This is a genomic window from Streptomyces anulatus (assembly GCF_014650675.1).
Classification (GTDB): Bacteria; Actinomycetota; Actinomycetes; order Streptomycetales; family Streptomycetaceae; genus Streptomyces; species Streptomyces anulatus.
In genome coordinates this window covers 113,900-171,570 of record NZ_BMVK01000017.1, presented here as the reverse complement: position 1 = coordinate 171,570, position 57,671 = coordinate 113,900, and the positions used below count along the sequence as shown (strand labels likewise).

Here is a 57,671-nt window from a genome sequence, read left to right as displayed (position 1 = left end):
CTCGAAGACGCCGGGCCGGGTGTTGGCCTTGTCGGAGTAGAGCGAGTCCGAGCCGAAGATCATGACCCGGCCGTCCGGCAGCAGCAGGGAGCCCGAGTGGTAGTTCCGGCCGACCGCCGGGTCCGCGACCTGCTTGTACGTATCGCTCTTCGCGTCGTACAGCCGGGCCTGGAGCACGTCCGAACCGCCGCGTCCCCGGTAGTCGCTGGACCCGCCGGTGACCAGCAGGGAGTCGTCGGGCAGCAGCGAGGCGCTGGGGTAGCGGGTGCCCTCGGAGAGGGACGCGCCGTCGGTGAACTCCGGGTTCTTCTTCCCGAGGTCGACCAGCCGGGACTTCTCGCTGGACTTCTCCGACTCGCCGACCCCGCCGCCGCCGATCACCATGAACTTCTCGTCCTGGGCCGGGGGCAGCCGCACGGTCGCCGAGGTCTCCATCTGGTCCGGGTCGCTCAGCCCGGGGATCTTCTTGAACTTGTTCGTCGACAGGTCCCAGACGCCCGGGTCACGGCCCACGTCCGCCGGACCGTATCCGGCGTTGGAGCCGGAGTAGAAGAGCTTGCCGTCATTGAGCAGGAAGACCGCCGGATAGGTGGGGAACTTCCGTTCGATGCCGGTGTACTCCCACTTCTTGGTCGCCGGGTCGTAGATCTCGTCCTTGCCGGGGACGATCTGCCCGATCTCGTCCAGACCCGACAGCGCGAGGACCTTGCCGTCCTCCAGCGTCGTCAGCGTCGGATACCAGCGGGCCTCGTTCATCGGGTCGACGGGTATGTACTTCTCCGCGACCGGGTCGAACTCGAAGGCGTCCTTGATCCCCTGGAAGTCCTTCTTGTCCAGGGCCAGCTTCTGCGCGATGCCGTAGACGTTGCGGGTGTCCGAGCCGGACAGGCCCGCCACCCGGTAGTTGTCCTCGGTGCCGGTCTCGTACTGCTTGCCGGTCTTCTGCGCCTCGACGTAGATCCGGCCGAGCCCGGGGTCGTTGCGCAGGAAGGCGCCGGTCTGCTTGTCGAAGACCTTCTTCGCCTTCTCCACCAGCACCGGGTCCTTGGAGACGTACGTCTTGCCGTTCTCCTTACCGGTGAACCGGGTGCCCGCGGGCAGGGTGATCGGCTTGTCCGGGTTCTCGTTGTGGACGATCATCAGGCCGCCGGCCTTGGTGACGTCGCCCTGGAGCTTCTCGTAGCGCTTGGTGCCGCCGGCTATGAGGAGCTTGCCGTCGGGCAGCTGGGTGTGCCCGGCGCAGAACATGTCCTTGGGCGTGGGGATGTCCTTGAAGACGTCCGTCTTCGGGTCCCACAGCACCGAGCGGAAGCTCTTCGCGTCGAAGTTCTTCTGGTTGTTCCCGGAGCCCGCGACGAGCAGCACCTTGCCGGTGTGCAGCAGTGCCGCGTGGATCGTGTTGATCCGGTGCTCGGAGGGGACGTCCAGGAAGTCCCAGTGGCCGTTGGCCGCCTTGTACTCCGGCTGGTTGATCTTGTACTCGTGGTAGCGCTCGGTGCTGAAGCGGTACAGCCAGGGCCCGTTCGCCCCCGCGAGCGCGAGAACCACCGCCGTACTGATCGCCAGGCGGCGGGTACGGCGGCTCGGACGGTACTTCATTTCTTACGTCCCCCAAGGGCGATCTGGGCGATCTGCATGGTCTGGTCATTGCCCGGCGCACCGGGCAGGGGCTGGGGCCTCGGCTCCGGGGCCGGTCCGCCGCTGCGGTGCGATCCGCCGCCCGCCCGGCGCTTCTTCTTCTCCGCACGGACCGTGTACCGCCAGCCGATGATCGGCGCCGCGGTGATCAGCAGCGCCAGCGTGGCCCAGGTGACCATCGCCGGGTGGCTGTGGCCCAGGAAGAACGAGGAGATCATCGACGCGCCGAAGACGAAGATGAAGAACAGGTGGATGCGGAAGGTGCCGAACAGCGTGTCCGGGCTCGACGAGTCGCCCTTGGGCGTCACCACGAACGAGCTCTTGCGGCGCAGCACCGCGTCCATCAGCGAGCGGGCGTAGATCGGCGCGGAGAGCGCGGACATCACCATGCCGGCCAGACCGCCGGAACCCTCGGGTTCGTGCGGCGAGACGTTGTGGCGGCGGTTCCAGATGTACAGGCCGATCTGGAGCGCGGAGGCGTTGCCGTACAGCATCATCCAGATCGTCGGGTCGATCTGGACACCGGAGGCGCCCATGCCGAGGAACAGCGCGCAACTGAGGGCCGCGAGGATCCAGTTCAGGGCCGACATCGGATAGAAGATGATCATCATCGTGTAGTTGAAGAGCTTGCCGGGCGGCATGGTCCCGAAGCCCTTCCAGAACTGCCCGATGATCGTCTCGTAGGTGCCCCGGGACCAGCGCAGCTGCTGGGTGAAAAAGTCCGTCCACGCGGTCGGCCCCTCGCCGACGGCCAGCACGTCCGGCGTGTAGACCGAGCGCCACTTCTTGCCTGTGGCCGGGTTGCGGTGGCGGTGGATCTCGAAGCCGGTGGCCATGTCCTCGGTGATCGAGTCGTACAGGCCGCCGATCTGCTTGAGCGCCGAGATGCGGACCGCGTTGCTGGTGCCGACGAACATGGGCGAGCCGTAGCGGTTGCCCGCGCGCTGGATCAGGGCGTGGAAGAGGAACTGCTGCGACTCGGCGGCCTTGGTGACGAAGGTGTCGTAGTTGCCGTAGACCTGCGGGCCGATGACGAAGCCGACGTCCGGGTCGCGGAAGTAGCCGAGCATCCGCTCCAGGTAGTTCGCCATCGGGATGTGGTCGGTGTCGACCGAGGCGAAGAAGTCGTAGTCGCCGCCGTGCGCGTCCAGCCAGGCGTTGTAGTTGCCGTGCTTGGTCTTGGCGCGGTGCGGGCCCTTGGCCTGGTTCCAGTGCGCCACGCCCTTGCGGGAGAAGTGGTGCACGCCGAGCCGGGCGCAGACCTCCTTGACCGCCGGGTCGTCTCCCTCGTCCAGCAGCCAGACGTGCATCAGACCGCGGTGGCGGATCCGCACGGCCGCCTCCAGGGTCTTCGTCACCATCTCCAGCGGTTCCTTGCCGGGGACGAAGGAGGTCAGGAAGGCGACCTTGGTGCCGGACTCCGGGATCACCGGCACCGGGTCGCGGGCGACCAGGGTGGCATGGGCGTTCGACAGGACGTTCATCGTGCGGAACAGCTCGATCAGACCGATCGAGACCAGCATGACGATGTCGAGGACCAGCAGGAGGTCGTTGTCCAGGTTCGGATCACGGTCCGTCCAGTGGCTGGGCTGCATCAGCCAGGCGAAGAGGCCGAGCGAGACGAGGGGAGCCGCGCCGAGCAGGAGCGCCGCGCGCACCCGGTGCGGCTCCTGCGATATGAGCGAGCGGTACTGGACCTTGTACGGCTTGCCCGCGGGGGGCTGCGTCAGCGGTCCGGCGAGCCGGCTGTAGTGCTCGTAGTCGTAGCGCGGCAGCTCCTTCTTGGCACGCCGCCGCGCCGCGCCCGCCCGCAGCCCCGCGGGTATCCGGAGCTGTGTCGTCCGGGAAGCGTCGTTCTCCTGCCGGTCGCCTGGCGGCGTCGACGTCATGGGTACATCCCCCCGCACGCATGCTGGTGCGTGACTGGTCGGTCTCTTTCTTCGTGCGCGGTGGGCCCCCGTTCTTCACCGGGCACGCACACGGTGGCAGGCCACCGTCCCCACAGACAGGGAACGGCAGCCTTCCGGTTGCATGATGCCCCCTCGGCGTCCGCTCTTGAGCGGGACCCCCACCCCGCGGCGCAGACAACCGGAACGTCACGCTCTGCTGTGCCAACTGTACGGATCAGCAGTCCTCTTGGACCCGATGGTCCCCAGACAGATTGTCCGACACCGAACGGGATCGCAAGGGTGAAACGGACTGGTTACCGGTCATACGCACGATTTGACCCCAGCTTGTGGAGGGGGTGTGACGAAGCGGAGACCGGCGCTCGCTCTCCCTCTGTCACTGCTCCGTCACTGCTCCGCGACGGTCCGGGGTCCGGTGCGTAGCTGTACGTATGCGGCCGCGGGGTGTCACCGGATACCGGACGGGGAATGATCAAAGCCCCCTCACTGAACGTGAGAGGGCTTTGACTGTGCGTGCGCCGTCAGGGACTCGAACCCCGGACCCGCTGATTAAGAGTCAGCTGCTCTAACCAACTGAGCTAACGGCGCCTGCTGACCTGAAGAACTCTACCCGACTCCCCGGGGTGCTCCGAACCATTTACCGGACGCCACGCCCCATCAGATAGTCGTTTTTTTCCTTTGTTCCGTCAAAATGCGATATGTCGGGAGAGTTGAGACACTGACGCCCGTTGCAGGTGCGCCCAAAGATCTTGACGAATGACGAGTGCGGAGGGGAATCGCATGACTGTGCCGGTCTTCGAGGAGTACGAACCCGCCATCGACTGCGGATGCGCGGGGTGCGCCGTACGGCGGCGCTCCGCCGCGAGGGCCCTGCCGGTGCGGCGTGGCGGCCACCCCGCCGCGCACGGCGCGCGCCGCGCCCTGGTGCTGGCCACGGCCGCCGGGGTGGTCCTCTCCTGCGGGGCGGCGGGAGCGGCCGCGGCCGCCGGTTACACCCCCGGGGCCCCGCACGCCGACGGGGGAGCCGATCCCGAACCGGCCACCCCGCAGGGTGAGAAGGGGCCGCTGCGGGGCACCGGCGCCTCGGGCCCGCCGTCCGCCGGATCGGCCGTGCCCAGGACGACCCGCGCCGACATCATCAACCGGGCCAAGAAGTGGGTGAGCGCGAAGGTCCCGTACAGCATGGAGAAGTACTGGTCGGACGGCTACCGCCAGGACTGCTCCGGCTATGTGTCGATGGCCTGGAACCTCGGCAACAACGAGTGGACCGGCAGCCTCGCCGCCTACGGGACCCGGATCGCCCGCGCCGACCTCCAGCCCGGCGACATCCTCCTCTTCCACAACCCGGCCGACCCCTCCAAGGGCTCGCACGTCACGATCTTCGGCGGCTGGACCGACCACACGCGCACGCATTACGTCGCCTACGAGCAGGCGCGCCCGCAGACGCGGAAGCAGTCGACGCCCCTGGCGTACTGGAACAACTCCGACCGTTATGTGGCGTACCGGTATAAAGGGGTCTCGGGTGGATCGCCCGGCTCCGGATCCTCCACGACCTTCCCCGGGGCCAAGAAGTTCGGCCCCGGCGCCGACAACAAGTACGTCACCCAGCTCGGCCGGATGCTGGTCCAGCGGGGCGGCAAGCGTTTCTACGCGGTCGGACCCGGGCCCGTGTGGAGCGCGGCGGACAAGCGTGCGACCCAGGCGTTCCAGCGGGCGCAGGGCTGGCAGGGCAAGGAGGCGGACGGCATCCCGGGCCCGGACACCTGGCGCCTGCTGGCCACCGGCGGCGGACGGAACATTCCGGCCGCCGGTGCGGGCGGCAGCCCGAATACGGCGGTCGCGTTCCCCGGGCGCGGCTATTTCAAGCCGGGTCAGTCCAACGGCCATGTCGACCGGCTCGGCAAACAGTTGGTGAAGAAGGGATACGGCAAGCACTACGTGTCGGGCCCCGGCCCGCGCTGGACCGAGGCCGACCGCCGCAACGTCGAGGCGTTCCAGCGGGCCCAGGGCTGGCGCGGCGGTGCGGCCGATGGTTACCCGGGGCCGGAGACCTGGCGCCGGCTCTTCGCGTGACGGACGTGACGGAAAGGAATCGGGAACCGGTGACCCCCAACGACGACCAGACCCCCCGGACCAGCTCCACCCCCACCCCCAGCCCCCACTCCCTGGACGACCAGCTCCCGCCGTCCCTCTTCGACCCGCCGGGCAGGGGAAGCCCGCCCCCGCTCTTCGGCCCCGCCGTCGACAGGACCCCGACGCCGGATCGTGAGCGTGCGCCGCGACCGGCCGCCGAGCCCGGGCCCACATCCGAGCCCGACGCGAAGCCCGTGCCCGCGTCCGCATCCGAGCCCGGGCCCGACGCGAAGCCCGGGCCGGACGCCGGGCTTCCGCCGCTGTTCGGCCGTGCGGACCGGGACCCTGCCGAGGCCGGCAAGGTCCCGCCCGCGCCCCCTAGGGCCGGATCCCCGGAGCCCCCGAACGTGAGCCTCCATCTGGGCTCCGCCCCGGACCGCCGAACGACCGGGCCGACCCCGGCCGCCGCCGACGACGGCCGCGCCGGGGATGCCCGCGCCGGTGAGCGGCCGGCCTCCGGCCGCCCCGCCCCGGACGGCCGATCGGCCGGGCCGACTCCGACCGCCGCCTCCGACGGCCGCCCCGCGCCCGGCGGTCCCGGCGGCGGCCGCCCCGCCCCCGCGCGCCCCGTGCCGCTCGACGGGAACCTCCACCTCAAGCCCGTCCGGCGTTCGAGGACGGAACCCTCGGCGGAGTGGACCCCGCATCCGTCCTACGGGGCCGAGCCGGAGCCCGGGAAGGGCCCCGCCCGGAAGGCCCCGGCCGGACACGGGCCCGAGGGCGCTCCCGCGAGGGGATCCGTCGACGGCCCCGGGCCCGACACCGAGCTGGACCTCGTCCTGGACCTGGCCCCCGGCGACCGGGCCGCCTCCGCCACGTTCTCCGTACCGGTGTCCCTGCCCGTCCCCACGTCCCCGACCGCCGCGACGCCCGCGTACCCCGGCCGCCGCCACTCCGTCATCGCCAACGAGACCACCGCCTCCATCCCCGTACACCTCCTCTTCCGCGACGACCAGGAGCCGGCCGAGCCGGGCGCCGCCGCGGTGCTGCCCGCGGCCGTCGTCCGCCGCCCCGCCACCGGGGACCGCTCGCCCGCCACCCGGCGGCCCCCCGTGCCGCGTTCGCCGCAGACGCGGGTCCAGCCGCCGACCCGGCCCGCCCCGGTCGCCGACCCCCGCCTCGCCGAACGCCCCGGCCCCGCCCTGCCCGGCTACGCCGCCCTCCTCGTCGGCGCGGCCGGAATCACCGGCGGGCTGGCCGTCCTGTGGTGGCGCGGCGCACTGCCCGCCACCTGGCAGACGGCCGTCGGTCTCACCCCCCGGGCCGACCTCGGCGTCGGCTTCGGCGCCTGGGCCCTGCTCGCCCTCCTCGCCACCGTGGTGCTCCTCGCGCTCGGCGGCCTCGGCCGGGGACGGGTCGGGTACGCGTGGGTGCTGACGCTCTTCGGCGACTACCGGGGCAGCGTCCGGCGCACCGGCCTCGTCTGGGTCTCGCCCCTGCTGCTGCGCCGCCGCGTCGACGTACGGCTGCGGCACTGGCGCAGCGAGCCGCTGCCCGCCGTCGACGCGAACGGCACCGCGCTGCGCGTGGTCGTCCTCGTGGTGTGGCGGATCAAGGACACGGTCCGGGCCGTCCTCGGCATCGAGGACCACGAGGCGTACCTGAGCGCCCAGGTCGAGGCCGCGATGGCCCGGGTCCTCTCGCAGCTGCCCGCCGACGCGTTCCACGAGGACGCCCCGAGCCTGCGCGACGCGGAGGCGGTCGGCGACGCGCTGACCCGGATGCTGAAGGCGGACTGCGAACCCGTGGGCGTGGAGGTGTACTCGGCGCAGCCGACCGGCATCGAGTACGCCCCCGAGGTCGCGGCGGCGATGCAGCGGCGACGGATCGCCGCGATCGACTCCAAGCACCGGGACAGCGTGCTCACCTCCGTGGTGGACGCGGTCGACGACACGGTCAACCGGCTCACCACGCGCGGCATCGTCGAACTCGACGACTACGAACGCAAGGCGCTCGTCAAGGACTTGACGGTCGCTTTCTACACCGGCCGCAGCGGGGGAGGAGACGGGGCCTGAGGCCCCGGGGGAGTGCCGGGGGAGTGCCGGGCGAGGCACGAGGGAAGCGTGGGGACGGTCCGGGGGCGGTCCGTCCACCCGCTGGAATACGACGCTCATTGGTCTGGACATGTTCACGCCGCGTCAATAATCTAAGACTTGGTCTAGACCGCAGTACCTCGCATGCACAGCACCACGCACCACGTACCAAGCGCGCAGCAGTCGAGCAATGCTCATGGAACCTCCCCCACGTTCTAGAGGAGCGACAGCCCATGCGGAAAAAGGCAAGCGCGGCCGTGATCGGTCTGGCGATAGCGGGCGTCTCGGTGCTCGCGACCACGAGCGCCAGCAGCCACGGCTACACGGACTCCCCGATCAGCCGTCAGAAGCTCTGTGCCAACGGCACGGTGACCGGTTGCGGCAACATCCAGTGGGAGCCGCAGAGCGTCGAGGGGCTCAAGGGCTTCCCGGCGGCAGGACCGGCGGACGGCAAGATCTGCTCCGGCGGCAACGGGCAGTTCGCCCAGCTCGACGACCCGCGTGGCGGCAACTGGCCCGCCACCCAGGTCACCGGCGGGCAGGGTTACAGCTTCCGCTGGCAGTTCACCGCCCGCCACTCCACCAGCGACTTCCGCTACTACATCACCAAGGACGGCTGGGACTCCACCAAGCCGCTCACCCGGGCCGCGCTCGAATCGCAGCCCTTCATGACCGTGCCCTACGGGAACCAGCAGCCGCCGGCCACGCTGACCCACCAGGGCACGATCCCCACCCAGAAGAGCGGCAAGCACATCGTCCTCGCGGTGTGGAACGTGGCGGACACCCAGAACGCGTTCTACGCCTGCTCCGACATTAAGTTCTGACGCTCTTTCAGTTATCGTGCGGCGCCATGAGAAGTACCGGCACCGTCGCGGAGCTCGTACGACGTCAATGGGGTGACCACCGGCCCGCCCTGAAGCACGGCCCCACCGTGCTCAGTCATCACCAGGTGGTCGAGGGCGCCGCCGCACGGGCGGCGCTCCTCGCGGACCTCCTTCCGCGAGGCGGTGAGCCGCATCTCGGCGTACTGCTCGACAACACCCCCGAATTCCCGCTGTGGCTCAGCGCGGCGGCCCTGGCCGGGGCCGCCGTCGCGGGGATCAACCCGACCCGGCGCGGCCCCGAGCTGGCCCGCGACATCCTGCACACCGAAGCCCCGGTCCTGATCACCGAGCGCACCCACCTGCCGCTCCTCGACGGACTGGAGCTGCCCGGCGTACGGGTCCTGGTCACCGACACCGAGGCGTACGCCGCCCTGCTCGCCCCCTACGCGGGCGCCCGGCCCGGCGACGCCGTCGTCGCCCCGGTCGGCGCCGACAGCCGCATGCTCCTCTACTTCACCTCCGGCTCCACCGGCGCGCCCAAGGCCGCGATCTGCACCCAGGGCCGGCTTGCCGGGGCCGGCGCGTCCCTCGCCGGACACTTCGGCGTACGGCCGGACGACGTCCACTACATCTGCATGCCGATGTTCCACGGCAACGCGGTGCTCGCCGACTGGGCCCCCGCACTCGCCGCCGGAGCCGCGATAGCGCTGCGCCCCCGCTTCTCCGCCTCGGCCTTCCTCGACGACGTACGCGCCTACGGGGCGACGTACTTCACCTACGTCGGGCGGGCCGTGCAGTATCTGCTGGCCACCCCCGAGCACCCCGACGACCGGGACCACCCGCTGCGCCTGGGCTTCGGGACCGAGGCCGGCGCGGTGGACGCGGCCCGGTTCCGGGAGCGGTTCGGGGTGCGGCTCGTCGAGGGATACGGCTCCTCCGAGGGCGGCGCCGCCATCCAGCGCACCCCCGGCACCCCACCGGGCGCGATCGGCCGGGCCGCCCCCGCCGACGATCTCGCCGTCGTCGACCCGGACAGCGGTGAGGAGCGGGCCCCGGCCCGCTTCGGCCCGGGCGGGCGGCTGCTCAACGGGGACGAGGCCATCGGCGAGCTGGTCAACCGGGGCCCGACGCCCTTCGAGGGCTACTGGCGCAACCCGGAGGCGGACGCGGAGCGGGCCCGCGGCGGCTGGTACTGGACCGGGGACCTCTTCTACCGGGACGCCGACGGCTTCCTCTACTTCGCCGGCCGCACCGACGACCGGCTCCGCGTGGACAGCGAGAACCTGGCCGCCGCGACGATCGAGCACATCCTGGCCCGCTGGGAGCAGGCTGCCGCCACCGCTGTCTACGCGGTCCCGGACCCGGTCACCGGCGACCAGGTGATGGCCGCCCTGGCCCTCCGGGCGGGCGCGGCCTTCGACCCGGCGGCCTTCGCCGCGTTCCTGCGGGCCCAGCCGGACCTGGGGACGAAGATGGCCCCCCGGTTCGTCCGGATCCTCGACCGGATGCCGGTCACCGCGACGAACAAGATCCACCGGGTGGCGCTGTGCCGGGCGGGCTTCCGCTGCCCCGGCCCGGTCTGGTGGGACCGGTACGGCGACGGCTCGTACGCACCGCTGGACGCCGAGGGGCTCGCCGCCCTGCTGGCCCGGTACGAGGAGCACGGCAGAGCGGTGTGAGGGGGAAAAGCGCAGTGGCGGCCTTCGTGAAGAAGACCGCCACTGCGTGTCGTGCGCCGTCAGGGACTCGAACCCCGGACCCGCTGATTAAGAGTCAGCTGCTCTAACCAACTGAGCTAACGGCGCCTGCTGACTCGAAAATAATACCTGGTCCGGAAGAGTGCTGATGACACCCCTCGCAGCCCCGCCCTCCGGGCCCCGGGAGGCCGGGCCCGCCCGGGCCCCGCCTACGCCGTCCCGCGGGCGGCCACCGCGTCCGGGACGAGCGGGCCGATCCAGGCGGCGAAGGCGTCCCCCAGCTCGGCCCCGGCCGCACGGACGACCGCATTGGGGTCCTCGGCGGCCTCCAGGCCGAAACGGTCGCGCAGCCAGGCCCGGAAAGCGGGGTTCTCCGGGCAGGGGTCGTATCCGTCCCCTGCGTCCCCGTCCCCTGCGTCCCCGTCCTCCTCCTCGCGCTCGTCGTAGTAGTCCACGCCGTCCCAGTCGCACATCGGGGACCGGCCGGAGGCGAGGACCCGCAGCAGCTCGGGCAGGTCGCGGGCGACGACATGGACGCCTCCCTCGTCCCCCAGGAGGAGCACGGGCAGCGTGGCGAGGTCGGCGCGGTCGTCCAGCAGCCAGATCGCGTACGTCGAGCCGGAGCCGGTGGCCTGGGCGAAGGGCCGGATCCGGTCGGAGAGCTGCGGGTAGCCGCCGTCGTCCTCGCCGAAGGCGATCAGCTCGAAGCCGGGCGCGAAGTAGTCCTCGACGCCGTCCTCGAACTCCTTGAGGAGGTTCAGCGCGGGTATGGGTGCGTACATGGCGGTGACGCTACCGCCCGTGCGCACCGGCCCCCGGCCGCTACAGCGCGAGCGACAGCAGAACCGGCGCCGCCCGGCGGCTGAGGGTCTCGGCCGCCGCCCGCAGCCGGTGCGCGTCCTCGATCGGCAGCGACAGGGCGAGGCAGCCCGCTGCGGATCCGGCCGTCAGCGGCACGGCCGCGCAGACGGTGCCCACCGCGTACTCCTGGAGATCCAGCACCGGGACCGTGGCGGACTGGGCGTCCAGCTGGGAGAAGAGGATCTTCTCGTTGGTGATCGTCCGGGAGGTGAGCCGGGCCGTCCGGTGCCGGGAGATGTGGTCGCGCCGCCCGTCGTGGTCGAGCTGGGCCAGCAGGCACTTGCCGACCGCGCTGGCGTGCGCGGAGGAGCGGAAGTCCACCCATTCGTTGACCGCCGGTGTCAGCGGTCCGTCCGCGACCTGCGTCACGCTGACCTCGCCGTCGACATAGCGGCTGAGATAGACCGCCGCGCCGACGGAGTCGCGCAGCTCGGACAGGGTGTGCTGGAGACGGTCCTCCAGGGCCTGGCGGCGGGCCGCCCCGGAGCCGAGCAGCAGCAACGAGGCGCCGATGACGTACGCGCCGTCGCTGACCTGCTCCACATATCCCTCGCGGCGCAGCGTGAGAAGCAGGGAGGCGAGGTGGCCGGTCGGCAGCCCCGTCTCGCGGGAGATCTGGGCATCGGTCACACCGTTGCCGTGCTTGGAAACCGTTTCGAGCACGCGCAGGGCGTACTGCACCGAGTGGAACGGCGCGGTCGGCTCGGGCTTCAACGCCACGGTGTCCCCCTACCAGGTTGTGACCGCAAGCTTTCGCCCCACGATAGCCGCCGGAACGCCCCTGCGGGGCGGCAGTTGACGGGTCGGTGGGCGCGCCCCGGAGCTGTCATCTGGGGCGCACCCGCCTGGCATATGCCACCGTCATGGGCGGAACCGCAACTGCGAGGTCACAGCACCGCGTTGAGGAACTCGCGCGTACGTTCGTGTGACGGATCGGAGAAGATTTTTTCCGGGGATCCGGACTCCACGACCCGTCCCGCGTCGAACATCAGCACCTTCTCCGAGACGTCCCGGGCGAAGTTCATCTCGTGGGTCACGCAGAGCATGGTGATGTCGGTGTTCCGGGCGATGTCCCCCAGCAGCTCCAGCACGCCCGCCACCAGCTCCGGGTCGAGCGCCGACGTCACCTCGTCCAGGAGCAGGATCTCCGGCTCCATCGCGAGGGCGCGGGCGATGGCGACCCGCTGCTGCTGGCCGCCGGAGAGCTGCGAGGGGTGGGCGTCGACCTTCGCGGAGAGCCCGACCAGGTCCAGCAGTTCCCGTGCCCGCACCTCGGCCTCCTCGCGGCTCTTGCCGAGCACGCTGACCGGGGCCTCGGTGATGTTCTCGATCACCTTCATGTTCGGGAAGAGGTTGAACTGCTGGAAGACCATCCCGATCTTCTTCCGGGACTCGCGCAGCTGCTTCTCGCCCGCGGGCCTCAGTGAACCGTCCGGGGCGCGGACGTGGGTCAGCGGCGAGCCGTTGACCCAGATGACCCCGCCGCTGACCTTCTCCAGCGTCATCAGCAGCCGCAGGATCGTGGTCTTGCCCGAGCCGCTGGGCCCGATCAGGGTGACGTGCTCACCGCGGTCCACGGTGAAGTCCAGCTCGTCCAGCACCACATGGTCGCCGTAGCGCTTCACCACCTTGTCGAAGCGCACCAGCGGCTCACCCGTGCGCCCGGTGGCCGGGACGGCGTCCTCGGGGGCTCCGGCCGGCCCCGGCGACTCCGTCTTCTTCAGGGGGAGGGGTTCAGTGGCCAAGGCGCTTCTCCAGCTTTCTCATCAACAGCGACGTGGGGTAGCTCGCGACCAGGAAGATCAGGCCGGCGAGGGTGAACACCTCGGTGTACGCGAACTGCTCGGCCCCGTACTTCCGGGCCTCGAAGACCATCTCCTGCACTGTGATCACGGCGAGGAACGGCGTCTCCTTGAACATCGAGATCGCGTAGTTCCCGAGCGCGGGCAGCACGTTGCGCACCGCCTGCGGCAGGATCACGGCCTGCCAGGTGCGCCGGGGCGACAGCGACAGCGCGCGGCACGCCTCCCACTGGCCCTTCGGCACACCGTCGATCCCCGCCCGGTAGACCTCGGAGGTGTACGCGGCGTAGTGGACGCCCAGCACGGTGATGCCGATGTACAGCGGCTCCACCGTGTTGAACAGGGCAGCCGCACCCACCAGTTGGACCAGCAGCGGGGTGGAGCGGACGAACTCCGTGACGAGCCGCACCGGGACCGTCACGAACTTGCTGGGCGCGCGCCCGGCCATCGCGACGGCCAGCCCCAGCACGGCCGCCACCAGGGTGCCGAGCACCGTGGCGAGCAGGGTGACCTTGAACCCCTCCAGGAGGAGGGGCAGGGACTCCCCGACGGCGTTCCAGTCGAAGCCGTTCACCGGGTACCTCCCACGGCGGTCGTGGACGCGCTGCGGCTCTTGAACAGGCTCTTCGCGCCGGTGTCCAGGCCGAGTCGCCGCTTGGCGCTCCGCTCCAGCAGATTCATCAGCATCGTCAGCGCGTACGCCAGGACGAAGTAGGCGGCCAGCAGCGTCAGATAGGCGGTGAGGGTCTCACCGGTACGGTCGCGCAGCTGCTGGATCACCGTCATCAGATCGGCGGCGGAGATCAGCCACAGCAGCGGGGTCGCCTTCAGCAGCTGGATCAACAGGTTGGTGAAGGAGGGGATCATCTGCACCCAGGCCTGCGGCAGGATCACCTTCCACAGCCGCCTGGTCGGACTCAGGTTGAGCGCGATGGCCGCCTCGTACTGGCCGCGCGGCACGGAGTTGACCGCGCCCCGCACCACCTCGGCCCCGTAGGCACCGAAGTTGAGGCCGAACGCGACCACGCCGCAGACGACCGGGGTCAGTTCGTAGCCGGTCAGCAGCGGCATCGCGTAGTAGAGCCAGAACAGCTGGATGTAGAGGGAGGTGCCCCGGAAGAACTCCACGACCACCCGGGAGAACCCCCGGGCCAGGAGCAGCCGGCTGCCCGCCATCAGGCCGAGCGCGAAGGCCAGGACCCCGGCCAGCAGCGCGCCCAGGACCGTGGCCTGAAGCGTCACCCACAGGCCCGAGCGGACCCGGGGGAACTCCTCGACGAGGAGGGAGAAGAAGTCACTCATGCGTGCGCGTCCGCCCCGTCAGCCCTTGCACAGATCCGCGGTCTTCAGGTCGGCGGGCGGGATCTCCGTCTCCCCGAACCCGAACGGCTCCAGCAGCTGCACATAGCGGGAGCGGTCCGACACGATCTTCTTCAGCTCGCGGTTGAAGGAGTCCCGCAGGTCCTCGTTGCCCTTGCGGAACACCGCGCCGCCGGGGGAGAACTGCTCCTTGCCGTCCAGCTGCGGCACGAACGCCTCGGTGACTTCGGTGTCCGGGTTGGTCTTCGCCAGCCAGCGCAGCGAGATGCCGGTGAGCAGGAAGGCGTCGATCCGGCCGCCCTTGACGGCGTCGGCCCCGTCCTGCGGCTTCTGCAGCGTCTTGATCCTGTCCTCGGGTATGCCCGCGCCCTTGGCGTAACTTCCCTCGACCGCACCCGACATCACACCGACGGTGATCCCCGCCTCCTTCGCGGAGGCCAGATCGGTGATCTTCTTCGGGTTGCCCTTCTTCACCATCAGGGCGGTCGGCGAGATGAACTCCGGCTCGGAGAAGATCGCGTTGCCGCAGCGCTCCGGGGTGATCGCCATGCCCGCGCTGACCACGTCGTACTTCCCGGCCTGCAGCCCGGGGATCAGCCCGTCCCACTCGGAGAGCGTCGGCTTCAGCTCGTCCACCCCGAGGGCCTTGAAGATCTCCCGGTGCAGCGTCGGGGCCTCGCCCTTGAGCTCCTTGCCCTCCAGGTACCCGTACGGGGCCTCGTTCGCGTACGCCACCCGTACGAAGCCCTGCTTACGGAGCTTGTCCAGGGCGCCCTCACCGGTCGCGGAGCCGGAGTCGGTCTTGCTGCACGCGGTGAGGAGGCCGGGAACGACGAGGAGGCCGCCCACGGCAGCCGATCCGTTGAGGAAGCCCCGGCGGGACAGGTTCGGGAATTCAGCCATGGTTCGCAATCTCCTGGAGGTCGAACAGTCCGGACAGACTGAGCCCCTGCCCGATCCCGGACGTCTATGCAGGAAGCCGGAGGCATGTAACCCAACAGTGGCCGGAAGGTGACCTTCCCGTGCCCGAAGAGGGGCGGAGTGCGACCAGAGGTGTGCGGGGCGTGTTCCCCCGCCGGAACGGTTCATGACAGCGAGTCAGGGAGAGGCCGGTCACGCCGTGCGGCGCGTCAGCGCGCGGTGTCGTCCTCGAAGAGGTCGGTCGACGGAACGTGACCGAGGCACTTGTCGACCGTGTTCGGCAACGGCAGGCCGCGCGACCACTGTTCGTACATCGCCACGAAACGCTCGCCCAGCCGGTCGCGCCAGCCTGCGGTGTTCCCGCCCAGGTGCGGAGTCAGGACGAGCCCCGGGGTGTCCCACAACGGGCTCCCGGGGCCGGGCGTCTCCTCCTGGAAGGTGCTGAGCGCCGCCCCCGCGAGCCAGCGGCGGTTCAGCGCGTCCACCAGGTCGGCCTCCACCACCGTCGCCGCGCGCCCCGCGTCGATGAACCGTGCCGACGGCTGGAGCAGTCCGAAGAACCGGGTGTCGAACATCCCGCGCGTCGACTCCGTGAGCGGGACCGCCGCGATCACCCAGTCCGCCCGCGCCGCCAGCCGGTCCAGATCCGCCACCCCGTGGATCGTGCGCCGGGCCCTCCGCCCCACCAGCGCCACCGTGAGCCCCAGGCCGTGCAGCAGCCGGGTGATCTCCCGGCCGATCGGCCCCGCGCCCACCACCAGCGCCCGCGATCCGGCGACCCGCTGCCCCTCCCGGTCGGACGGGCGCCGCTCCCGCCGGCACTCCAGGACACCGGGGAGATCCGTGGCGAAGGCCAGCACCAGACCCGCCACGCACTCCGCGACCGGCCGTTCGAAGACGCCCCGCGCGTTGGTGAGGACCGTGTCGGACGCGGCCAGCTCCGGGCAGAGCACCCGGTCCACGCCCGCGCTCGCCGTGTGCACCCAGCGCGGCCGCGCCCCTGGTCCCGGCCAGGCCCTGCGCACCGCGTCGGACGCCAGGTCCCACACCAGCAGCACATCGGCCTCCGGGAGCAGCCCCGCGAGCGAGGAGGCGTCCGCGTGCCGCACGTCCACCCGGCCGGTCAGCCGGCCGAGCCGCGGGGAGGGCGCGGCGTCGAGGACGAGCAGGACGGGATCCGGCATGGGTGGTCAGCCCTCCGCGGTGGAGCGGACGTACGGATGGCCCACGCTCGCAGCAGCCTCCCCCTTCGTCAACGAGGCCCGGCCGCGCGCCCCGGTGCTCGCCCGGGGGAATACTGGGAACAAGTCGGGGCAAGAGTGACCGGTCGCGCGGTCACGGCCGCCGGAGCGTCCGGAAGGCCCGCAGCGACCCCCTGGCGGGGTCGCCCACCGTGCGGCGAGCCGACGACGCACAGGAAGGGTGGACATGACGACCGTAGGACTTCTCTACCCGGGCCACGCCGCCGAGGACGACTTCCCGCGGACCGAGATCCTGCTCGACACCGACATCCGGCTGCCCCTGTTCTCCACCGAGACGGGGGAGGGCGCCTACCGCGCCGACGCGCTGCGCGAGCAGGGCGCCCCCGCCCGGATCGCCGAGGGCGTCGAGGAACTGCGCCTCGCCGGCGCCGAGGCGCTGCTGTGGGCCTCCAGCGGCGGCAGTTTCGGGCAGGGCTGGGAGGGCGCCCACGAGCAGGTCGCCACGCTCGCCCGGAGCGCGGGCCTGCCCGCCTCCAGCACCTCGATCGGCTTCGTCCACGCGGTACGGGAGCTGGGCGCGGGCCGGGTCGCCGTCGCCGCCCCCTACCCCGAGGACGTCACCGGGCTCTTCGTGGAGTTCCTGGCGTCGGCGGGCGTCGAGGTGGTGGCCGCCGCGTCCGGCGGGGCCGTCTCGTCGGCCGGGGCCGGGTCCTGGGAGCCGGAGCGGGTGAAGCGGCTGGCGCGGGAGGCCGACCACCCGGACGCCGAGGTGGTGCTGATCCCGGACACCTCGCTGCACACCACCGCGTACGTCCCCGAGCTGGAGGAACTGCTCGGCAAGCCCGTCCTCACGGCGAACCAGGTCACGGTGTGGGAGGGGCTGCGCCTCACCGACCGCCGGACCTGGGCCCCCATGCTGGGCACCCTGTTCGCCACCCGTGAGCCGGTGCTGAGGTCGCTGGAGCCGAAGGGCATCGAGGTACGGGAGTAGCCTCGCCGCCCGGTCGTCGGGGCGTGGCGCCCGGTCGGCGGGACGCGGGCCCCGGGTGATGTGCGGGAATAAACGGAGCCATCCTCCTGTTGTACCCCTCCGATACGCAGCCGTACGACAGCAGCACCGGGAGAGGCCGACACGTGGACGAGATCCGAGGCGACGAGACCCGCAGCGACACGAGGGGTGACGCGACCGGGGGCGCGAGCGGCGGCCCGGCCGACGCCGACGGAATCCGGGGCGCAGCAGCCGGAACGGCCGCCGTTCCGCTGTCCGTCCTCGATCTGGTCACCGTGGGGCAGGGCCGCACCGCGACCCAGGCCCTGCGCACCAGCGTGGACATCGCGAAGCTCACCGAGAGCCGCGGCTTCCACCGCTTCTGGGTCGCCGAGCACCACTCCATGCCCGGGGTCGCCTCGTCCTCCCCGGCCGTGATCCTGGCGCACATCGCCGCCCACACCGAGCGCATCCGGCTCGGCTCCGGCGGCGTCATGCTGCCCAACCACGCCCCGCTGGTGATCGCCGAGCAGTTCGGCACCCTGGAGGCGATGGCCCCGGGCCGCGTCGACCTCGGCCTCGGCCGGGCCCCCGGCACCGACGGCGCGACGGCGGCGGCCCTGCGCCGCAGCGACCGGCTCAACGAGGGCGCCGACGACTTCCCGCAGCAGCTCATGGAGCTGATCCGCTTCCTGGACGACGACTTCCCCGACGGGCACCCGTACGCCCGGATCCACGCCGTGCCGGGCCCGGTCCAGGCGACCGCCCCCGGCGGCGTGCAGTCCGCGCACCGGCCGCCCGTCTGGCTGCTGGGCTCCTCCGGCTTCAGCGCGCGGCTGGCCGGCACGCTGGGGCTGCCGTTCGCCTTCGCGCACCACTTCTCGGCGCAGAACACCATCCCCGCGCTCGACCTCTACCGCGAGTCCTTCCGGCCCTCCGCCGTGCTGGACGCCCCGTACGCCCTGATCGGGGTCTCGGCGCTGGCCGCCGACGACGAACGCGAGGCCCGCCGCCAGGTGCTGACCGGCGCCCTGTCCATGGTCCGGCTGCGCACCGGCCGTCCGGGGCTGATCCCGAGCCCGGAGGAGGCCGCCGCGTACGACTTCTCCCCGATGGAGCGGGAGTTCGTCGACGGCTGGCTCGCCAACGTGATCCACGGCACCGCCGACGAGGTCCGCGGCGGCCTCGACGACCTGGCCAAGCGGACCGGCGCCGACGAGCTGATGATCACCGCCAACGCGCACGGCGGCGAGGCGCGGCTGCGCAGCTACGACCTGATCGCGGACGCGTACGGCCTGCCCGCGGCCGCGTAACGCCGCCCCGGGTCCCGGCCGGCCGGGGCGTCAGCCCTCCAGCGGCCGGGACCCGATCAGCCCGGCGATCTGCTCCGGCGCCACGGCCCGCGAGTACAGCCACCCCTGCCCGGTGTCGCAGCCGATCCGCCGCAGCCGCTCCGCCTGCCCGGCCGTCTCCACGCACTCCGCGGTGACGGTCAGGCCCAGGCGGTGCGCCAGCTGCACCATGGCCTCCACGATGGTCTCGTCGGCGGGGCTCGGATGCGTACCGTCCTCGTACCGGAAGCCCTTCACGAACGCCCCGTCCAGCTTCAGCACGGAGACGGGCAGCCTGCTGAGGTAGGCGAGGTTCGAATATCCGGTCCCGAAGTCGTCGATGGCGATCCGTACGCCCATGTCGCTCAGCGCCTGGAGCGCCCGCAGCGGCCGGCCGCCCGAACCCATCACCGCCGACTCGGTCAGCTCCAGCTGGAGCAGCCCCGGGGCCAGGCCGGTCTCGGCCAGGATCTGCGCCACGTCGGCGACCAGGTCGGAGTCCCAGACCTGCCGTACGGCGACGTTGACGCTGATGAACAGCGGCGGCTCGTCCGGGTGGTCCAGCTGCCAGCGCCGCGCCTGCCGGCACGCGGTGCGCAGCACCCACCGGCCGAGCTGGACGATCGAGCCGTCCTCCTCGGCGATCTGGACGAACCGATTCGGCGGCAGCACGCCGAACTGCGGATGGTTCCAGCGCACCAGCGCCTCGACCCCGCGCAGCACCCCGTCCGCCATCCCGACCAGCGGCTGGTACTCCAGCGTGAACTCGCCGCGTTCCACGGCGGGCCGGAGCGTGGAGGAGAGGGACTGCCGGGTCATGCGGTGGGCGTTGCGCTCGGGGTCGAACAGGGTCCAGCGAGCCTTGCCGTCCGCCTTCGCCCAGTACAGCGTGGTGTCGGCGGCCTGCATCAGACCGGTGGGCGAGGTGCCCGCCGCCGCCCTTTCGACCACCCCGATCGACGCGGAGACCGAGAGCCGCTGGCCGGCGAGGTCGAACGGCTGCTGGAGCGCGGCGAGGACCGAGCGGGCCAGCTCGGCGAGTTCCTCGGTGCCCGCCGAGTCCTCGACCAGGATCGCGAACTCGTCGCCGCCCAGGCGCGCCACCAGCCGGCTGCCGCCGGGGCCGCGGGAGGCGTCGTTCTCGGCGCAGTCGGTGAGCCGCGAGGCGACGGCGGCCAGCAGCCGGTCCCCGGTCCGGTGCCCCAGGGTGTCGTTGATGGCCTTGAAGCCGTCCAGGTCGAGGTAGCAGAGCCCGATGCGGGCGTGCTGCCGGGGCGGCATCGAGTCGTCCTGGTACGGCGGGGTCTCCAGGGCCGAGGCGAGGCGCTCGAAGAACAGCGTCCGGTTGGGCAGCCGGGTCACCGGGTCGTGCATCTGGAGGTGACGCAGCCGCTCCTGGAGCTCGCGACGGTCGCTGACGTCCGCGACCGTCAGCAGGACCCGGGCGGGCTCCGCGGCCGACGCGCCGGTCATCGGCACGACGGTGATCTCGGCCCACAGGGTGCGCCCGTCGGGGTGCTTGAGGCGACGGGTGCAGCGGAACCGGGAGCGGCGGCCCAGGAGGACCTCGCGATAGGCGTGCCAGGTGCGGTCGTCGGACGCGAGGTCGAGCAGCTCGCTCGCCTGCCGCCCGGCGAGGACCGCCGCCGGGGTCCCCAGCAGCCCGCCGAGCGCCTCGTTGGCCCGCACGACGTGGCCCCGGCCGTCGACGACGCCCATGGGGAGCGTGGCGGCGTTGAAGGCGGCCCGGTAGTCGCGCAGCTCGGAGGAGGCGGGGTCGTCCCCGGCGGGGGGTGGGCCCGCGGGCGACGGGGCCGTGGCCCGCGCGTCCGTGGCCGACGGGTCCATCGTCGTCGTATGACGCTCCGTGACCGGCGCGGGGGGCACGCCGGAGGCCGTGCCTGCCGGGGCGCTCGGCCCTTCGGAGGTTCCGCTCACCGCTCGCTCCCGCTGTGAAGGTCGTCGTGAACTGGTGGGGTCGGACTGGCCACCGGGTGGCGGTCCCGTGAACGGGCCCGTTCCACGCGGGAAAGCGTGGTGAAGCATAGAGGGTGCCGCGTCGGCCGTTCCAGCTCACCGTCCGGTCCGGGCCATCGTGCGGGTCCGCGAGGGGACGGGAGCAGGCGTTCCGCTTTGCCCGATCCTGATCATTTCTGTGCGGATCTGTTTCATCGGAAGGCTGGAATGACTGTCAGTGACGTTCCGTGAAGGTGTGGGCGGCGATTTTGACCGCTGACCCGTGTGGGGCAGCACAACAGGGCGTGGCGTGGTGAAGCGGCACAGGGTGGACGGGAAGCACCGTGTTTCCCCACCCGGAGGTCGATGTGCCGTGCCGTCGCGGACCCGGGGGAGCGGAACGGCCGCCGCTGCGCAGTCTGGCCGCCGCCGCCACCTCCCTCCTGGCGCTCGCCGCCACGTCCCTCGTCGCGGGCCCCGCCGCGGCCGCCGCGAGGGACGCCGCCCCCTGCGCCCTGCCCCGGACGGCGGCGCACCACTCGCTCGGCCTGAACACCTGGAACACGGCGTACCCGCGCCCCGACCAGGGCCTCGACGCGGTCATGATCTTCCTGTCCTTCCCGGACTCCGAGCCCACGCTCACCCCCGAGGCGCTCACCGCCGACCACTTCCCCGCCACGACCCGCTTCTTCGAGCGCGCCAGCTATGGCCGGTTCACCCTGCGCCCCCATCCGCAGCGGGCCTGGACGCAGATGCCCCGCGACTCCACCTGGTACGGCATAGAGCGTGACTGGAACGCCGAGCGGCGCACCGCCTACCTGCGCGACGCCATCGACGCCGCCGACCCGGAGGTGGACTTCTCCCGGTACGACGTCGTCTACCTGGTGGCCGACCCGGACGCCCCCGGCGTCGACTCCGACGCCACCAAGGTCGTCAACTTCGACCGGCCGCTGCGCGCCGACGACAGCGACATCCGGCGCGTCGTCACGGTCTTCGAGCAGCACCCGCCCGACCGCAACGTCCTCGCCCACGAGACCGGGCACGTCTTCGACCTCGCCGACCTCTACCACCGGCCCACCGACGGCAAGGGCGACTGGGACACCCACGTCGGCGACTGGGACGTCATGGGCAGCCAGTTCGGCCTCGCCCCGGACCTGTTCGGCTGGCACAAGTGGAAGCTCGGCTGGCTCGGCGGACGCCAGGTCGTCTGCGTCCAGGGCTCGGCCGACCTCACCCTGGAACCGGTCGCCGCCGCCCCGGTGCCCGGCGGGTCGATCGGCACCCGGCTCGCCGTCGTCCGCACCGGCGCCGACAGCGCCCTGGCCATCGAGGCCCGCAGCGCCACCGGGAACGACCGGGGCACCTGCGCCGAGGGCATCCTGATCTACCGCGTCCGCAGCGAGACGGCCTCCGGCGGCGGGCCCGTCGAGGTGGTCGACACCCACCCGAACACCGGGGCCTGCTGGGACCGCTCGGTCTACCCGCCGCTGGCCGACGCCCCGCTCGGGGTCGGGGAGACCTTCACCGTGCCGGGCGACGACACCCGCGTCGAGGTCGCCGACCGCACCCCGTCCGGCTCCTGGACCGTCCGGATCACCACCGGCGTCTGAAACGGCCGGGCAGAGGCCTCCGCACACGAAGAAGCCCCCCGCTTCCGCGAGGGGCTTCTTCCGTCTGTGCGCCGTCAGGGACTCGAACCCCGGACCCGCTGATTAAGAGTCAGCTGCTCTAACCAACTGAGCTAACGGCGCCTGGTGACGTCGTAGACATTAGCACCCTGATCCGCCCGAGGAAAAACCGCATGCGCGGTGCCCCGGGAGGACGTGGAACGGCTCACCCGCACACACGCCCAGAGCAGCACATCGGGGCCGGGCAGCCAGGGATTACGGGTGTCGGGGGCGACCACCCAGCGCGGCCCGCCGTCGGACGACGCGCAGGTCAGCGGCGGTACGGTCACGGCGTCACCGGTGCCGTGGCAGAGCAGCGGCGGCACCGCGCCGCGCTGCTCCCCGGAGTCCCCGGAACCGCTGGATCCCCACTCCTCCCAGGCGAGCAGGGAGGGCAGCCGCTGGGCCGTTCCGGGGGCGGCGAACAGCAGCATGCGGCCCCGGTGCGTGGCGACCGGACCGGAGCCGGGCCCCTCGGCCCAGAGCTGCTCCAGCATCCGCCGCCCGAACAGCGCCGGAACGTTCACGACGTCGAAAGCGGAACCGCAGGGGAGCACTCCGGGGGCCTTGGGGCGCTCCTCCCAGTGGGCGAGCGTGCTGCGCGGGTAGGGGGCGGCCCCCGCCAGCCAGGCGGCGCCGGCCGCCGTGACCTGTGCGGCCTGGGGTCCGGACTGGTCCCGCAGCAGGGCGAAGATGTCGACGCCGTGGTGCGGGACGGCACCGGTCTGCAGGGTCGTTTCGTCTTTCAGCCATGCGCTCATGCAGCAAGGTCTACCGGGAGTGACGGAAAGGAATCCGAGAGTTGCCGGAAACCGGGACAGGCCGGGAGGGGGAGGGGTATCTTGCCCGCCGGAATATGCCACGGGACCTGACCCCCGGTCTGGCGTAGCAGCATCTGCCCCGGCCGCCCCACAGGCCACATCGGCCCCGGCCGCCCCACAGGCCACATCGGCCCTGTGGACCCCCGCGGGCCTCGCAGGCACTGTGGACCCCGCTGGCCCCATGGACTCCGCAGGCCCCGCGGGTCAGGCTCTGGGCCGGGCCCCGTGGGTCAGGCTCTGGGCGCGTCGAGCAGGGAGCGGCCGAACTCGATCATCTTCTTCGCGTAGTCCTCGGTCCACTCCGCCCGCTCCGCGACGTCCGCCGGGGTCAGCCGGTCGAACCGGCGCGGGTCGGCGAGCTGGGCCGCCGCCATCGCCTGGAACTCCACCGACCGGTCCGTCGCCGCCCGGAAGGCCTGCGTCAGCTCGGTCGCACGGGCCAGCAGCTCACGGGGGTCCTCCAGCGACTCCAGGTCGAAGAAGTGCTCCGGATCCGCCGCGGCCTGAGACGGCTCGAAAAGCAGCGGCGCGGGGCGCAGCCGCTGCCGTTCGTTCCGCTCGGACTGTGTCATGTGGTGTTCCTCCCTCGGACGACCTGATGACCGGAAGATCCGGACGGCCACCCTCCATTGTCCAACCCCGCGCAAGGGGGCCGGGGCGCCCCCGGCTCAGGGGCGCCACCGCACCCGTCGTTCCGAGAGGTGGGCCAGCACCGCGTGGTTCGCCTCCCAGCCGTCGGGGAACTTCACCGTGACGCCCAGCTGGACCGGCTCCGTGGACGGGTGCTCGTCCAGCAGGTCGGCCACCCCCTCCCGGCACACCACGACGCAGGCGTGCCGGTGCCGCGAGGCCAGCACGCACAGGCGGCCCGTCTCCAGGTGGAACGCGGTCGCGTCGGGACGCCCCGACAGCGGGTGCAGCACCACCGTGACGTCGAACTCGCGGCCCTGGAGCCGGTTCGCCGTGTCCACCGCGACCCCTGTGACGCCCAGCTCCGTGAGGGCCGCCCGCACCGCCGCCGCCTGGTCCCGGTGGGCCGTGCCGACCGCCACCCGGTCCGCCGTCACCGGCACCGGGTCCTCGGCCCGCTCGCTCGTCGCGACCCCGCCCCGGTCCAGCAGCCGCCGGACCACCAGCGCCACCGCCCGTACCGCCTCGGGATCGGTGCGCGGGGTGTGCCGTGCGGGCAGCTCCAGCAGCCCCCACCCGGACTCCGCCGCCTCGTCCAGCACCCGGTCGGGCCCCGAACCGTCCGACGCCACCCCGAAGGAGAGCTTCCGGTCCCCGTGGTCCGTACCGCTGCGGAAGGGCGTGTACGGGTAGAACGCGTCCGACACCAGCGGGGCCGCCGACGCCGGGAGCCGCCACGACACCGGCAGCCGGTGCTGCGGCAGCTCCGGATTGTGCGCGAGCAGCGTGGACACCGCGCTCGCCGACGGGTCGTAGCTCAGCCCCGCCCACTGGTCCGCGCCGACGATCGAGAACGGGTCCAGCTGGCCCGGGTCCCCGACGAACAGCGCCCGCTCGAACAGCCCGGCCACGGCCAGCAGCGCGTCCGAGCGCATCTGGTACGCCTCGTCGACGATCGCGTGCCCCCACGGCTCCACGTTCTTCACGTGCGCCCACTTGGCGGCCGTCGAGATCACCACGTCCAGCCCGGCCAGATCCGCCGCCTTCGCCGACTTCCGTACGTTCTCCAGCCCGTCCAGGACCTTGTCGTACGGGTCGGAGTCGTTGCTGTGCAGCCGGCCCACCGGCAGCTCCGGGTCCTTCTCCGCGAGCCGCACCACCAGGTCGTCGACCTGGGCGTTGGTCTGCGCGATCACCATCAGCGGATGCCCGGCGGCGGCCAGCTCCAGGGCCGCCCGGACCACCAGCGTCGACTTCCCCGCGCCGGGGGGCGAGTCCACGACGATGCCCCGGGCGCTGCCGCGCAGGGTGTCGCCGAGGATCGCGTCGGTCGCGCGCGCCGCCGCCGCGCCCGGGTCGAAGACGGTCGTCATCACAGCAGGCCCTCACAGACGGCGGTGGTCACAGCAGGTCCTCCGGGGTCACGGGGTCGGGGCGCTCCGCACGCGTCGCGGCGTCCGCGCCCGGCGGGCCGCCGTGGGTCCACGGCGTCTCCTCCGGGTCCGGCAGCTTCGGGCCGCCGCGCTGGTCGTGCTCGAACAGGGTCCAGGCGATCCGCTCGCCGGGCTCCGGCACCGAACCGGGCGCGGGCTCCTTGCCCCGGCCCATCCGGTCCAGGATCCGCAGCACCAGCGGGATCTCCCCGTCGTCGGCCGGAGGCCCGTCCGCGTACCGCACGAACTCCGCCGTCTGCGGCTTGCCCTCCAGCGAGCGGTAGACCTTCGTCCGCTCGCCCAGGTGCGGACGCTCGTCCGTGCGGACGGTGACCAGCGGGCGCGGGGAGGGCCGCTTGGACTCGGTGTACGCCATCTCCACCTCGGACACCGTGGCGAGGAACGCCTCGCCCGCCAGCCGCCGACCCGCCAGCACCAGCGGATCGTCCAGCGCCTCCTGCGCCTCCAGCTGGGCCTGGGCGGTCTCCCGGGAGGCCAGCTTCTGGGCCGCCGTCACCGCGTCGTCGCGGCGCGGCTGCGGCGGCTCGCCCGAGCGCACCCGGTCCCGGTGCGCGGTGAACGACCACCGGTCCCGGGTCCAGCGGTCCTCGGCCCGGGACCCCTCGGGCAGCTCCCGCAGCAGGTCGAGACCCCGCCAGACCGCGTCCCAGGTCGGCAGCATGACCCGCGCCAGCAACGAGCGGATCTCCCGCTCGGCGGCGCTCAGCTCACCGAGGCGGGCATCGGCGGCGAGACCGTCCTCGGCGGACGCGAGCGCCGTGCGCGCCCGGTCGTACCGCTCGATCGCCGGGGCGAGGAGCCGGTTGTCGAAGTCGGGGTCGGTGGCCGGACCGGCCGGCGGGCAGAGCAACTGGCCCTCCCCGTCCCGGGCCAGCTCGGCCCGGAGCGCGGCCTCGGCCCCCGAGGAGCCGGCCGGCGGGTCGATCCAGGCCAGCAGCGCGCCCAGGTGCTGGTCCTCCAGGCTGCTCTGCCCGGTCGCCCAGTGCCGGTTCAGCAGATCCGTGACGGCGGGCAGCAGCGAGGAGCCGGGCACCCGGGCCCGCTCCCCGTAGTGCGTCAGCCAGCGGCCGAGCAGCGGCACCCGGGCCGGGGCCGGATACGGGGTGTCCGGATCGTCCTCGGCGGTACGGCGGAAGCGCATGGAGCGGCCCAGCAGCCGGACGAACTCGACGCCCGCCCGGCTCGGCACGATCAGCTGGGCGGCGTCCGTGCACAGCTCGACCTCGACCTTGGTCTTCTTGCCGGTCGCCGGGTCGGTCTCGTTGCGCTCGGCGGGCTCGACGACGTCCGCGTACGCCTCGATGTGCGGCAGGACGGCCTCCGCCAGCTCGGCCAGGAACGCGAACCGCAGGTCCCGGTCGCGCGGCTGGGCGACGGCCAGCAGCCGGGGCGCCTCCCGGTCCGTGCCGACCAGCGCCCCGAGCGGGGCCCCGGCCTCACCCGCGGTGGTCAGCGGCACCAGCACGAGCGGCCGGTCGGTGAGATGGCGGTGGCGAACCGTCGCCAGGGGCTGGGCGCGGCCGGTGTCGACGGCCTCCAGCCGGGCCAGGGTGGTGATCAGCGACATGCGGCAGCACCCTCCGGCGCCCCGGCGCGCGGCACGGAGCCGCTCTCCCGTGTCCCGTCGCGCAGAGCCTCCGCACTCTCCAGCGCCTCGGCCCGCAGGGCGGCGGCCCGGCGCAGGGCGGCGACCGTCGGATCTGCGGGATCGCCCTCCTTGCCCGCGGCGGCGGCCAGCACCCCGGCCACGGTGGTCAGCCCGCCCAGCTCACCGCGCACGCTGCGGCCCAGCGTCTCCACGGCCCCCTCGGCCCGGGACCTGGCCCGGCAGTGGAAGGCCAGCTCGCAGGCGGCCAGGCACTCCGGGGCGTAGGCCGGGGGCACCGCCGCCACGGCGGCGTCCAGCTCCTCGGGCGGACACGCCGGATCGAACGTCGTCCCCTCCGGCAGCCCCGCCGCGATGTCCTCGACGCGCGTCAGCCGGGTCAGCTGCCGGCGGGTCACGGCGCGCTGCTTGCGTACGTCCACGACGGAGGCGGTCGGCAGGTTCGAGAAGTCCTTGGGGCAGACCAGCAGCACCTGGTGTCCGACCTCGGCACCCTCGGTCACCGCCGCGACCCGCTCCAGCGCCAGCACGTACACCGCGGCCTGCCGGGCGGCGGCGCCGACCTTCGACGGGTCCGCCGACGCGTCGATCATGGGAAATGACTTGATCTCGACGACCGTCCACCGGCCGTCGGGGTGCACCACGACCGCGTCGGGCTCCAGATAGGCGGGGGAGCCCGCCACCTCCAGGGCCAGCATCGGGTGGTCCAGCAGCGCCCAGCCGCCCGCCGCCGTGGCCTCCCGCAGCGCGAGCGCGGTGCGCGCGGCACGGCCCTCGGGACCGGCGGCGCTCAGATCGGGTGTGGCGGCGTCCCCGGCCGGGGCCTCGGCACCGCCGCCGAGCCGTTCGTACAGCAGGCGCAGCAGTTCGGCGCCGCCGTCGGCCTTGACCTTCGCCTCGAACGCGTTGCCCCGCATGAAGGCGAACTGGGACTGCCCGAAGGGGGCGGGGGAGCCGAGCGCGGTGGCCAGCACGCCCTTGTCCACCCCGGCGCCGTCGAGCAGGGCCCGCCGTCTGCAGCCGGGGTTGGCGGCGAGGGCGGCCAGCGCCCGGGCGTCGAGCGGGTGCGGTGCGACGGAGGGGCCGCGCAGCTCAGCGAGCCGCTGCCGGAGCGTCGTCGCTCGCGGCCGCGTCGGCGTCGTCTCTGGCTGCCGTGCCGCCGACAACCGTGCCGGGGGGATCTGCGGAGGTGGTCCGCTGGCCGGGGATTCGCTCACCCGGGGAAGTCTTGCATCCGGTACTGACATTCGGGGGCACGGTCGCGGATATGGACCCGGCGACGGGGCTCCGGCCGCCCCCGCTCCGGCCCGCGAACAGGACGGCGGCCGGCCCGGTGAACCGGGCCGCGCCCCATGCCTTGAACCGGTCGGCGGTCCGCATGACGGGCCTGACCAGCAGGGCTCCGAGGCCCATCACCGCGGCCCCCGCGACGGCGTCCAGGAAGTAGTGGTTGGCGGTGCCCATCACGATGATCGTGGTGATCAGCGGATAGGCGATGCCCGCCGCCCGTACGAGGGGATGGCGGCCGTGCCGCCACAGCAGGATCCCGCACCAGAGGGACCATCCGACGTGCAGGCTGGGCATCGCCGCGTACTGGTTGGTCATCCCGCTCAGCCCGCGCGGGGCGCTCGCGCCCTCGCCCCACCAGCCGTACGCGCTGTACTGCGCCATCGTGTCGACGAAGCCGTGGCTCGCGTCCAGCAGCCGGGGCGGGCAGGTCGGCATCAGCGTGAAGCCGACCAGCCCCAGCAGCGTGGAGTTCATCAGCCAGACCCGGGCCGCCCGGTACGCGGCCGACCTGCGCCGGAACATCCATATGAGGACGGCCGGGGTGACCAGGTAGTGCAGGGACGCGTACGCGAAGTCGGCGGGTATCCCTATCGACGGGGTGCTGGTGAAGAGACGGTTCAGCGGGTGCTCGGCGTTGAGGTGGAGCGCCTGTTCCAGCCGCAGTATTGCCAGGCCGTGGTCGACCGCCGTCGACACATCGCCGCGCACCAGGAGCCGGCCCACCGAATACAGCGCGTACACCACCGCGATCAGTGGCAGCTCCGTCCACCAGCGGGGCCGATGACCGGTCGCGGGCGGCGCGGTGGCGTGCGGCATCCGGTAGCTCTCCCCATGTTCATGCGGCCGACGACGAACGTTCAACCGTACGGTGGCACGGTGCCGCCGGTTCCCCCGGGGGTCCCCTTCCGGACGTCCCGTACGCAGTGGCCCCCGCGCTGGTCCGAATCCTCGGCCGGGGCACTGCTCAGGTTGGGACGCCCGCATGGCCCGGGAGGTTGCCTGCCGGGACGGTACGGGATGATGGAAGGCCCAGCACCAGCGTTTCAGGGAGAGCCTTCATGGCACCGCGCATCCTGCTCGCCCGGCACGGCCAGACCCAGTGGTCGGTCCGGGGCAACCACACCGGCAGGACGGACATCCCGCTCCTCGACGCCGGGCGCGAGGGCGCGAAGCTCCTCGGCGAGCGGCTGCACCGGGAGCCCTGGGCGGGGCTGCCCGGGGTCGAGGTCCGCACCAGCCCGCTCGTCCGGGCCGCCGAGACCTGCGAACTCGCCGGGTTCGGGAAGCGGGCGGAGCCGTGGGACGCGCTGATGGAATGGGACTACGGGGCGTACGAGGGGCTGACCCCGGCGCAGATCAAGGCGGACCGCCCCGACTGGCTGATCTGGCGCGACGGGGTCCCGGACGGGGAGTCCGTCGCCGACGTCACCGCCCGCGCGGACGAGATCGTCGCCTGGGCCCGCTCGGCGGACCGGGACGTCCTGGTCTTCGCCCACGGCCACATCCTGCGGGCGCTGGGTGCGCGGTGGCTGGGCGAGGACCTGTCCTTCGGCGCCCGTATCCGCCTGGAGCCGACGTCGCTGTCGGTCCTGGGCTGGGCGTACGGCCTGCCGGCCGTGGAACGCTGGAACGACACGGGCCACCTGGAGCGATAACGACCCGCCCGGCCCACCCACTTCTCGGCCCACCCGGCACATGAGCCCACCCAGACCCGTCCGGCACCCACCCAAGCCCGTCCGGCGTTTGAGGACGGAACCCTTCGTCCGGTGGGCGGGCTCTTCACGGGACCCGTGGCGCGGGAGACCCTGAATCAGCACCCTGGAACGTGCTGCACGGTTCCGTCCTCAAACGCCGGACGGGCTGGTTTTCGCACCCTGGAACGTGTTCACCGGGTTCGTCGTCAAGCGCCGGACGGGCTGGGGTGGCTGCCAGGACGAGTGCTACGGCCCGGGGGCGACTCCTGGTGGCGGGTCAGGAAGCCGGCCACCGGGGCCGCCCCGGCCCGGGGCTCCAGCACTCGCGCCGCCCCCGCCAGCATCCCCCGGATCCGCGAGGACTGGACCCGGGTCAGCAGGTCCAGCACCTGGTGCCCCGTCGCCGCCGCCTCGTCCGCCCGGCCCGCCCGGGCCAGGTCACCCGTGAGCTGGGCCCGGTACAGCGCCAGGTTCCGGGTGAAGTGCGCGTCCTGGAGCGCCGTCGCCCGCCGTCCGTGCCGCGCCGCCCGGGACCAGTCGCCCAGCGCCGACCAGCACTGCGCCTCCAGCAGCTCCAGCTCCGCCTCCCGGAAGAAGCTCATCCACTCCGGATCACCCGCCGCCGTGCCCCGGTCGAACGCCGCACGGGCCCGCCCGATCGCCCGGTCGCACCCCGTCCGGTCCCCGAGCCCCGCCCGGCCCCCCGCCTCCCGCAGCGCGAGCAGCGCCAGCAGCCGGGGCGACCCCAGCGTGCGGGCGGCCCGCTGGCCGGCCTCCGCCGCCCGTACCGCCTCCCGGGGCCGCCCCGAGTCCCGGGCCAGGAACGACGTGTTGCAGAACGCGTGCGCCTCAAGACCCGCGTCCCCGGCCAGCCGCGCCGTGGCCAGCGCCTCCGCGTAGTGCGAGCGGGCGTCGTCGAAGCGGCCCGAGTCGTGGGCCAGCCAGCCCACCGAGATGGCCAGCTCGCCCGCGCCCGCGTGCAGCCGGTCCGAGGTGGCGCGCCGTGCGGTGGTCCCGGCGTCCAGCAGCTCGTACGCCGCGCGCAGCGGCTGGGCGGCCCGCCGGTAGAGCCCGTCCGCGCCGTGCCGGTCGTCCAGCAGCCGGATCTGCCGTACGGCCTTCTCGACGGCGTTCACCTCCGCCTCGCCGACCCTGCGCTGCGCGGGCAGAGAGACCTGGGCGGCGGAGGCGGGGGCCCCGCCGAGACCCAGGGAAGCGGCCGCCACCGTGGTGGTGCCGCTCGTCATGAACACGCGACGCAGCACGTCGCTCTCCTCGGGGATGTCGTCGGTTTCGGTGTCGCGGTGGAGAAAGGGTTCGCGGTGGAGGAGCGGGGCGTGCGGGCCGGCGGGTGATGCGGCGGCCGGGGCCGGGGCCGTCGCATCACCCTCCCGCCCGCGCACGGGCGGGGGTTCGGACACGACCCGCGCGCCCCGCCCCCGTACGCTCTCGCGGGCAGAGAACCCCAGGTCGGCCAGGGACGCCCCGGGAAACATGTGCAGGAACACGCGTTCGTAGGCGTAGTTGGGGCAGCGGATCTCCCCGGACTCCACGCGCCCGATGTAGCGGGCGTCGCACGCGACCTGCTCCCCGATCTCCCGCGCCGCCCTGCGGACGACCGCCGCGAACTCCCCGGCGGAGCGCTGTCCGCGCAGCTGACGGAAGGCGAGGTTGGGAACTGCCGCTGTCGACACCATGGCCGGCCCCTCTCTGGTGCGGCCGGGGTCCGTGGTTCCCGGTGCCCCGGCGGAGCAAGAACGTACCTGCTGTGACGGGACGCACACACAGCGTTTCGTTGCGAAAGGGGCATACCACCCTTGATCTGCCATGAACTGCCACCCTTTGCGGCGGTGTGGTCCCGTAGCCCTTGACGCACCCGGGGCGTTGGTCCATGTGGAGACGGAGCGTGGCTCCGTTCGGCGATGAGAGGAGGGGTTCCCTTGTTGCATCTCGGCAGGGAGACCGGCTCACGGACGACCGCGACGAAACCGATGGCCCCGGCGCAGGGGGACCAGTCCTGCGACCTCGTCACGGTCCCCGCGCGGCAGGGACTGGAAGCCGTCGACATCCTCCGTCGCGGACGGGACCAGGAGCCCGTGGGCCCGGTCCTGCACGACGGCGCCTGCGACACCCTCGGCTTCCTCGTACCGCCGGGCACCGCCGACGCCTGGGACGTACCGGGCAGCGCCTGTACGCGGACCGACGGCCGCGGGCTGCGCATCCCCGCCGAGCCGCCCGGCTCCGGCTCCGGCTCCGGCTGGCTGCTCCCGCCCGCCGAGGACGCCCCGGTCACCGATCCGGCCGTGCTCCGCGCCGCCCTCGACCAGGCCGCCCGGCTGATCGAGGCGGCCGACAACTGCTGCTGAGCCCATAATGGCCGGACGGGCGGAACACCTCCGCGCGACCGGCGACCCGGGCCCCCACCAGCAAGGACCAGCGAACGTGGCACGTCGAGGAGCGCCGGCCCGAGGCAAGGACAAGGCCGCGGGCAAGGGGAGGGCGGCCGGCGGCAACAAGGCCGCGGGCAAGGGCGGAGCCGAAAGCGCCAAGGGGCGTCAGGGCGGCGGCCGGGGATCCGGCCGGGCCGAGCGGGAGCCGGTCTCCCAGCAGGTCGGCGGCGGACTCGCCGAGCTCCTGCCCGACCGGGAACGCCCGGGCGCCTGGACGCTCCTGATCGACGGCGCCCCGCAGTCCCATGTGGACCTCGACGAACCCGCGCACCTCTCGTTCGCCTACCAGCGCCGCCTCGGCCACGTCATCGACCTCGCCGCACCCCCGCTCCAGCCGCTGCACGTCCTGCATCTGGGCGGCGGCGCGTTCACCCTCGCCCGGTACACCGCCGCGACCCGCCCCCGCTCCACCCAGCAGATCGTCGAGCTCGACGCGCCCCTCGTACAGCTCGTCCGCGACCACCTCCCGCTGGACCCCCAGGCCCGGGTCCGGGTCAGGGCGACCGACGCCCGCGAAGGGCTCGGCAAGTTCCCGGACGGCTGGGCGGACCTGATCATCGCGGACGTGTTCAGCGGGGCCCGCACCCCCGCCCACCTGACCTCCGCCGAATTCCTCGCGGAGGTGCGCCGGGTGCTGAAGCCCGACGGGCGGTACGCCGCGAACCTCGCCGACGGCCCCCCGCTCGCCCATCTGCGCGGCCAGGTCGCCACCGCCGCCGCCGTCTTCCCCGAACTGGCGCTGGCCGCCGACCCGGTGGTGTGGCGGGGCCGCCGCTTCGGCAACGCGGTCCTGCTCGCCTCCGCCCTGCCGCTCCCGGTCGCGGAGTTCACCCGGCGGGTGGCGAGCGACCCGCACCCCGGCCGCGTCGAACACGGCCGCGCGCTCACCGACTTCACCGGCGGCGCGGCCGTCGTCACCGACGCCGCGGCCAAACCGTCGCCCACGCCGCCGCCGTCCGTCTTCGAGAACCCCTGAGCAGCCCCTGAGCCGCACCTGAGTAGCCCCTGACCGGCCCCTGGCCGGACTGCCCCGGCTCTACGGTTCGACGACCTGCACCGTCGGCGGTGTCCCGTTCCAGGTGCAGAACACCGAGTACGTCTTCCCGCTCTTCCCGCCTCCGTCGCTGAAGTCCACCCGGATCCAGGCGTCGTTCGTCCACACCTGCATCGACCAGCCCGGCTCGGGCGTCGCCGAGACGAGCTTCGCCGAGCGCGCCCCGAGCTCGAACACCACCCGGCCGCCGTCGGTGCGATAGCTCTTCACCTCGCCCGAGGTCGACGGCGCGGGCGGCTTCGCCGGGGTCGCCGACGGCGTACGGGAAGGGCGCGGGGCCGAGGGCGAGGGGCTCGTTCCGCCGGTGCTCGGCGAGGCGGAGGGGGAGGGCGAGGTCCGGTGAGTCGAGGAGACGAGCGGCTCCCCGGTGCTCTGCCCGATGCGCTGAGGAGGCCCCGAACCCACCGAGACCGGCACGGCCCGGGGCGGGTCGTAGGCCGTTCCCGTCATGACCGTGTGCACGCCCCACCAGGTGAGCGTGACCGCCGCGCCGGTGGCGAGCGTCCACGCCAGCGCGTGTACGAGTCCTCGTTGCATCGGCACATCCTGCACCACCCGGCCCGCCTCCGCTCTCCTCCGGGGGTCGTGAACAACCGCTCTTCTCCGGCCTTTGCGGAGGTTTCCGACGAGGCCGGGACCGGGCCCGCCGGCATGGCGTACGGTGCCGCCCATGGCAAGTGTGCTCGTGGTCGAGGACGACCAGTTCGTACGTTCCGCCCTCATCCGGCACCTCAGTGAGGCCTCCCACACGGTACGGAGCGTGGGCACCGCGCTCGAAGCGCTGCGCGAGGTCGCGCACTTCCGCTTCGACGTGGTCATCCTCGACCTCGGACTGCCCGATCTGGACGGCGCCGAGGCGCTGAAGATGCTGCGGTCCATCACCGACGTGCCCGTGATCATCGCCACCGCCCGGGACGACGAGAGCGAGATCGTCCGGCTGCTCAACGACGGCGCCGACGACTACCTGACGAAGCCGTTCTCCGTCGAGCACCTCTCCGCCCGGATGGCCGCCGTGCTGCGCCGCTCGCGCGCCGCCGGCGGTGAGGCGCCGCCGCCCCGGGTCATCCGCGTCGGCGGGCTCTCCATCGACCCGCTGCGCCGCAGCGCCGAGCTGGACGGAGCCGAACTCGACCTGACCCGCCGCGAATTCGACCTGCTCACCTTCCTGGCCGGGCGGCCCGGCGTGGTCGTCGCCCGCAAGGAGCTGCTGGCCGAGGTCTGGCAGCAGTCCTACGGCGACGACCAGACCATCGACGTCCATCTGTCCTGGCTGCGCCGCAAGCTCGGCGAGACCGCCGCCCGGCCGCGCTATCTGCACACGCTGCGCGGCGTCGGCGTGAAGCTCCAGCCGCCGGCCGACGCCCCGGCCGCTGCCCCGGCCGATACGCCGGTCACGGAGCCGCCCGCATGAGATGGGCCCTGGTCAAGGTCTGCCTGGCGGTCACCGCCATGGTCGTCATCGCCTTCGCCGTGCCGCTCGGACTCGTCATCCGGGAGATGGCCAGCGACCGGGCGTTCTCGGACGCCGAACGCCAGGCCGCGATGATCGCCCCGACGCTCTCCATCACCACCGACCGCGAGGAGCTGACCCGGGCCGTCCTGTCCACCGAACCGGGCGACCGGGGACGCCTCGCCGTCCATGTCCCGGCCGAGGGCGGGCCTTTGGACATCGGCACCCGGCGCGCCACCCCCAAGGACGTGGCCACCGTGCGCAAGGCGGGGCGCGCCTCCATCACCGAGGTCACCGGCGGCTTCGCGCTCCTCCAGCCGACCGCGCTGGGCACCGGGGACATCGCCGTCGTCGAGGTGTTCGTCCCCGAGGGCGAGGTCTCCCACGGGGTCGCCACCGCCTGGCTGATGCTGGCGGGCGTGGGCGTCGCGCTGATCGTCGGCTCGGTCGCGGTCGCCGACCGGCTCGGCGTACGGATGGTGCAGCCCGCCCAGCGCCTCGCGGGCGCCGCCCAGGACCTGGGGGAGGGGCGCCTGGGCACCCGGGTCCCGGAGGAGGGCCCCACCGAACTGCGGTCCGCAGCCGTCGCGTTCAACTCCATGGCCGACCAGGTCGTCCAGCTCCTGGCCAACGAGCGCGAGCTGGCCGCCGACCTCTCGCACCGGCTGCGCACCCCGCTCACCGTGCTCCGGTTGAATGCCGCGTCCCTCGGCGAGGGCCCGGCGGCCGAGCAGACCCGGGCGGCGGTCCTGCAGTTGGAGCACGAGGTCGACACGATCATCCGTACCGCCCGCGAGCAGCGCCCGCAGCCCCAGGCCGGGCAGACGGGGGCGGGCTGCGACGCCTCCGAGGTGATCCGCGAACGCATGGGCTTCTGGTCGGCGCTCGCGGAGGACGAGGGGCGCGAGGTGCGCCTAGCGGGAGTCGACCGTACGGTGCGCATCCCCGTGGCCCGCCCCGAACTGGCCGCCGCCCTCGACGCGTTGCTCGGCAACGTGTTCCGCCACACCCCGGAGGGCACCGCCTTCTCCGTCGACGTCCACCACAGCGGCGACGCCGTCATCGTGCTCGTCTCCGACGCCGGCCCGGGGATCTCCGACCCGAAGGCCGCCCTCGCCCGGGGCGGCAGCGGGCGTGACGCGGCGAGCGGGTCCGTCGGCTCCACCGGCCTCGGCCTCGACATCGTGCGCCGGGTCGCCGAGTCCACCGGCGGCGACCTGCGCATCGGCCGGTCCGTGCTCGGCGGCACGGAGGTCCGGATCTGGATCGGTCTGTACGGCAGCCGCCCCGAGCGCGGCCGACGCGGACACGGCCGGCGGGTCGGCCGCCGGACCGGCTGGCAGCGGCGGAAGGAGCCCCGGACCACGACCGGCTCCGGGGCCCAGCATTAACCCGCGCCGATGGGTTCCTTAAGCCCGCCCTAAGAACATCAACTGCGGCCCGGAACGCCCTCTTTGCCCGTTCCGTTGCCGCTAGCGTGCTCGTTGTACCTCCTCGTCGGCGGTACAGACCCCCACGCCGGCCCCCGCTGTCACCGGTCGCCCCGGTGGCGGTGGGGAAACCGGCACCCAGCAGCCCGAACGCCCCCCTCGGGCCCCGAACCGCACGTATGCCCCCCACCGCGCGCTCCGGCCGGACCCCACCCCACCTCCGGCCGGGGCGCGCATCTCACCCCGCCTGGGGGGTGGCTTGCCACTCCTCCGCGTACGCGTCGAAGATCGCCCGCAGATGATGGCCGATCTTCAGGTAGTCCAGATCGTCCAGATTGGCCAGCGACACCCGCACCGACCACTCCGGGCCGTCGAAGCCGCCGCCGTTGAGCAGCACCACCGACGTCTGCTCGGCCAGCCGGAACAGCGGGTCGACCGGCTCGTAGTTCTTCTCCAGGAAGTCGGCGAACGGCTTTCCGTGCACCCGCTCGGCCTCGGCCAGCAGATCCAGCTCGATGTAGTACGCGGCCCGCTTCGGATCCTCCGAGACCTTCATGTGCACGCCCTCCAGCAGGAGTTCGAGCCGCTGCTGGACGATCGCCCGGATCCGGTGCTTGTAGGCCTGGCCCTCGTCCAGCATGTCGAACAGCGAGAACAGCACCATCATCGTCTGCTGCGGCAGCGACAGACCCGCCGTGTGGTTCAGCGCCACCTGCCGGGAGTCCGCCACCAGCCGGTCGATGAACCGGATCTTCTCCGGCTCCAACGACAGCGTCCCGTAACGCTTGTTGAGACGGTCCTTCTGCGCCCGGTCCTGCTCCGCCAGCATCCCGTCGATCACGTTGTCGTCGTGCAGCGCGATCACCCCGAGCCGCCAGCCGGTCGCCCCGTAGTGCTTGGAGTAGGAGTAGACGAGGACCGTGTTGCGCGGCAGGTCGGCCGCGAGCGAGCGGAAGCCCTCCACGAAGGTCCCGTACACATCGTCGGTCACGATGATCAGGTTCGGGTTCTGCTCGCCGACGATGGACACGATCTGCTCGGCGACCCGGGTGGAGAGCGCCAGCGAGGGCGGGTTGCTCGGGTTCACACAGCAGACCAGCTTCACCGACGGGTCCGCCAGCTTGGCGATCTCCTCCTCCGGGTAGCGCCACTGCCGCACCCCGGTCTCCGTGAACAGGCTCGCCTCCACCCGCACCACGTCGAAGTCGTACGTGTCCAGCTCCGGGATCTCCAGGTACGGGGTGAACACCGGCACCATCAGGGCGATCCGGTCGCCCTTCTTCAGGATCCCGTTCTTCATCAGCGAGTCGAAGACGTAACACATCGCCGCCGTGCCGCCCTCGGTCGCGAACAGGCTCAGCGTCTGCCCCTCCGGCGGCCGGTGGTCGAACATCTCGTCCGCGATGTAGCCGCGCACGATCTGCTCGGTGTGGTGCAGGATCCGGTCCGGGACGGGATAGTTGTCGCCGATCGAGGAGTCCGCCAGCTCGTGCACGAACGCGTCCCGGTCGAAGCCGAACCGCTTCACCGCCAGATCCACGCTCGCCTTCAGCAGCTCGATGCCCGGCAGCTCCGGGTGCGTACGGACGAAGTGCTCGAAGCGCTCCGCACACCCCGACTCCTCCGGCATGCCGCCCAGGTTGTCGGCCGTCCACACCCGCCGCGACTCCGCGATCGCGAAGTAGCCGAGCGCGTGGTACGCCTCGCGGGGCCCCGTGGCGACCCAGTTCGGGTTGCCGCGGCCCGCGTTCAGCATCGTCCGGGTCGACTTCCCCTTCTGGCCCGGACGGTCGCTCTGCGCGGTCGTCGCGATCTGGATGAACTTGTCCTTCAGCTCGAAGGGGGAGAGCTGGGCGAACGACCGGATCTCTTCACGGCTGATGCTGGTCTTGGGCATGGTGGTGTCCACTCCGTAGCAGGTCAGTGGTTCAGCAGGACGATCACGGCGCCCCACACCGTCAGCAGGACGTTGCCGACGGCGTACGGGATGGTGTAGCCGAGGGTGGGAATCTGGGACTTGGAGGTCTCGTTGACGGCGCCGATCGCCGCCGTGGTGGTCTGGCCGCCCGCCAGGACGCCCATCAGGATCGGGAAGCGGATCTTCTGCACGTAGTGCCCGACCAGGAACCCGGCGAGCAGCGGTACGACGGTGGCGACCGCGCCGAGGAGCAGCAGCCCCCAGCCGGCCGTGGAAAGACCGCTGGTGAAACCGGGCCCGGCGTTGATGCCGACGACGGCCACGAACAGGCAGAGCCCGAGCGTGTCCATGAACCACTGGGCGCCGGGCGGCACATTCCCGTACGTCGGGTACTTGCCGCGGATCCAGCCGAAGACGAGCCCCATGATCAGGCCGCCGCCCGAGGTCGACAGGGAGATCGGCACCCCGCCCGCCGTCAGCGCCGGGATGCCGATGCAGCCGCCGAGGAAGATGCCGAGGCCGACCCAGACCATGTCCGTCGCGAAGCTCGTCGGGACAGGCTTGCCCAGCGCCTTCCCCGCCGGTCCGACCAGGCGTTCCGGCCCGGTGAGGACGAGCGTGTCGCCGCGCTCCAGCTTCGTGGACAGCCGGTAGGGGAAGACCGCCCCCGCCCGGTACAGCTGGTCGATGTACACACCGACCATGAACGGCTCCCGCCGCACCTCCTCCACGGTCCGGCCCAGCTGCGCCTTCTCCGAGACGACGACGTGCAGCGTCTCGGTGCGGTAGCCCAGCAGCGTCACGTCGTCGGCCTCGGACCCGATGTGCGTCACCGCGTCGAACTCCACCAGGTCGCCCCGGATCGCGCTGACCGCGACGGTGTCGCCGAGGCGCAGGACGCGGGACTGGTCGTGCTCCAGGACCGTGCCGTCGCGGCGGATCCCGGTGAGGTAGACCCGGCGGCCCAGCGCCTTCTGCTGCTCCTCGAAGTCCGCCACCGAGCGGCCCACCAGATCGGGCCGCTCGACGCTGTACGCGCGCAGCACCACCTCGTAGTAGCCCTCGCCCTCGTCCGGGCTCTCGTCCGGCGCGTCCAGCTCCGCCGCCAGCTCCGCGCTCTCCTTCGCCAGGTCACGGCGGTAGAGCCTCGGCAGCACGTTGGCCAGGAGCATCGCGCACAGGATGGTGCCGAGCGGATACGTCACCGCGTACCCGACGGCGACCAGGTTCTCCTGGGTCTTCACCTCGGCGGGGGAGAGGCCGGGCAGGGTGCCGATCGCGTCCTGGGCGACACCGATCGCGGCCGACTGGGTCAGCGCCCCGCTCATCAGGCCGGCGCCGAGCCCGGGACCGTAACCGAGCAGGTTCGCGAAGAGCCACGACACCAGCAGCCCGGTCACACAGACGACCACCGCGTTGACGACCTGCGGCAGCCCGTCCTTCCGCAGTCCCCGGAAGAACTGCGGGCCGACCCGGTAGCCGAGGGCGAACAGGAACATGATGAAGAACAGGTTCTTCACCGTGTCGTCGATCTGGACCTCGAACTGGGCCCCGAGCAGCAGCCCGGCGACCAGACAGCCCGTCACCGCGCCCAGTGCGATCGCCCGGTAGCGGACCTTCCCGAGCAGGAAGCCGAACGCGACCACGAGGAAGACGAGCAGCTCGGGGTGGGGCTGGAAGATGTTCCGGTTCAGGAAGTCGATCACGTCAGGCCCCCAGCACGCCGACGAGGATGGGCCCGGTCAGCGGCAGCAGGAAGTTGGAGAGCGTGTACGTGATCGTGTAGCCGAGAAGCGGTACGGAGCTCTGGGCCACCTGGGTGATGGAGGTGATCGCCGGGGTGGAGCACTGCTGCCCGGCGATCGCGCCGATCAGCAGCGGCTTCTCGATCTTCAGCAGCTTGCGCCCGACGATCAGGGAGATGGTCGCCGGGACCAGCACCATGGCGATGCCCGCGAACGGCAGCAGTGCCCCGTACTCCTTCAGCAGCGGCCAGGCCTGGGGCCCCGCCGCCAGTCCCGTACAGGCGATGAAGACGGCCAGGCCCATGTCCTTGAGCGTGCTCGCGGCCTGCGGCGGGAACGCGCCGAAGGTCTGGCTGCGGGAGCGGAACCAGCCGAAGACCAGGCCGGAGATCAGACAGCCGCCGCCGGTGCCGAGCGACATCGGGATGTCCCCGAACTTGACGACGATCTGGCCGAGCAGGGAGCCCGCCACGATGCCGAAGCCGAGGTAGATGAAGTCGGTGGCGTCGTTCTTCACCACCGCGCCGAGCTTGGCGACGAGCCGGTTCAGCCCGCCCCGGGCGCCGACCAGGGTGAGTACGTCGCCCCGGGCGAGGACCGTCTCCCCGCTGGCGGGCAGGTGCTGGTCGTTGCGCAGCACGTCGGTGATGTAGACGCCGTCCTTGCGGAACTCCGGGTGGCGTTTCTCCAGCCGGTCGATCGTGGCGCCGATCGTCTCCTTCTCGGTGACGGCGACCTGACCGGTGGCCAGCGGGGTGTCGAGCCCCGGCACGGCCGGGGTCTCCGGGCCGATCTCCCGCCCCGCCTCGATGATGGCCGACCGCTCCCCGACCACCTGGATCAGGTCGCTGAGCGTCAGTTCGAGACCGGGGGCGGGCGTCAGCAGCTTGCTGCCGCGCTTGACGCCCTCGACGGTGATCCGGCCGCCCAGGGCGCTCTCCAGAGCACCGACGGTCCGCCCGTCCGCCAGCGTCACCAGATAGGTGCGGCCGACCAGGCCGGGCAGCGCCTCGCGCTCGTCGGACTCCAGCCCGCCCTGACCGCCGCGCATCTTCTCCCACAGCTCGCGCGAGGCGTCCGCCAGGTTGATGCGGAGCAGCATCGGCATGATCTGGCTGGTGAAGAGCACGATGGTGATCAGGCCGAACAGGTAGCAGACCGTGTACGCGGTGGCGACGTGCCCCTGGTACTGGCTGATCTGCGCGGAGGTCAGATCGTCGAGCTTGCCGATGGCCTCGGTCGCCGTCCCCACGACGGCGGACTCGGTGGCCGCTCCCGCGAGGATTCCGGATGCCGTGCCCACGTCCAGGTCGAAGGCCTTGGCGAGCCCGAAGGCGATGCCCAGGACGCAGACCAGCTCGATCAGACAGAGCGTGAAGAAGCGCAGGCTCTTGCGGTTGAGGTTGGCGAAGAACTGCGGTCCGGCCATGTAGCCGAGCGAGAAGATGAACAGCGCGAAGAAGACCGTCTTGACGTCGTCGTCGACGCTGATGTGCCGGGTGCCGAGCAGCAGCGACACGATCAGGGTGCCGCAGATGCCGCCGAGCGTGATCGGGCCGACGCGGAGCTTGCCGACGAGATAGCCGGCCGCGAGGCAGAAGAAGAGGGCCAGTTCGGGATGGTCGCGCAGAACGCCCATCCCGCCTCACTCACCGGGGCTGGTGTCGACGACCAGGATGATCAAAAGGTGCATAAGGCAGAAATTAACAGGGGTGGAGCGCCCCGGCAGCTCGCCCGGCCCGGCCCGCCCCCGTTCACCTTCCGACGGGAGGGCGGCCCAACGCCCCCTCGGTGACGCGCCGGACATCCCTCGGCAACGGAATCGTCTTCAACTCTTGACACCCACCCCCTTCAGGCAGCAACCTTCCGGCAACGGCGCATGGGAGCGCTCCCACTCTGGGGGAAGGTCTCGCGCGCTTCCTCTTCCCGCAGCAGACCCGACGCCCTCCGCCCTGTCTCGCGGAACAGCGCCGGTACCACCCCGGAACAAGGAGCAGTGGAATGCGCATCACCCGCAGCGTTGCCGGTCGACGCCGGAGAACCGTCCTCGTGGCCACCACCGGCCTCACGGTCACCGCCCTCCTCCTCACCGGATGCGGCGGCTCGTCCGACTCGGACAAGGGAGCCGACGCGGACGGGAACATCACCCTGACCGTCGCCGACTTCGGGCAGTTCGGGTACAAGGAAGCCGGGCTCTTCGAGAAGTACCACGAGTTGAACCCGAAGATCACGGTGAAGGAGGACACCACCGCCGAGGAGAAGAACTACTACCCCAAGCTCCTCCAGCAGCTGAACTCCGGCAGCGGCCTCGCCGACGTCCAGGGCATCGAGGTCGGCCGGATCAAGGAGATCGTCGACACCAAGGCGGGCTCCTTCGCCGACCTCTCCAAGACGATCGGCGTGGACGAGTGGGTGTCGTGGAAGGCGAAGCAGGCCACCGCCCCCGACGGCGCGGTCATCGGTGCGGGCACCGACATCGGCCCGATGTCCCTCTGCTACAACCGTGAGCTGTTCGAGAAGGCGGGACTGCCCACCGACCGCGCCGAGGTCGCGAAGCTGACCGAGGGCGGCTGGGAGGACTTCCTCGCCCTGGGCGAGCAGTACAAGAAGAAGGCCCCCGAGGGCACCTACTTCATGGACTCCGCGAGCGCCATGTTCAACGCCGTGGTCAGCTCCAGCCCCGAGCAGTACTACGACGCGAGCGGCAAGCCGATCTACGAGAAGAGCGCCAGCGTCGAGAAGGGCTGGAAGCTCGCCGCCGAGGCCGCGTCCAAGAAGCTGACGCAGGGGCTGGCCCAGTTCGAGGACCAGTGGCAGGCGGCCCTGCGCAAGAGCACCGTCGCCACCGTCGTGTGCCCCGCCTGGATGGCCGGCCAGATCTCCACCTACGCCGGTGACGCCAACAAGGGCAAGTGGGACATCACCAGCGCCCCCGGCAACACCTCCGCCAACTGGGGCGGCTCCTTCCTCGCCGTCCCGAAGTCCGGGAAGAACGTCGCCGAGGCCACCGAGCTCGTCAAGTGGCTGACCGCCCCCGCGCAGCAGGCCGCCGTCTTCAAGGCGATCGGCGTCTTCCCGTCCAATCAGGGCGCCTACGACCTGCCGGACGTGAAGAACGCGACCCTGCCGTACTTCAACGACGCCCCGATCGGTCAGATCTACGCCGACGGCGCGAAGTCCATCCCCGAGGCGGTCCTCGGCCCGAAGGACGGCGTGATCAAGGACTCCATCTCCACCCAGATCAACAACATGGAGCAGCGCGGCACCAGCCCCGACGACGCGTGGGACGCGGCCGTGCGGACGATCGACAAGGCCATCGGCTGACCTTCCGCACCTGACACCGGACCGGCCCGAACCGGTCCCGCGCCGGGGTGGGCGGGCGACACCCGCCCGCCCCGCCGCCCGCCCACCCCTCCAGCCGCCCCACCCCTCCGCCGCCCCGGCCGTCCGTCGGCGCACCCAGGGAAGGACTCCCCGCCCGTGGCAACCTCGACCCCCACCCGGGATGCGTACGTACCCCCGCCCCGTCAGCCGCAGAAGGAACCGCCCAGCGAACGGCGGCAGTTGTGGCGCAGCCGGCTGTGGAGGTTCGACGACAAGGCGTCCCCGTACGCGTACATCGCCCCGTTCTTCCTCGTCTTCGGGGCCTTCGGGCTCTACCCGCTCCTCTACACCGGCTGGATCGCCCTGCACCGGGTGGAGATGACCGGCCTGGACTCGATGGAGTGGGTGGGCTGGGAGAACTTCGACAAGATCCTGCACGACCCCGAGTTCTGGACCTCGGTCAGCAACACGTTCCTGATCGGCGTCATCTCCACCGTCCCGCAGCTCCTGGTCGCCCTCGGCCTGGCCCACCTCCTCAACTACAAGCTGCGGGCCAGCACGTTCTGGCGCACGGTCATCCTCACCCCGTACGCGACCTCGGTCGCCTCGGCCGCCCTCGTCTTCGCCCTGGTGTTCCGGGCCGACGGCGGGCTGCTGAACTGGGCGCTCGGCCTCGTCGGCTTCGACGACACCAACTGGGCCAACGGGCACTGGACCTCGAAGATCGCCATCGCCGTCATCGTCATCTGGCGCTGGACCGGCTACAACGCGCTGATCTACCTCGCCGCGATGCAGGCCGTCCCCAACGACCTCTACGAAGCGGCCTCGTTGGACGGCGCCTCGCGCTGGCAGCAGTTCCGCAAGGTCACCATCCCCTCGCTGCGGCCGACGATCCTGTTCACCATCGTCATCTCCACCATCGGCTCGATGCAGCTCTTCGGCGAGCCGCTGCTGCTGGAGGGCGGCGCGCTGGGCGCCACCGGCGGCAACGAGAACCAGTACGAGACGCTCAGCATCTACCTCTACAACTACGGCTGGAACCTCGGACATCTCGGTCCGGCCGCCGCCGTCGCCTGGGCGATGCTCGCCCTCCTGCTGATCATCGCCGCGGCCAACTGGTTCATCGGCCGATTCGTCCGCAAGTCCGCGGTCTGACCGGGAGCACATCCATGACCCTGACCAGCCCCACGCACACCGCCCCCGTGAAGCTCGCACCGGCCCCGAAGGGCGATGCCCCGCGGCGCCCGAGCCGTTTCCGGATGGGCGCGGGACAGCAGATGAAGGGCGGCCCGTTCGCCTACATCGCGCTCGCCGTCGTCGGCTTCGGCTCGCTGCTGCCGCTCTACTGGACCCTGGTCGCGGCCTCCCGCACCCAGGACGAAGTCCTCGCCTCCACCCCGCCGTTCCTCCCGGGCGGAAAGCTGCTGGAGAACGTCCAGACCGCCTGGGAACAGGCCAACCTGGGCAAGGCGATCCTCAACAGCGTCATCGTCTCGTCCTCGATCACCCTCGCGACGCTCTTCTTCTGCACGCTCGCCGGATACGCGTTCGCGAAGATGCGCTTCCGGGGCCGGGGCTGGCTGATGACCGCGGTCATCGCCACCCTCACCATCCCGCCGCAGCTCAGCGTCGTTCCGCTGTTCATGATGATGTCCGGCCTCGGCTGGGGCGGGCAGCTCGAATCGGTGATCTTCCCGACGCTGGTGAGCGCGTTCGGCGTGTTCTTCATGCGGCAGTACCTGATCGAGGCGCTGCCGTACGAGCTGATCGAGGCGGCCAAGATCGACGGCGCGAACAACCTCCGCATCGTGGTGAGCGTGGTGCTGCCGGTGGCCCGCCCCGCGATGATGGTGCTCGGGATGCTCACCTTCGTCCAGGCGTGGAACGACTTCTTCTGGCCCTACCTCGCGCTGAACCAGCAGAACCCGACCCTTCAGGTGGCCCTCGGCCAGCTCAGCGCCTCGTACACCCCCGACCAGTCCATCGTGATGGCGGGCGCGCTGATCAGCACGCTGCCGCTGCTGGTGGTGTTCGTGGTCTTCGGCAAGAAGATCGTCGGCGGAATCATGTCCGGCGCGGTGAAGGGCTGACCACCCTTCCCTCCCCCCTTCCCCCTCACCTCTCATCCCTCACTTTCCCTCAGGGAGCGCTCCCACATGACAGCCGTCCGATCTGACACGGCCCCGCAGCAGGCCCTCGCCGCCGCGGCCCCCTTCCCGACCGGTTTCCTCTGGGGCGCGGCCACCGCCGCGTACCAGGTGGAGGGCGCGGCCGCCGAGATGGGCCGCACCCCCTCCATCTGGGACACCTTCAGCCACACGCCCGGCCGGACCCTCGGCGGGGACACCGGGGACGTGGCGGCCGACCACTTCCACCGCTACCGCGACGACGTCGCCCTGATGAAGCGCCTCGGACTCCAGGCGTACCGCTTCTCGGTCTCCTGGTCCCGGGTCCAGCCCACCGGCCGGGGACCCGCTGTGGAACGCGGCCTCGACTTCTACCGGTCGCTCGTCGACGAGCTGCTCCTCGCCGGCATCAAGCCCGTCGCCACGCTCTACCACTGGGACCTGCCGCAGGAGCTGGAGGACGCGGGCGGCTGGCCCGAGCGTGCGACGGCCGAACGGTTCGCGGACTACGCGGCCATCATGGCCCGCGCGCTGGGCGACCGCGTGGGCATGTGGACCACGCTGAACGAGCCCTGGTGCTCGGCCTTCCTCGGGTACGGCTCCGGGGTCCACGCCCCCGGCCGCACCGAACCGGCCGCCGCGCTGCGGGCCGCCCACCACCTCAACCTCGCCCACGGCCGGGCGGCCGAGGCGCTGCGCGCCAACCTCCCCGCCGCCGCGCAGACCTCGGTCACCCTCAACCTCCACCAGGTGCGCCCGCTGACCGGCAGCGAGGCGGACGCGGACGCGGCCCGCCGGATCGACGCGGTGGGCAACCGCGTCTTCACCGGGCCGATGCTGAAGGGCGCGTACCCGGAGGACCTGCTCGCCGACACCGAACGCATCGTGAACTGGGCGGAGTTGATCCGTCCGGGAGACCTCACCGCCATCGCCGCCCCGATCGACGTGCTCGGCGTCAACTACTACACGCCCACCATTGTCAGCACGCCCGCCTCCGGCTCCGGGGACACCCGCAACGACGGCCACGGCAGCAGCGAGCACTCCCCGTGGCCCGGCTCGGAGCACGTCGCGTTCCACCTCGCCGAGGGCCGGCCGGTCACCGCGATGAACTGGTCGGTCAAGCCGGAGGGCCTGTACGACCTCCTCATGGACGTCTCACGCGAGCACCCGGACCTGCCGCTGATGGTCACCGAGAACGGCGCGGCGTTCGATGACGCCCCGGACGCGGACGGCCGGGTCCACGACCCGGAGCGGATCGCCTATCTGCGGGGCCACCTGGAGGCGGTACGCCGGGCCGCGGCCGACGGGGCGGACGTACGGGGCTACTTCCTCTGGTCCCTGATGGACAACTTCGAGTGGGGCTACGGCTATGCGAAGCGCTTCGGCGCGGTGTACATCGACTACGCGACCCAGCGCCGTACGCCGAAGTCCAGCGCCCACTGGTACGGCGACGTGATCGCCCGTCACGCGCTGCCGCCGGTCGGGGGCCCGGACGCCTGACCTCGTGGGAGCGGTGGGCCCGGTCGTTCCCGACCGGGCCCACCGCTTTTCCGTCCCAGGCTTGGGAGCGCTCCCAATACACTGTCCGTACGCTCGTCGGGGTGATCGGTCCAGGACTTGGATTGACTGTACGGCTGTGAGAAATTGACCGGGAACGGGGAGGCGGCCATGGCGGCAGCGCGAGTACGGAGCGGCGGGCGGCCCACGCTCGAAGAGGTGGCGGCACGGGCCGGGGTCGGCCGGGGCACGGCCTCTCGGGTCATCAACGGCTCGCCCCGGGTCAGCGACGCGACCCGACAGGCGGTCGAGGCGGCCGTGGCCGAGCTGGGGTACGTCCCCAACCGCGCCGCCCGCGCCCTGGCGGGCAACCGCACCGACGCCATCGCGCTGGTGGTGCCCGAGCCGGAGACCCGCTTCTTCGCCGAGCCGTACTTCTCCGCGATAGTGCGCGGCGTCGGAGCGGCCCTGGCGGACACCGAGATGCAACTGCTCCTCACCCTCGTCGGCAACGACCGCGAGCGCCGCCGGCTCGCCCAGTACCTCACCGCCCACCGCGTCGACGGGGTCCTCCTGGTCGCCGTGCACGCCGACGACCCGCTGCCGGAGCTCCTGGAACAGCTGGGCATGCCCTGCGTGATCAGCGGCGCCCGGCACGCGGCCGAGACGCTGCCCTCGGTCGACTCCGACAACTTCGGGGGCGCGCGGGCCGCCGTCGAGCACCTGGTCTCCCGGGGCCGCCGCCAGGTGGCCACGATCACCGGCCGCCTGGAGGTCTACGGGGCCCAGCGCCGCCTGGACGGCTACCGCGCGGCGGTCTCCGCCGCCGGCCTGGCCCCCGACGAGCGCCTCATCGCCCCCGCCGACTTCACCGAGGAGGGTGGCGCGAGGGCGATGCGCGACCTCCTGGCCCGCCGCCCCGGCCTCGACGCGGTCTTCGTCGCCTCCGACGTGATGGCCGCCGGCGCCCGCCAGGTCCTGCGCGAGGCGGACCGCCGCATCCCCGAGGACGTGGCCCTGATCGGCTTCGACGACTCGGTGGTCGCCCGCCACATGCACCCGGCCCTCACCAGTGTCCGCCAGCCCATCGAGGAGATGGGCCGCCGCATGACCCAGCTCCTCCTGGACGAGATCGCGGGCCGGGCCCCGGGCGACGAGCGCCCTTCGGAGGTCCTGCCCACGGAGCTGATGGTCCGCGACTCGTCGTGACGGGCGGGCGTGGCGGGTGTGACGGGTAGGGCAGGACTCCGCGGCCGGTACGGGCCGCGGAGCCCTGCCACGCGCCTTCAGTGGTATGGACATGACCAAAAGACAGGACTAGCCTCCGTCTTGGTCTAGACCAAGCGCGGCGAGCCGCCGCCCGGTCCATCTGTCCGCAAGCTCCACCCCTCACCCCAGGAGCACCACATGCGCAGAAAGATCACCGCCTTACTCCTCGGCCTCGGCGTCGCCGGGGTCTCCCTGCTGGCCACCTCCGGCAGCGCGCAGAGCCACGGGTACACCGACTCGCCGGTCAGCAGGCAGCAGCTCTGCGGCAACGGCACCGTCCGTGACTGCGGGCAGATCCAGTGGGAGCCGCCGAGCGTCGAAGGCCCCAAGGGCTTCCCGGCGCGCGGGCCCCGCGACGGTCTGATCTGTGCCGGGGGCAACCAGCGGTTCGCCGAGCTGGACGACCCGCGCGGCGGAGCCTGGCCCGCATCCGACGTGACCGCCGGGGCGAGCCACACCTTCCGCTGGCGGATCACCGCCCGGCACGCCACGACGGACTTCCGGTACTACGTCACCAAGGACGGCTACGACCCGGCGAAGCCCCTGACCCGGGCCGACCTGGACCCGCAGCCGTTCCTCACCGTGCCGTTCGGCGGGCGGCAGCCCGGGGCGACGGTCACGCACGCGGGCAACCTGCCGCAGAAGTCGGGCAAGCACCTGATCCTCGGCGTCTGGACCATCGCGGACACCGGCAACGCCTTCTACGCCTGCTCCGACGTCACGTTCTGAGCCCGGCGCACCGCCCTGGGCCGGCGGAATGCCCAGGCACGGCAGAAGGGCCCCGGTCCGAAGACCGGGGCCCTTCCTTCAGGGTGAGTAACGGGACTTGAACCCGCGACATCCTGGACCACAACCAGGTGCTCTGCCAGCTGAGCTATACCCACCATGTCGCCCGGTCGTTTCCGACCGGCCGAGAAAAAGTGTACAGGGTCCGGGAGGGTGCTCGCGCCCCCGTTTCCCGGGGCCGGTCCACGGGCGCTTGCGCGCCCGTGACCAGCGGGTTCCTACGGTGCGGCCGGGGCCGCCAAGCGCGCCGCGATCTCCTTGGCGCGCTCCGAGTCCGGGCCGGGCTGCGGCACGAAGACCGCCTCCCGGTAGTAGCGGAGCTCCGTGATGGAGTCACGGATGTCCGCCAGCGCCCGGTGGTTGCCGTTCTTGGGCGGACTGTTGAAGTACGCCCGGGGATACCAGCGCCGGGCCAGCTCCTTGACCGAGGACACGTCCACGATGCGGTAGTGGAGGTAACCCTCCAGCTCCCGCATGTCCCGCGCCAGGAACCCTCGGTCGGTACCGACCGAGTTTCCGCAGAGCGGGGCCTTGCCGGGCTCCTTCACATGCTCACGGACGTACGCCAGGACCTGCTCCTCGGCGTCCGCCAGGGTGGTGCCCCCGGCCAGCTCGTCGAGGAGGCCCGAGGCGGTGTGCATCTGCCGCACCACCTCGGGCATGGTCTCCAGGGCCGCGTCCGGCGGGCGGATCACGATGTCCACCCCTTCACCGAGCACGTTCAACTCCGAGTCGGTGACCAGGGCGGCCACCTCGATGAGTGCGTCGTCCGTCAACGAGAGCCCGGTCATCTCGCAGTCGATCCACACCATGCGGTCGTTCATGCGCCCCACCCTACGGGGCACTCCGCTGTCCCGGCAGGGCCGGGCGTCCGGGAACGTACGCGTCAGGGCCCGGCAGGGAGTGCTCCCCGGGTCCCATCGAAGCCGCCACGGCGACGGCCGCGGCGGACAGGGGCGAGCCCCGGCGTCCGGACGGTGGCCCCTGGCTGGGCACCATCGTCTCGACCACCGTCGCGGCGCTCTCCGCCACCCCCTGCGGACGACGGGCCCGATAGGCGGCCCGGTACGCGGCGGGGGAGGAGCCGAGCTGGCGGCGGAAGTGCCCGCGCAGCGCGACCGGGGAGCGGAATCCGCGGCGGCCCGCGACCTCGTCGACCGAATAGTCGGAGGTCTCCAGCAGCCGCTGTGCCTGCAGCACCCGCTGGGTGATCAGCCACTGCAGCGGTGCGCTGCCGGTGAGCGAACGGAACCTGCGGTCGAAGGTCCGCCTGCTCATGTAGGCGCGCGCGGCGAGCGTCTCCACGTCGAACTGCTCGTGCAGATGCTCCAGGGCCCAGGCCACGACCTCGGCGAGCGGGTCGGAGCCGATCTCCTCCGGTAAAGACCTGTCCAGGTAGCGCTCCTGCCCGCCACTGCGCCGCGGCGGCACGACGAGCCGGCGGGCGAGTGCCCCCGCGGCTTCCGTGCCGTGGTCGGTGCGGACTATATGGAGGCAGAGATCGATCCCGGCGGCCGTGCCGGCGGAGGTGAGCACATCGCCGTCGTCCACGAACAGCTCGCGCGGATCGACGTGCACCGACGGATAGCGCTTGGCCAGCGTCGGTGCGTACATCCAGTGTGTGGTGGCCGGCCGGCCGTCCAGCAGGCCGGCGGCCGCGAGCACGAAGGCTCCCGTGCACAGACCGACGATGCGGGCGCCCTCCTCGTGGGCGCGCCGCAGCGCGTCCAGTGCCTCGGCGGGCGGCGGCGAGGTGATCGACCGCCAGGCGGGCACCACCACGGTGCCGGCCCTGCTGATCGCCTCCAGGCCGTACGGCGCGGTGAGTTCGAGCCCACCGGTGGTGCGCAACGGTCCTTCCTCGCCGCCGCAGACCAGCAGGCGGTAGCGGGGAACTCCCGCGTCCTGCCGGTCGATTCCGAAAACGGAGAGCGGGATGGAGCTCTCGAAGATAGGGCCGCCGCTGAACAGCAGCACGGCAACGACTTCCCGGCGTCGCCGCCCGGTCAGCTTGCGTGCGGCCTCCGTCGCGGCGGCGGAGTCCTGGCTCATGACGCTAAGCCCCCCTCGGTGTTCGCGTCTCCCTGGTCCTTACGGGCCTGTCGCTCCTGCACGTTTCCCCTCGGTGTCGCACGTGTCCCCAGTCTCCGATTTCCAAGATCGAATCTACTGCGTCGCGTGGTCCCGCCGTGACACCTTCCCCCACCAGCTCAATGTCGATAAGGAAACGTGGCGTGAAGCGTTCGATCACGAAGCGTTTCACCTGCGAAGCGCACAGGGAAGTGCCCTTCGACAACGTGGCCCGTCCGCGTCGGGTGAAAGCGTACCGCGCGGTCCGTTCCTGCCTGGTGGGCGGTGGGGTGTCCGGCCATCCCGGGAAGGGTTCGGCACCCAGGTGAAGTTGGCTTAAAACCATCGGTTGTGTGTGCTGTATCCGGTCACGCCGGGCGCACAACCGCCGCCCGGCGGCCGCGCCGGTGCGCTCCCTCGCCCCCGTGAACCATGGCGTGTTCGGACCGCCGCGGAGGGATGCGGCGGGCCGTCGCGGCGTGGACGGGGCCCCGGTCCCACGGGGCCGCATTACCGACCGATGGGCCGTGGGGCACGAGAACCGGAGGCGTCGAGGGGGGATCGGGGGATGCCCGGCGGGACTCGTCGTCCGCCCGTCCGGCCGCCGTCGCCGGTCCCGGCTCGAACGAGGATCGCGTCGGGCTCGTCGCGGTGTCATGTCCCGGGGTGATGACCCGGTGGCGGTGTGGCCAACGGGGACCGGGTGCGGGCCCCGGCGCCGGGTGCGCCGGGTGACCGTCGGCGGTCGCGAAAAACAGGACGGCCGACCGTGTTCGCCCCCTCCGAGGCCCGTGTACGACACAACCGGCATTGCCATCCCGGACAGGCTCGGGCATGCTCCCTCCAGCGTCGCGCACGCTTTTGCGGGGGTCTGGGCGGTGGAGGAGTGACGCCGTACCCTTGGGGGTATGGGGTTGGGAAGATGATTCCCGGACAGAGCTTCACCACCAGCTGATGCACCTCTCGAAACCGTTCCCTCCTCACGAGGACTCTCTTCGCCGAGACACCGATGGCCGGTCACGAAATCCCTGAACCCAAAGACCGCAAGCCGGTAGCCGACCCAGGGTCGGAGCCGCGGACGGTCGAAGAAGCACGCCATGCGTGCGATCCCGCCTTCCGGCACGGAGTCGTGGTCGGTTTCGACGGCTCCACGTCCAGTGAGCGGGCTCTCGCCTACGCCATCGGCATGGCCGGCCGCTCGGGCTCCGGCCTGATCATCGTCCATGTCGCCAACCGATTGCCGACCACGGTCTGGGCGGGCTGCGAGCCCCCCGTCTTCGTCGACGTCCCCGATCACCGCACCGAGGTCCTCGGCCTGGAGCTGGCCTGCGCGGACTATCTCTCCGAGGTGCCCTGGGTGCTCGTCGAGCGCGGTGGCGACATCTGCCACGAACTGGAGGAGGTCGGCCGGGAGTACGCCGCCGACGCCATCGTCGTGGGCTCCACGCACGGCATCGTCGGCCGGATCTTCGGGTCCGTGGCCGGCCGCCTCGCCCGCCGCGCGCAACGCCCCGTCATCGTCATTCCCTGAAAGCCCCGGGCGGCCCGGGCTTTCTGAGGGTCCGCCAGAAGGCCCTGGAGCGGCATGCGTTGGGCCCCGCACCGGCTTCGTGGCGGTACGGGGCCCAACGTCGGTGCGCGGCCGTCTACTCGACCGTCACGGACTTCGCCAGGTTGCGCGGCTTGTCGATGTCGCGGCCCATCGCGAGGGCCGTGTGGTAAGCGAAGAGCTGGAGCGGGATGCCCATGAGGATCGGGTCCAGCTCGTTCTCGTTCTTCGGCACGACGATGGTGTGGTCGGCCTTCTCCTGCACCTGGTGGGCGACGGCGAGGATGCGGCCGCTGCGGGCCTTGATCTCCTCCATCGCGGCGCGGTTCTTCTCCAGCAGATCGTCGTCCGGCACGATCGCCACGGTCGGCATCGCGGGCTCGATCAGCGCGAGCGGGCCGTGCTTCAGCTCGGAGGCCGGGTAGGCCTCGGCGTGGATGTACGAGACCTCCTTCAGCTTCAGCGAGGCCTCGCGGGCCACCGGATAGCCGCGCACCCGGCCGATGAACATCATCGACTTGGCGTCCGCGTACTCCGCCGCGAGCCGCTTGATCTCGTCCTCGTTCGCCAGGATCTCGCTGATCTGGTCCGGCAGCCGGCGCAGCCCGTCGATGATCCGCTTGCCGTCCGCGACCGACAGGTCACGGATCCGGCCCAGGTGCAGCGCGAGCAGCGCGAAGGCGACCACGGTGTTGGTGAAGCACTTGGTGGAGACGACGCAGACCTCCGGGCCCGCGTGGACGTACGTACCGCCGTCGGCCTCACGGGCGATGGCGGAGCCGACCACGTTGACCACGCCGAGGACGCGGGCGCCCTTGCGCTTCAGCTCCTGGACGGCCGCCAGCACGTCGTAGGTCTCGCCCGACTGGGAGACCGCGACGTACAGGGTGTCGGGGTCCACGACCGGGTTGCGGTAGCGGAACTCGGAGGCCGGCTCGGCGTCGGCGGGGATACGGGCCAGCTCCTCGATCAGCTGGGCGCCGATCTGACCCGCGTGGTACGAGGTGCCGCAGCCGAGGATCTTGATCCGGCGCACCCCGCGCGCCTCGCGGGCGTCCAGGTTGAGGCCGCCCAGGTGCACGGTGGAGAACCGGTCGTCGATCCGGCCGCGCAGGACGCGGTCCACGGCGTCGGCCTGCTCGGAGATCTCCTTGTGCATGTACGTGTCGTGGCCGCCCATGTCGTACGACTCGGCCTCCCACTCCACGGTGGTCGGCGTGGCCGTCGTGGTCGAGCCCTCCGTGGTGTACGTACGGAAGTCGTCGGCCTTCAGGGTGGCCATCTCGCCGTCGTCCAGCGTGACGACCTGGCGGGTGTGGGCGACCAGGGCGGCGACGTCGGAGGCGACGAACATCTCCTTCTCGCCGATGCCGAGGACGACCGGGGAGCCGTTGCGCGCGACCACGATGCGGTCGTTGAAGTCGGCGTGCAGCACGGCGATGCCGTAGGTGCCCTCGACGTGGCGCAGCGCCTCGCGGACCTTCTCCTCCAGGGTCTCGGCCTGGGCGCGGGCGATCAGGTGGACCAGCACCTCGGTGTCGGTCTCGGAGAGGAAGACGATGCCGTCGGCGGTGAGCTTGGCGCGCAGCTCGGAGGCGTTGTCGATGATCCCGTTGTGGACGACGGCGACCTTGTTCTCCGCGTCCAGGTGCGGGTGGGCGTTCTCGTCGCTCGGCGCGCCGTGGGTGGCCCAGCGGGTGTGGGCGATGCCGGTGGTGCCGGCGAAGCGCTTGGGGACCTTGGCCTCCAGCTCGCGGACCCGGCCCTTGGCCTTGACCATCTTCAACGCGCCGGGCTTGCCCGCCGCGGCCTTGCCGGTGATGACGATGCCCGCGGAGTCGTACCCCCGGTACTCCAGCCGCTGCAGGCCTTCCAGCAGCAGTGGAGCGACGTCACGCCTTCCGATGTATCCGACGATCCCGCACATGAGTTCTCTGCCCCTCCATCGACGTACACGTACACGCATGCGTTCGGCGCCCCGCGCACGGGCGCCCGGCCCGCTCAGCCGTAGACGATGCGGCGCAGCTGGCGGAGCGAGAGCTCCGGCGGCGCCACGGCGCGGTGCGGCAGCTCGGCCGCGATCCGCTCGAAGATCTCCGCGTTGACCAGGCCGCCGGACTGCAGTTCGCGGTGGCGGCGCCGGACGAAGTCGTCGGTGCTCTCGTCGAAGTACGCCAGCACGTCGAGGATCACCCGGGCCGCCTCGCCGCGCTGGAGCGCGGTGGAGCGTACGAGGTGATCGATGAGGTCGTCGTGCGACGAGCGGCGTTCAAGCACCCGTCGATATTGCTTGTCGGGGCGTGCTTATGCAAGAAATCTGCCCGAAATCGGGCAGGAGAGTCAGGAAAGGTCGTCCGATCGCGTCACATGCTGCGCAGAACGGCCTGCTTCGCGGTGCTGAACTCCTCGTCGGTGAGCACTCCGGCCCGGTGCAGCTCGCCCAGCTCCCGCAGCCGCCGCAGCAGCGTGTCGTGGTCGCCGGCGGGCGGGGCGACCGGGGCCGGCCCGTCCGCCTTGGCCAGGGCCGGGGCCGCCTCCGGGGCGTCGAGGGGCGCACGGGCCCCGGGCAGCCGCATCAGCACCGCCGCCGCGACCAGGACCGCCGTGTGCTCCTTCTTGGACATCCCCCACAGATCCAGGGCGTACGTGTCGTACTTCGGCGGGGCCGAGACGGCCCCCTCGACCGGCTCGAAGCGCAGATAGCCGTTCTCCAGGCCGATCGACGGCATCCACCGCACGCCCGCGATCCGCGACAGCGGGAAGGTGGTCGGGCCCCCGGCGGTCTTGGACTCCTCGGCCTTCCAGTTCCAGGTCAGCCGGACGCTCTCGCCGTCGAAGGACGCCGTCCCGTCGCCGCCCCCGCCGGAGACGGGCAGCGCGGGGCCCGGCAGCAGGAAGCGGTCCACGGGGCCGTCCGGCACCTGCTCGATCAGCAGCGCGTTGCGGACCTCGTCGACGAAGTACTCCGCGACCCCGGTGCGGTCCTTCTCCACGGTCAGTACGTAGGGGTCGGCTCCGTCCTTGAGCCGTCCGTCGGCGGCCCGCAGCACCGGGCAGGCCCCGCCGCGCAGGCGCAGCCGCAGCCGTCCGCCCTTGCGGTCGGGTTCGAAGGAGATGCCCGCAACCGCCTGGAGGGGCACGGCCGTCTCACCCAGCTCCTGCCGGACCGGGTGCGCCTTTCCCCCCGGCACGATCCGCACGGTGTCCCCGTCGAACGTCCACGTTCCGTCCCGCTGGATGATTTCTGCCATGTCCGCGATTCTGCCAGCCCGTCCCCGGGCCGCGCGGAAGAAGGTGGGCGCCCGGGGGACCGTCCCCGGGCGCTCACCGGTCGGGAGGCCGCCGTGATCCGGCGGCCGGGCTCAGAACCCGGCGATCGGGTTCTTCAGGCGCCCCACCAACTGGAGCGCTCCGGCAGGGTCGTTGAGGTCGACCATCTGCTGGTTGTCGCGCAGTTGGAGGCGGTTGAGGCAGGAGAGCGCGAACTCCGCCTCGAACAGGTCGTACTGCCGGAACTTGTCCGCGAGATACGGCGTCGACTCCTGGTAGTCGCGCACACAGGCGGCGACCGTCCGCCAGAAGGCGTCCTCGTCCAGGACGCCCTCGGTGGCCAGGCCCGCGCCCAGGAAGCGGAAGAAGCAGTCGAAGACGTCGGTGAAGACCGACAGCAGCTTCATGTCCTCGGGGACCTCGACCCGGATCCGCTCGACCTGCGGCGGCAGCACCGCGTCCGGGTCCATCACCGCTATCTCCTCGGCGATGTCCTTGAAGATCGTGCGGGTGACGACACCGTCCTCCACGACCAGGATCACGTTCTCGCCGTGGGGCATGTAGACGAGGTCGTAGGCGTAGAAGCTGTGCAGCACCGGCACCAGATAGGCGTTCAGGTAGTGCCGCAGCCACACCTGCGGGTCCAGGCCCGACTCGGCGATCAGCGCCCCGGCCACCGAACCGCCCTCGTGGTCGGTGTGGACCAGGGAGGCCATCGTCGCGACCCGCTCGCCCTGCCGGAGGCCCGGCACCGGGCTCTCGCGCCACAGGGCGGCCAGCATCTTCCGGTACGGGGAGCCCTTGGCGGTGGCCGCCTCGTAGGACCGGTGGTGGTAGCCGATCGCGGCCCGCTCCCGGATGATCGAGAACCCGGCCCGGCGCAGCAGGTCGTCGCGCTCGATCAGACCGGCGAGCCAGTCGTTGATCGCGGGTGTGGCCTCCATGTACGCGGCGGACAGGCCGCGCATGAAGCCCATGTTCAGGACCGACAGCGCCGTTTTGACGTAGTGCTTCTCCGGGTGGTCGGTGTTGAAGAACGTGCGGATCGACTGCTGGGCGAGATAGCCGTCCTCGCCCTCGCCGAGCACCACCAGATGCCGTGCCGCCAGCTCTCCGGCGAAGGTGACCGCGAGCTTGTTCCACCACTGCCAGGGGTGGACGGGCAGCAGGAAGTAGTCGTCCGGGTCGAGGCCGAGCCCGCGCAGCGCGCCGTCGAACCGCTCCCGGGTCGCCTCGCTCAGCTCACCCTTGACCAGCGCGTCGTAGTCGAGTCCGGCGCCCGCGGTGAAGGTGGCCCGGTCCCGGCGGGCGGCCAGCCAGACGAGCCGTATCTCCGAGGCCGCCTCGGGGGCGTACGCCCGGTACTCGTCCACGCCGAAGCCGAGCCGCCCGTTGTTGGCGACGAAGCACGGGTGGCCCTCGGTCATCCCCGTCTCGATGGCCTGGAAGCCGGCGGCGACGAGCTGGCCGGAGGTCGCCGGTTCCTTGGTGAGTTTGTAGGCGGTTCCGGCCAGGGTGGAGGAGACCTCCTCCAGGTAGACCGGCAGGACCTCCGCGGAGATCCCGAGCGTGTGCCGCAGCTCGATGAAGAACTCCAGCGTGTCCAACGGGAGTTCGGAGCCGTGTCGGTGCCGGGTGATGGTCTCGGCGTCGATCTGCCAGTGGTCCAGGGCGAAGAGGCGCGCGGTGAAACGGTACTCGGTGGAGGCGTCGTCGCTACGGACGGTGTAGCGGTCGTCGCCGAGCGGCGTGGGGGCCAGCAGTCGTTCATGGCTGAATTCCGCCAGTGCTTTGCGCACCAGCAGTCGGTTTGCGGTGGCCCAGCGCCCCGGGGAGAGGTGGGCGACGCTGTCGGTGAGGGTGGTCGTCATCGGTCGTTACCTCCGGTTGCTGCTTCGAACTGCGCACGGGTGCAGGCGCTGAGCAGAGCGTCCTTCTCCGGTTTGGCGATCTCCCGG

47 protein-coding genes and 4 tRNA genes (2 of these 51 running past the window's edge) are annotated in these 57,671 nt (G+C 71.9%); 19 read left to right on the top strand and 32 right to left on the bottom strand.

Annotated features, from left to right (window positions below):
- From glxA to IE272_RS31530, 3 genes are all read right to left on the bottom strand, one after another.
- Positions 1–1,599, bottom strand: the 5' portion of a protein-coding gene (gene glxA / locus IE272_RS31540; protein WP_056707169.1) for a radical copper oxidase GlxA. It extends 339 nt beyond the left edge of the window; only the first 1,599 of its 1,938 coding nucleotides appear in the window; the start codon lies at positions 1,597–1,599; the stop codon falls past the left edge of the window.
- The gene (locus tag IE272_RS31535) at positions 1,596–3,527 is read right to left on the bottom strand and encodes a glycosyltransferase family 2 protein (protein WP_032793265.1); all 1,932 of its coding nucleotides are present in this window, start codon (positions 3,525–3,527) and stop codon (positions 1,596–1,598) included. The genes glxA and IE272_RS31535 overlap by 4 nt, the downstream gene beginning before the upstream one ends.
- Positions 3,528–4,059: 532 nt before the next feature.
- Positions 4,060–4,133: transfer RNA gene (locus tag IE272_RS31530), tRNA-Lys, on the bottom strand.
- A gap of 192 nt (positions 4,134–4,325) precedes the next feature.
- Between IE272_RS31530 and IE272_RS31525 the strand changes: the two genes are divergently transcribed.
- From IE272_RS31525 to IE272_RS31510, 4 genes are all read left to right on the top strand, one after another.
- Complete coding sequence (locus IE272_RS31525; RefSeq protein ID WP_050359733.1) at positions 4,326–5,618, top strand: peptidoglycan-binding protein; 1,293 nt, start codon at positions 4,326–4,328, stop codon at positions 5,616–5,618.
- Complete coding sequence (locus IE272_RS31520; protein WP_190009178.1) at positions 5,615–7,693, top strand: SPFH domain-containing protein; 2,079 nt, start codon at positions 5,615–5,617, stop codon at positions 7,691–7,693. Before IE272_RS31525 ends, IE272_RS31520 begins: the two co-directional genes overlap by 4 nt.
- A 251-nt stretch (positions 7,694–7,944) precedes the next feature.
- Positions 7,945–8,535 (top strand): lytic polysaccharide monooxygenase auxiliary activity family 9 protein, encoded by a 591-nt coding sequence (locus IE272_RS31515; RefSeq protein WP_050359735.1) that lies wholly within the window; start codon positions 7,945–7,947, stop codon positions 8,533–8,535.
- Between the two features lie 26 nt (positions 8,536–8,561).
- Complete coding sequence (locus tag IE272_RS31510; protein ID WP_190009176.1) at positions 8,562–10,214, top strand: AMP-binding protein; 1,653 nt, start codon at positions 8,562–8,564, stop codon at positions 10,212–10,214.
- Positions 10,215–10,266: 52 nt separating this feature from the next.
- Here the strand turns inward: IE272_RS31510 and IE272_RS31505 are convergent.
- From IE272_RS31505 to IE272_RS31470, 8 genes are all read right to left on the bottom strand, one after another.
- Positions 10,267–10,340 (bottom strand) — tRNA-Lys (locus tag IE272_RS31505).
- 101 nt (positions 10,341–10,441) lie between these two features.
- Positions 10,442–11,014, bottom strand: a complete 573-nt coding sequence (locus IE272_RS31500) for a hypothetical protein (protein ID WP_073958622.1) — start codon at positions 11,012–11,014, stop codon at positions 10,442–10,444.
- 40 nt (positions 11,015–11,054) lie between these two features.
- Entirely contained in the window at positions 11,055–11,813 is a 759-nt protein-coding gene (locus IE272_RS31495; protein WP_057663039.1) for an IclR family transcriptional regulator, read from the bottom strand.
- Between the two features lie 167 nt (positions 11,814–11,980).
- The gene (gene ehuA, locus IE272_RS31490; protein WP_050359739.1) at positions 11,981–12,838 is read right to left on the bottom strand and encodes an ectoine/hydroxyectoine ABC transporter ATP-binding protein EhuA; all 858 of its coding nucleotides are present in this window, start codon (positions 12,836–12,838) and stop codon (positions 11,981–11,983) included.
- On the bottom strand, positions 12,828–13,469 hold the full coding sequence (gene ehuD, locus IE272_RS31485; RefSeq protein WP_190009174.1) for an ectoine/hydroxyectoine ABC transporter permease subunit EhuD: 642 nt from the start codon (positions 13,467–13,469) through the stop codon (positions 12,828–12,830). The genes ehuA and ehuD overlap by 11 nt, the downstream gene beginning before the upstream one ends.
- Positions 13,466–14,197: an ectoine/hydroxyectoine ABC transporter permease subunit EhuC gene (gene ehuC, locus IE272_RS31480; RefSeq protein ID WP_073958624.1), complete on the bottom strand. Its 732-nt coding sequence runs from the start codon at positions 14,195–14,197 to the stop codon at positions 13,466–13,468. Before ehuC ends, ehuD begins: the two co-directional genes overlap by 4 nt.
- A gap of 18 nt (positions 14,198–14,215) precedes the next feature.
- A complete protein-coding gene (gene ehuB, locus IE272_RS31475; RefSeq protein WP_050359742.1) occupies positions 14,216–15,118 on the bottom strand; it encodes an ectoine/hydroxyectoine ABC transporter substrate-binding protein EhuB in 903 nt (300 codons plus the stop codon).
- 227 nt (positions 15,119–15,345) lie between these two features.
- The gene (locus tag IE272_RS31470) at positions 15,346–16,320 is read right to left on the bottom strand and encodes a D-2-hydroxyacid dehydrogenase (protein WP_190009172.1); all 975 of its coding nucleotides are present in this window, start codon (positions 16,318–16,320) and stop codon (positions 15,346–15,348) included.
- 244 nt (positions 16,321–16,564) lie between these two features.
- Between IE272_RS31470 and IE272_RS31465 the strand changes: the two genes are divergently transcribed.
- Positions 16,565–17,329, top strand: coding sequence for a maleate cis-trans isomerase family protein (locus IE272_RS31465; RefSeq protein WP_190009171.1), 765 nt, complete (start codon positions 16,565–16,567; stop codon positions 17,327–17,329).
- Between the two features lie 143 nt (positions 17,330–17,472).
- Positions 17,473–18,639, top strand: a complete 1,167-nt coding sequence (locus IE272_RS31460) for an LLM class flavin-dependent oxidoreductase (protein ID WP_050359745.1) — start codon at positions 17,473–17,475, stop codon at positions 18,637–18,639.
- A 30-nt stretch (positions 18,640–18,669) separates the two neighbouring features.
- Here the strand turns inward: IE272_RS31460 and IE272_RS31455 are convergent, their stop codons facing one another.
- Positions 18,670–20,595, bottom strand: a complete 1,926-nt coding sequence (locus IE272_RS31455) for a putative bifunctional diguanylate cyclase/phosphodiesterase (protein ID WP_056707150.1) — start codon at positions 20,593–20,595, stop codon at positions 18,670–18,672.
- Between the two features lie 386 nt (positions 20,596–20,981).
- On the opposite strand from IE272_RS31455, the gene IE272_RS31450 reads away from it, so the two are divergent.
- On the top strand, positions 20,982–22,223 hold the full coding sequence (locus IE272_RS31450) for a M6 family metalloprotease domain-containing protein (RefSeq protein WP_056707148.1): 1,242 nt from the start codon (positions 20,982–20,984) through the stop codon (positions 22,221–22,223).
- Positions 22,224–22,290: 67 nt separating this feature from the next.
- Here IE272_RS31450 and IE272_RS31445 read toward each other — a convergent pair.
- The 7 genes from IE272_RS31445 to IE272_RS31415 all read right to left on the bottom strand — a co-directional run bounded on the left by IE272_RS31445 (position 22,291) and on the right by IE272_RS31415 (position 28,897).
- A tRNA-Lys gene (locus IE272_RS31445) sits at positions 22,291–22,364 on the bottom strand.
- Complete coding sequence (locus IE272_RS31440; protein WP_190009168.1) at positions 22,355–23,041, bottom strand: bifunctional DNA primase/polymerase; 687 nt, start codon at positions 23,039–23,041, stop codon at positions 22,355–22,357. Before IE272_RS31440 ends, IE272_RS31445 begins: the two co-directional genes overlap by 10 nt.
- 290 nt (positions 23,042–23,331) lie before the next feature.
- Complete coding sequence (locus tag IE272_RS31435) at positions 23,332–23,673, bottom strand: DUF8844 domain-containing protein (protein ID WP_047176776.1); 342 nt, start codon at positions 23,671–23,673, stop codon at positions 23,332–23,334.
- A 96-nt stretch (positions 23,674–23,769) separates the two neighbouring features.
- Positions 23,770–25,104 (bottom strand): AAA domain-containing protein, encoded by a 1,335-nt coding sequence (locus IE272_RS31430; protein ID WP_032793285.1) that lies wholly within the window; start codon positions 25,102–25,104, stop codon positions 23,770–23,772.
- A 28-nt stretch (positions 25,105–25,132) separates the two neighbouring features.
- Entirely contained in the window at positions 25,133–26,752 is a 1,620-nt protein-coding gene (locus IE272_RS31425) for a hypothetical protein (RefSeq protein ID WP_050359748.1), read from the bottom strand.
- Positions 26,743–27,777 (bottom strand): hypothetical protein, encoded by a 1,035-nt coding sequence (locus IE272_RS31420; RefSeq protein WP_050359787.1) that lies wholly within the window; start codon positions 27,775–27,777, stop codon positions 26,743–26,745. The genes IE272_RS31425 and IE272_RS31420 overlap by 10 nt, the downstream gene beginning before the upstream one ends.
- A gap of 106 nt (positions 27,778–27,883) precedes the next feature.
- Positions 27,884–28,897: a phosphatase PAP2 family protein gene (locus IE272_RS31415; protein WP_050359749.1), complete on the bottom strand. Its 1,014-nt coding sequence runs from the start codon at positions 28,895–28,897 to the stop codon at positions 27,884–27,886.
- Positions 28,898–29,139: 242 nt separating this feature from the next.
- Here IE272_RS31415 and IE272_RS31410 point away from each other — a divergent pair, with 242 nt between their 5' ends.
- Positions 29,140–29,736: a histidine phosphatase family protein gene (locus IE272_RS31410; RefSeq protein ID WP_050359750.1), complete on the top strand. Its 597-nt coding sequence runs from the start codon at positions 29,140–29,142 to the stop codon at positions 29,734–29,736.
- 245 nt (positions 29,737–29,981) lie between these two features.
- On the opposite strand, the gene IE272_RS31405 is transcribed toward IE272_RS31410, so the two are convergent.
- The gene (locus IE272_RS31405) at positions 29,982–31,472 is read right to left on the bottom strand and encodes an NsdA family TPR-like regulatory protein (protein WP_190009167.1); all 1,491 of its coding nucleotides are present in this window, start codon (positions 31,470–31,472) and stop codon (positions 29,982–29,984) included.
- A gap of 294 nt (positions 31,473–31,766) precedes the next feature.
- Between IE272_RS31405 and IE272_RS31400 the strand changes: the two genes are divergently transcribed.
- A complete protein-coding gene (locus tag IE272_RS31400; RefSeq protein WP_073958631.1) occupies positions 31,767–32,141 on the top strand; it encodes a hypothetical protein in 375 nt (124 codons plus the stop codon).
- Positions 32,142–32,217: 76 nt separating this feature from the next.
- The gene (locus tag IE272_RS31395; protein ID WP_050359752.1) at positions 32,218–33,201 is read left to right on the top strand and encodes a spermidine synthase; all 984 of its coding nucleotides are present in this window, start codon (positions 32,218–32,220) and stop codon (positions 33,199–33,201) included.
- Between the two features lie 60 nt (positions 33,202–33,261).
- Here IE272_RS31395 and IE272_RS31390 read toward each other — a convergent pair whose 3' ends face one another.
- Complete coding sequence (locus tag IE272_RS31390) at positions 33,262–33,816, bottom strand: hypothetical protein (protein WP_057663012.1); 555 nt, start codon at positions 33,814–33,816, stop codon at positions 33,262–33,264.
- A 133-nt stretch (positions 33,817–33,949) separates the two neighbouring features.
- Between IE272_RS31390 and IE272_RS31385 the strand changes: the two genes are divergently transcribed.
- Together IE272_RS31385 and IE272_RS31380 are read left to right on the top strand one after the other, a co-directional pair.
- On the top strand, positions 33,950–34,690 hold the full coding sequence (locus tag IE272_RS31385; RefSeq protein WP_050359754.1) for a response regulator transcription factor: 741 nt from the start codon (positions 33,950–33,952) through the stop codon (positions 34,688–34,690).
- Complete coding sequence (locus IE272_RS31380; RefSeq protein ID WP_190009165.1) at positions 34,687–36,120, top strand: HAMP domain-containing sensor histidine kinase; 1,434 nt, start codon at positions 34,687–34,689, stop codon at positions 36,118–36,120. The genes IE272_RS31385 and IE272_RS31380 overlap by 4 nt, the downstream gene beginning before the upstream one ends.
- Positions 36,121–36,397: 277 nt before the next feature.
- Here IE272_RS31380 and IE272_RS31375 read toward each other — a convergent pair whose 3' ends face one another.
- From IE272_RS31375 to aspT (IE272_RS31365), 3 genes are read right to left on the bottom strand one after another with little or no spacing between them, the layout of a single operon-like run.
- Positions 36,398–38,056: a bifunctional aspartate transaminase/aspartate 4-decarboxylase gene (locus tag IE272_RS31375; protein WP_056707637.1), complete on the bottom strand. Its 1,659-nt coding sequence runs from the start codon at positions 38,054–38,056 to the stop codon at positions 36,398–36,400.
- A 23-nt stretch (positions 38,057–38,079) separates the two neighbouring features.
- Entirely contained in the window at positions 38,080–39,783 is a 1,704-nt protein-coding gene (gene aspT, locus IE272_RS31370) for an aspartate-alanine antiporter (RefSeq protein ID WP_190009163.1), read from the bottom strand.
- 1 nt (position 39,784) lies between these two features.
- Positions 39,785–41,461, bottom strand: a complete 1,677-nt coding sequence (aspT, locus tag IE272_RS31365) for an aspartate-alanine antiporter (protein ID WP_050359758.1) — start codon at positions 41,459–41,461, stop codon at positions 39,785–39,787.
- Between the two features lie 362 nt (positions 41,462–41,823).
- Between aspT (IE272_RS31365) and IE272_RS31360 the strand changes: the two genes are divergently transcribed.
- The 6 genes from IE272_RS31360 (at position 41,824) to IE272_RS31335 (ending at position 48,767) form a co-directional block, all read left to right on the top strand.
- Positions 41,824–43,146 (top strand): ABC transporter substrate-binding protein, encoded by a 1,323-nt coding sequence (locus IE272_RS31360; protein ID WP_056707133.1) that lies wholly within the window; start codon positions 41,824–41,826, stop codon positions 43,144–43,146.
- A 156-nt stretch (positions 43,147–43,302) separates the two neighbouring features.
- A complete protein-coding gene (locus tag IE272_RS31355; RefSeq protein ID WP_050359760.1) occupies positions 43,303–44,301 on the top strand; it encodes a carbohydrate ABC transporter permease in 999 nt (332 codons plus the stop codon).
- Positions 44,302–44,315: 14 nt separating this feature from the next.
- The gene (locus tag IE272_RS31350) at positions 44,316–45,236 is read left to right on the top strand and encodes a carbohydrate ABC transporter permease (protein ID WP_032792007.1); all 921 of its coding nucleotides are present in this window, start codon (positions 44,316–44,318) and stop codon (positions 45,234–45,236) included.
- Positions 45,237–45,302: 66 nt separating this feature from the next.
- Entirely contained in the window at positions 45,303–46,772 is a 1,470-nt protein-coding gene (locus IE272_RS31345) for a GH1 family beta-glucosidase (RefSeq protein ID WP_057662994.1), read from the top strand.
- A gap of 168 nt (positions 46,773–46,940) precedes the next feature.
- Positions 46,941–47,978: a LacI family DNA-binding transcriptional regulator gene (locus IE272_RS31340; RefSeq protein ID WP_190009161.1), complete on the top strand. Its 1,038-nt coding sequence runs from the start codon at positions 46,941–46,943 to the stop codon at positions 47,976–47,978.
- Between the two features lie 198 nt (positions 47,979–48,176).
- Positions 48,177–48,767 (top strand): lytic polysaccharide monooxygenase auxiliary activity family 9 protein, encoded by a 591-nt coding sequence (locus IE272_RS31335; protein WP_050359762.1) that lies wholly within the window; start codon positions 48,177–48,179, stop codon positions 48,765–48,767.
- An 82-nt stretch (positions 48,768–48,849) separates the two neighbouring features.
- Here IE272_RS31335 and IE272_RS31330 read toward each other — a convergent pair.
- The 3 genes from IE272_RS31330 to IE272_RS31320 all read right to left on the bottom strand — a co-directional run bounded on the left by IE272_RS31330 (position 48,850) and on the right by IE272_RS31320 (position 50,876).
- Positions 48,850–48,922: transfer RNA gene (locus tag IE272_RS31330), tRNA-His, on the bottom strand.
- A 120-nt stretch (positions 48,923–49,042) separates the two neighbouring features.
- Positions 49,043–49,648 (bottom strand): oligoribonuclease, encoded by a 606-nt coding sequence (gene orn, locus IE272_RS31325; protein ID WP_050359788.1) that lies wholly within the window; start codon positions 49,646–49,648, stop codon positions 49,043–49,045.
- Between the two features lie 10 nt (positions 49,649–49,658).
- Positions 49,659–50,876 (bottom strand): helix-turn-helix domain-containing protein, encoded by a 1,218-nt coding sequence (locus IE272_RS31320; protein WP_190009159.1) that lies wholly within the window; start codon positions 50,874–50,876, stop codon positions 49,659–49,661.
- Between the two features lie 1,027 nt (positions 50,877–51,903).
- On the opposite strand from IE272_RS31320, the gene IE272_RS31315 reads away from it, so the two are divergent.
- On the top strand, positions 51,904–52,425 hold the full coding sequence (locus IE272_RS31315; RefSeq protein WP_026290787.1) for a universal stress protein: 522 nt from the start codon (positions 51,904–51,906) through the stop codon (positions 52,423–52,425).
- A 115-nt stretch (positions 52,426–52,540) separates the two neighbouring features.
- On the opposite strand, the gene glmS is transcribed toward IE272_RS31315, so the two are convergent.
- From glmS to IE272_RS31290, 5 genes are all read right to left on the bottom strand, one after another.
- Positions 52,541–54,370 carry a glutamine--fructose-6-phosphate transaminase (isomerizing) gene (gene glmS / locus IE272_RS31310; RefSeq protein WP_050359764.1) on the bottom strand — a complete coding sequence of 610 codons (1,830 nt, stop codon included), beginning with the start codon at positions 54,368–54,370 and terminating at the stop codon, positions 52,541–52,543.
- Positions 54,371–54,444: 74 nt separating this feature from the next.
- A complete protein-coding gene (locus IE272_RS31305; RefSeq protein WP_050359765.1) occupies positions 54,445–54,720 on the bottom strand; it encodes a hypothetical protein in 276 nt (91 codons plus the stop codon).
- Between the two features lie 86 nt (positions 54,721–54,806).
- The gene (locus IE272_RS31300) at positions 54,807–55,694 is read right to left on the bottom strand and encodes a DUF4429 domain-containing protein (protein ID WP_056707127.1); all 888 of its coding nucleotides are present in this window, start codon (positions 55,692–55,694) and stop codon (positions 54,807–54,809) included.
- A gap of 111 nt (positions 55,695–55,805) precedes the next feature.
- Positions 55,806–57,584: an IucA/IucC family protein gene (locus IE272_RS31295; protein WP_190009157.1), complete on the bottom strand. Its 1,779-nt coding sequence runs from the start codon at positions 57,582–57,584 to the stop codon at positions 55,806–55,808.
- On the bottom strand, positions 57,581–57,671 hold the final stretch of the coding sequence (locus IE272_RS31290; RefSeq protein ID WP_190009155.1) for a GNAT family N-acetyltransferase. It continues 479 nt past the right edge of the window; 91 of the gene's 570 nt are visible here — the last part of the coding sequence; its start codon lies off the right edge, out of view; it ends in the stop codon at positions 57,581–57,583. Before IE272_RS31290 ends, IE272_RS31295 begins: the two co-directional genes overlap by 4 nt.

Coding starts and splice junctions, on each gene's coding strand:
- IE272_RS31535 (WP_032793265.1), bottom strand. CDS start 3,527: ATGACGTCGACGCCGCCAGGCGACCGGCAGGAGAACGACGCTTCCCGG.
- IE272_RS31525 (WP_050359733.1), top strand. CDS start 4,326: ATGACTGTGCCGGTCTTCGAGGAGTACGAACCCGCCATCGACTGCGGA.
- IE272_RS31515 (WP_050359735.1), top strand. CDS start 7,945: ATGCGGAAAAAGGCAAGCGCGGCCGTGATCGGTCTGGCGATAGCGGGC.
- IE272_RS31510 (WP_190009176.1), top strand. CDS start 8,562: ATGAGAAGTACCGGCACCGTCGCGGAGCTCGTACGACGTCAATGGGGT.
- IE272_RS31500 (WP_073958622.1), bottom strand. CDS start 11,014: ATGTACGCACCCATACCCGCGCTGAACCTCCTCAAGGAGTTCGAGGAC.
- ehuC (WP_073958624.1), bottom strand. CDS start 14,197: ATGAGTGACTTCTTCTCCCTCCTCGTCGAGGAGTTCCCCCGGGTCCGC.
- ehuB (WP_050359742.1), bottom strand. CDS start 15,118: ATGGCTGAATTCCCGAACCTGTCCCGCCGGGGCTTCCTCAACGGATCG.
- IE272_RS31470 (WP_190009172.1), bottom strand. CDS start 16,320: ATGCCGGATCCCGTCCTGCTCGTCCTCGACGCCGCGCCCTCCCCGCGG.
- IE272_RS31465 (WP_190009171.1), top strand. CDS start 16,565: ATGACGACCGTAGGACTTCTCTACCCGGGCCACGCCGCCGAGGACGAC.
- IE272_RS31440 (WP_190009168.1), bottom strand. CDS start 23,041: ATGAGCGCATGGCTGAAAGACGAAACGACCCTGCAGACCGGTGCCGTC.
- IE272_RS31435 (WP_047176776.1), bottom strand. CDS start 23,673: ATGACACAGTCCGAGCGGAACGAACGGCAGCGGCTGCGCCCCGCGCCG.
- IE272_RS31430 (WP_032793285.1), bottom strand. CDS start 25,104: ATGACGACCGTCTTCGACCCGGGCGCGGCGGCGGCGCGCGCGACCGAC.
- IE272_RS31425 (WP_050359748.1), bottom strand. CDS start 26,752: ATGTCGCTGATCACCACCCTGGCCCGGCTGGAGGCCGTCGACACCGGC.
- IE272_RS31415 (WP_050359749.1), bottom strand. CDS start 28,897: ATGCCGCACGCCACCGCGCCGCCCGCGACCGGTCATCGGCCCCGCTGG.
- IE272_RS31410 (WP_050359750.1), top strand. CDS start 29,140: ATGGCACCGCGCATCCTGCTCGCCCGGCACGGCCAGACCCAGTGGTCG.
- IE272_RS31405 (WP_190009167.1), bottom strand. CDS start 31,472: ATGGTGTCGACAGCGGCAGTTCCCAACCTCGCCTTCCGTCAGCTGCGC.
- IE272_RS31400 (WP_073958631.1), top strand. CDS start 31,767: ATGGCCCCGGCGCAGGGGGACCAGTCCTGCGACCTCGTCACGGTCCCC.
- IE272_RS31390 (WP_057663012.1), bottom strand. CDS start 33,816: ATGCAACGAGGACTCGTACACGCGCTGGCGTGGACGCTCGCCACCGGC.
- IE272_RS31385 (WP_050359754.1), top strand. CDS start 33,950: ATGGCAAGTGTGCTCGTGGTCGAGGACGACCAGTTCGTACGTTCCGCC.
- IE272_RS31380 (WP_190009165.1), top strand. CDS start 34,687: ATGAGATGGGCCCTGGTCAAGGTCTGCCTGGCGGTCACCGCCATGGTC.
- IE272_RS31375 (WP_056707637.1), bottom strand. CDS start 38,056: ATGCCCAAGACCAGCATCAGCCGTGAAGAGATCCGGTCGTTCGCCCAG.
- aspT (WP_050359758.1), bottom strand. CDS start 41,461: ATGGGCGTTCTGCGCGACCATCCCGAACTGGCCCTCTTCTTCTGCCTC.
- IE272_RS31360 (WP_056707133.1), top strand. CDS start 41,824: ATGCGCATCACCCGCAGCGTTGCCGGTCGACGCCGGAGAACCGTCCTC.
- IE272_RS31350 (WP_032792007.1), top strand. CDS start 44,316: ATGACCCTGACCAGCCCCACGCACACCGCCCCCGTGAAGCTCGCACCG.
- IE272_RS31345 (WP_057662994.1), top strand. CDS start 45,303: ATGACAGCCGTCCGATCTGACACGGCCCCGCAGCAGGCCCTCGCCGCC.
- IE272_RS31340 (WP_190009161.1), top strand. CDS start 46,941: ATGGCGGCAGCGCGAGTACGGAGCGGCGGGCGGCCCACGCTCGAAGAG.
- IE272_RS31335 (WP_050359762.1), top strand. CDS start 48,177: ATGCGCAGAAAGATCACCGCCTTACTCCTCGGCCTCGGCGTCGCCGGG.
- orn (WP_050359788.1), bottom strand. CDS start 49,648: ATGAACGACCGCATGGTGTGGATCGACTGCGAGATGACCGGGCTCTCG.
- IE272_RS31320 (WP_190009159.1), bottom strand. CDS start 50,876: ATGAGCCAGGACTCCGCCGCCGCGACGGAGGCCGCACGCAAGCTGACC.
- IE272_RS31315 (WP_026290787.1), top strand. CDS start 51,904: ATGGCCGGTCACGAAATCCCTGAACCCAAAGACCGCAAGCCGGTAGCC.
- glmS (WP_050359764.1), bottom strand. CDS start 54,370: ATGTGCGGGATCGTCGGATACATCGGAAGGCGTGACGTCGCTCCACTG.
- IE272_RS31300 (WP_056707127.1), bottom strand. CDS start 55,694: ATGGCAGAAATCATCCAGCGGGACGGAACGTGGACGTTCGACGGGGAC.
- IE272_RS31295 (WP_190009157.1), bottom strand. CDS start 57,584: ATGACGACCACCCTCACCGACAGCGTCGCCCACCTCTCCCCGGGGCGC.